This is a genomic window from Pseudoalteromonas sp. XMcav2-N, from assembly GCF_024124545.1.
In the GTDB taxonomy this organism is placed as follows: Bacteria; Pseudomonadota; Gammaproteobacteria; order Enterobacterales; family Alteromonadaceae; genus Pseudoalteromonas.
This window is the reverse complement of sequence record NZ_JAMXSF010000020.1, coordinates 1-57671: the sequence shown is the minus strand read 5'-3', so window position 1 is coordinate 57671 and position 57671 is coordinate 1. Positions and strand designations below refer to the sequence as shown.

Sequence of the window (57671 nt, the reverse complement as noted above, 5' to 3'; positions counted from 1 at the left end):
TGAGGATCTCGGGTGTCATCAGATAGCCTGAAAAGACCTGACATATTGCGCCTACCAGGGATTGGATCTGACTTACGCCCGTATGTGCAGCAGACTGGCTGAAGAAATCCACCAGGGTACAAGACTGAGTCCGATACAGCGACGGTGTCCAGAGTGCACCATTCAAATGCCTGAATTTAGGGTAGGGTGAATACTGGGTCAGCGCTTTTTGGTAGTCGCTGACAATCTGCTTACCTTCAGCGGCACCGAAGAAACGTTGCTCTTCCCAGGCATAGTCAAAGAAGTCTACCGATTGCGTGTGTGGTGTCTGCTCTGATTGTTGATCATAGTATCGCTTTAGTGCACTGATAATATTAATGTTTGAGACCGCATCGGTAATGATGTGATGTATATTCAGCAACAGATATTGCTGATTGTGTGGCAAAGTAAGTAGTTTTACATGGATCAATTCGCCCTGCTCCAGTGCAAAGCGATGGCTTTTTTGTTCACTACAGTGCAGCTCGAGTGCATCCTGAGCCGCTTGTGAGCTGAGGTGACTCAGGTCGATGTGCTCGAAAGGATTTAATACGTCAGCGCCATTGTTGCAACACCACAGGGTATCGCCACGCATTTCAAAGCGGCTATTAAACAGTTGGGTGCTGTTAACCAGCTGCGCAAAGGCTAGGTGCATTCGCGCTGGGCATACTGTGCCCTGAACCGCAAAACACTGAAACATATTGTACAGGTTGCCCTGCTGCCACTGACGAAAAATGTTCGTCTGAGTGAAGGTCGCCGGGGCATGATCTTTGCCTAACTTTTTCACCTTTTGACCTGGTGCAACAGAGATTGGCGAGGTGGTCTGAGCCGTTTGAATATAGGCAGAGATAGTTGCCACACTTGGATTCGCGATAAAGTCATCGGTATTAAGTTGCAGTCCAAAGGTCTCCGACAAATGGGTCAGATAGATGATGATACTGAGTGAATCCATGCCACAGGTGCGTAAGTCTTCCTCAAGGGTGGGTGGATGAACACTGCATTTTTGTGCCAGTACGGCCAGCACTTGTTGCTCAATGAGGCTTTTCTGGCTGGACTGCTCAGTGTTAGTCGAAGTTAGAGCGTGTTGTTTGTTTTCAAACTCGGCCAGCAAACGCCTGGTATCGACCTTGCCATTAGCGGTTCTTGGGAAAGTGCCAGTGGGCACTAAGGTGTCTGGCACCAGCCAGTTTGGTGCGCTATTAAGGAGTTTTTGACGAATATTCAAAGATGACAGGTCGTGCTCCTTAGCGGTGGAGGTCACAAAGGCAATCAGCCTCATCACACCATGGCTACGGTATGTGGTCGCGCAGGCATCGGCGACACCAGCGATGGCCATGAGTCGTTTTTCCACCGTTTTAAGGTTTACAAAACGGCCACGCACCTTAACCGAGTCATCCTCCCTGCCGCTGAACAATAATCTGTCTTCTGGCAATCTGATAACACGGTCCCGGCTATTAAAAAACAGCGATGCGTGTGCAGGTGCGGGCAAGTGGACAAATCGCTCGGCGCTGAGCTGAGGAGCCTGAATATATTCAAGCGCTACGCTGGGGCCGCCAATATATAACACTCCCTGGTTGTCGCTGTTCAGGTGACTACTTTGACGCATCGCCAGCCTGACATTGCATATAGGCCGACCTATGGGTACCGCATCGCCGTTGGCCAGCGAGGCCAAATCATGGAGGCTGTGCTGAGTAACCACATGGGTTTCGGCGGGCCCGTATTGATTGATTAAAGTGGCGCCTGAGTTCTGTAAGAAGGTACGTACCTGCTCGCTCATCACCATTTGTTCGCCAGACACAATGATCTGGTTCAGCGTCTTAAATGGGTTCTCAATAAAGCTCGCCTGAGCGGCCAGTATATGCAGCAAACTGGGGGTGACTATCAGTCTGGAGATCTGGTTATTGACGACATTATCGAGAATATTGGCCGCTTCTTTGCGCACATTTGAGGTGGTGAGATGTAAAGTGCCTCCACAGCACAGTGTAGTGAGTATGGTCTGGATGGCCACATCAAAACCGAGAGCTGTGGTGTTCAGCACGTGTGCCGGAGCAGACAAGTTGGGATCAAGACGGTGATGCAGGCACAGATTTGCCAGTGTGCGCTGTGCCAGCATAATACCTTTGGGCACACCGGTGGTACCGGAGCTAAAGACCAGATAAGCAAGTGAATCCAGACACACAGCGTGGTTATGTAACTGAGCACCTGCGCTGTTTTGCGGCTCAAAGACAGACTCTATGGTGGCAACGTTAAACTGGCTAAGTGCGCTGGCCCAGTGTGGGTTGTCCACAATTGCACACGCTGCTTTGGCACGGGTAAGTATGTCTTCGACATAGCTGACCTCAGCATCGACGTTAACCGGCACTATCACCCGGCCCGTGTTCAGGCAGGCCAGCATGGTTGCAACCATATCGGCAGTATGCTCCATAACCACCGCGATGTTTTGCTGCGCCAAGGTATTGGCAAGCAACCAATGGGCAATCTTTTGTTGGTGTGAATTAAGCCGTTGATAACTATACTGTTTTCCATGGTGGTCGCGGATCGCAACGGCCTCGGGAGTATTGTTTGCAGTACAGCGGATCACCCGACCTGGCAGGTCAGAAGCGCTCAACGGGTGACGTTTGCCACGTGTAAATTGCCATTCATTCAGCGCTGGGATTTCATGGGGCTGACTAAACTGCAGTGTCTGTTGTGCGCCCTGACGCAGCGCTTTTTCCAGTAGTGCGCTCAGTTGCTGCAGATGTGCTGGTGTCACGTAAGCCGGATTGGCACTGAGCATGACCTCCATGCCACTGTGCTCGTTATATACTAAGTTAACAGACACCGGATGAGAGTGATCGGATTGCACCAGCATTTCACTGGTAAGCTCGACCCCGTCTATATCATCCAGCAAAGCGCCGGGGTTGAGGTAGTTTATCATGACATCAAACACCAAATTGCGGGCACTGGCCGACACCGCAGCACATTGATTGATTTCACCAATCGGTACCTGGCTTTTTCGAAACAGCTGATTAAAGTCGGATTGTAGCGACTTGACAGAATCGATAAAGGTTTGCCCGGCTGGCGACACTATCTGTGGTAGCACTTTAGATGACATGCCATAGCTGTGCTGGTCTCTGCGCTGATTATTGAGCGCATACCCAACCACCACGGACTGCTTAAAATGATGCTGATAGAATTCACCCAGCAGATGGGCAATGTAAACATGAAAACCCACATTGTGTTGCTGACAGAGACTTTGCAGCGCATGTATCTGAGTATTGGGCACCGAAAAGTGTGCGCTTAGTGTCTGTGTGCCTGCCTGTGTTGGCGGAATATAGTCAAACATAAAATCGGGTAAGTCTTGCAGGTATGTCTGCCAGAATGCCAGATGGTGGGCCGAGTACTTGTGCGTATTGTGATAACGCATCTGAGCCAGTTCGGTGGTGATCTTCTCAACCGACATCGATAGCATCGCCAGCGCCTTGCAAAACAGCCGGTAAAGGCTGAGCCCGTCGAGTAAAATATGGTGGACAACTAACACCAAAAAATAGCCCCCCTGTGCCGCGGGTCTTAATGCAATACGCACCAGTGCACCGTGTGCCAGTTCAAACGGACGTTGTTTAAATTGCTCAGAAAATGCCCGGGCCTGTGCCTGATCGGCAAGTGTCTGTGTCATATCCAGATCCAGCTCGCTTTCGCCGCACAGGTGGTTAAATACTAAAGTAACCTGTTTGACCAGGTCCTGTGCGCAAAGATCTCCTCGCAGATGAAACAAGCCTCCAATGTGGTATTTCAGGGTGTCGGGATTCAGTACACTGTCGTTCGCAATTTGCAATTGTTCATGGACCAGCTCGTGGCAGCCCAGTTGTGAGATAACACGTGATTTAAACGCATTCAGTGTATGTTGTTTGGTTGTTAAATCGTTCATTTCAATATTCCTTCTGTGGCGTTGCCCGTTTTAGTACTGATCCCAGAACTCTGCCCACAGGTCTGATGTGTCGTGAAACGGTGCCAAAATGTACTCAAAGCAGCCGACTGCTTCGCTGTATTTAAAGCTAGAAAGGAAATGCGCAAAGAATGTGAAGTTGTATAAATAATTTCATATTTTTGTCATTGATAAGAGGTTTAGCGCTGGAGAATGAAAATTAAAAGCTTTAAAAACAGAGGTCTAACAGTATTTCGTTAGTCGGTTTGAAAACTAAATAGTTAGGGTTAAGGATCCTTAAGAATGTTTCAGCACACTTTCAGGACATTTAAGCCGTGTTTCTCCAGTGTGACTGCAAACCACATAAGGAGAACACCATGAACTCAGTAAAAACACTTCAACAATTTGGATTGGCCAGTTTACTACTTGCCGGGCTCAGCCATGATGTCGCTCAGACTGCACTTGCTGCAAGTGGCGATTATCTGTTTAGTTATCAGGTGAAAGGAGAAAACTGGGGAGGCATTACGCTGCGCGACCATACCGCATATTTTGGCAGTGATGATGGCCACCTCTATGCTCTGAATATTGACCGACCCAAACTCGCCTGGTCGTTTAAAACGGGTGGCCTGGTGCGTTCAAAGCCGACTATAAAAAATCATCAGATCTTTGTAAGCAGCGATGATGGTTACCTTTATGCGCTCAATCGCTGGCAGGGGAAGTTATTGTGGCGCACCAGTCTGAATGATGCGGTTGTAGAGCGCATTTTACCGGCCGATCATGCGCCATGGGAGTTTGACTATACCAAATCCAGTGCGCTGGTCCACGGCGATAAAGTTTTTATCGGTAGTGGCGATGGTCAGCTTTATGCGCTTTCGCGATTTTCTGGTGAGGTCCTTTGGCACTTTAAAACCCAGGGTAAAATTCGTACCACACCAGCACATTACAACGGCTTAGTGTTTGTCAGCAGCTGGGATGGCTCGGTGTATGCCCTGAACGCACAAAGTGGTGAACGGGTTTGGCAATATGAAACCAAAGGAGCACTGACTTCCAGCCCACTGGTGGTGGACGATGTGCTGGTGATAGGCTCTCGGGACACCCATCTGTATGGACTGGACCCAAACAGTGGTGCGCTGCTATGGCAACAAGCGTATCCGGGCGGTTCCTGGGTTGAGTCATCGGCAACAGCCGCCGCAGATGGTGAGCACTTTTATATCGGCAGCTCAGATTCCAACTTACTCAATAAGTTTCATGCCCGAAGTGGTAACCTGATCTGGCAATTCGAAACCGGTGGCTGGAGCTGGGGACAGCCGGTTGTGAGCAATGGCACTGTGTATATCGGTGCGACAGGCCATGATGAACCCGGCTGGTATGAGACCAAGCGCGGCTTCTTTGCTGTGGATGGTCAGACAGGTCAGCAGCAGTGGCACTATCAACCCAAAGCTATTGACGGGTTTGTGCACGGTGGTGTCTATGGTGCGCCGGCTGTGGGTTATGGCAAAGTGATAGTGCCGGACCTGGATGGTTATGTGCATGTTTTTGAAGAGTAATGGCGTCGCTCTTCTTAGTTGATAAAAATCGGATTGTTTTTAGATTTGGTAAATCTAAAAATAGCTGAACATTTCTCTCTCAGGCAGCACTTATCTGGTGCTGTCATATTTCTTTACTACTAAAGTCTATTTTCCTGGTTCTCTAAGTGCGTAGAAGGGAGGGTAATTCTTTCCTTTAATTTCAGATTGATAACTGTGTTTTTAAGTCTTTTTCCTACTTTATTTAATTGTGCTTAGAACCATACTTTTGTCATATTTTTGCTGAATTGATATTTAATATATTGCATACAATATGCATTGAGGGTAGCGTAAGTATGATACTGGGGACAAATTATTGAATTTGGTAATTGCTCCATCAGGAAAAATAATAATTGATACACGTAGGAGTACAGTAATGCGTCACAATGGGAATGTAAGTCGGGCTTTTGTCATGAATATGATTGCTTTAGCGGTCGCGTCTGCCAGTGGTCATTCGTTTGCCGCAGCAAATGATGAAAGTGGAGCGAATGAGCCTGAGCGGATAGAGGTGACAGGCTCGCGGATCCAAAGAACAGATATGGAAACAGCGAAACCCGTCTCTGTTATTTCGAAATCAGACATAGTGGCAACGGGGCTGAACGACATAGCCAGTGTTTTGGCTGAAAGTATTTTTAACTCAGCAGGTACTTCTATTGCCCACTCAAACAACTCTGCGGGTAATTTTTCCGCATCTAATCTCAGGGGGTTAGGCTCTAACCGTACCCTCACGCTAGTGAATGGCCGTCGTGTAGCAACGTCAGCTTCAAACTATGGCTCAAGCACAAACGTCAATCTGATACCCATTGAAGTAGTAGAAAGAATTGAGATCCTGCGGGATGGCGCATCATCAATATACGGATCTGATGCAATGGGTGGGGTTATCAATATTATTACCAAGAAAGACTATGACGGTATGCAGCTTTCCGTGAATGCATCACAAGCAACTCGTGGTGGAGCAGGGCAGCAAGGTGGCGCACTGACCTATGGCACCAGCAATGATAAAAGCTCGATACTTGTTGTGTTGGAGCACCAGACGAACGAAAGCCTGCGCGGCGGTGACCGCCCTCATTTAGATGCAGAGCATAATGAAAAGCGCTGGAGTTCTCGCTATTCTCCGTGGGGGTCATACAGCTATGAAAATGAAGATGGGGAGCGGATTTATAGCCCGGGCCCGGACTGCCCTACAGAAAACATTCGCGACCGTGACGGTAATATGGGTAAGCAATGTGGGTACGATGTCTTCGATGGGAAGTACTACTTGCCAAAGGTTGAAAAAACATCAATTTTCACCAATTTTACCTATGAAATTAATGATGATGTTGAGTTCTATAACTCCATTTTGCACACACGTGATAAGAACTTCACATCGGCTACTCCTATGTGGGCGAGTGGTACGCTCGCAGCAGATCACGTAAATAACCCTACAGCCGGCACTGCCGACGCACGTGATATTACATATTACCACTACATGGAAGGCGCATTACCCAGAGAGTTTACATTTAGAACAGAGTTACTGGATATCAACACCGGTATTAACTGGGACCTTGATGAAGGTCGTTTGTCAGTTAATTTGGCACATAGTAAAGATAGCTTTGTGCAGGAGTCAAACTACTACTATTTCGTAGATAAGTTTGATGAAGCGGTTGAAGAGGGCCTCTACAACCCCCTTGCGTATGGTGGTGGTGATAAAGCGACAGAAGAGGTGCTGGACAGCTTTCGTCATAGCCAACACAGACTGGGTAAAAGTACGACCAAGGCCGTAACGATTGACTGGTCAAGCACACTCCCATTTGAGCTCGAAGGTGGTGCAATTGGCTATGCTATCGGGGCCGAATACCGTTCACTGGAATTGTTTGATGAGCAAGATGCACAGTCAAACTCAGGAAACGTCAAAGGCGCCTATGGTGGCGATGTTGTGGGTAGCCGAAATTATCGGGCGGCTTATTTAGAGGTTGAAGCGCCGATACTTGATACATTGACCGTCTCTGCTGCAACTCGGTATGACTCATATAGCTTGCCTGATCAGGGGCAGTTATCGAGCAGCCTGTCTGCCAGATATGAAGTGACAGAAGATTTGGTTGTTCGAGGCTCTTTCAGTCAGGGCTTTCGTGTGGCAGACCTGAATGAAGCCATCGGTGAGGAAAGTATTGGCTACTATGGGTTATGGGATCCTAAGTATTGCAACCCAGTTCCCAAAGCGCAACGCGCTACGTCAGACTTATGTGACAATCAAAGCGTGCCAGTCCGCTCGTTTTCAAACCCTGATCTGGAGCCAGAAGAATCAGAGCAGGTGTCTTTTGGCTTTGCCTATAATCTAACAGAAGATTTTGATATGACATTAGATTATTGGAATATTGAGATCACCAATGAGATTAAAGACATTAGCGGGCGCACGGTACTTGATGAAGAATACTTAGGTAACTTGGGTAATTACAGTGGGCTGTATGTTAAGCGTGACACATCATTGCCTCGTGAAGATGAAATGGTTGAGATTGGCTCTACTGTGACCAACTATCTGGGCCTGGATACATCGGGTATAGATGCGTCATTCGCCGCCAGAGTTGATCTTGAAGACATGGGGACTTTGAAATTCAACTTAGAACTGAGCAAAGTACTTAAGTATGAATTCCAGAAGACCAATTCGGATCCTGTTTATGAGCATGTTGGTTTTATTAACAGACCCGAGTATCGGGCTAGTTTCAAAACCAATTATCGCTATGGTGATTTCGAAGGTTTCGCAACCGTCCGATACATAGGTTCGTTCGATGGTGAATCGCCAGAAGACATTGAAATTGGCAAAGAATGGCAGGACTTTCCTTCAATGACCACCGTCAATCTGGGCGCTGGGTATAATTTTGATGAATACGGTCTGCTTAAGGTCATTGTGACTAATGCCTTTGACAAGCTGCCGCCGGTCAATGACGAATACACTCGAGGGTACACTACACGTGTTCACAACATCATAGGTAGAACCATTCAGCTTAAGTATACCTATTCTTTTTAAATGAAACTCTGACGGGCATGTACATCAGTATATGCCCGTGGATGGCAGCCGGTATTTTCACTTGAGCAGCCCAAGCTCAGCCCTACTGGGCTGAAAACCTGGTATTTCTCCCGCCTACCCGAATCACTTTAGTACGGTGGGCTTTTTTGGTTTAGGAGACCGTCTTATGTTACAACGCACACTGGTACTATTAGTCAGCTCAAGCCTGATACTGACAGCCTGTCAGAGCCTTCCCGTCGGGAAATCAAAGGCAGAGCAACAAAGAGATAGTCAGAAGCTCTATTTACGGGCTGAACAATTTTTGCCGCAAAATCTCGCCTCTTTAGTCAAAAACGATAAATTGGCTGCAAACTGGCTGGATGAGGGGAGTCGTTTTTGGTTTGTTCAGCAGCACGGCCAAGGTCACCGCTTTGTGCTGGTTGACCCGAGTAAGAACACACAGTCTGCTGCGTTTGATCATCAGAAAATTGCGGATGTGTTGCGCGCAGAGGGCCTGACAGAGGTGTCAGCAGCGCGATTACCATTCAAGCAAATTACGCTCAGCGAGTCTCGGTTGGAATTTAATATTGAACAGACTCAATGGTCTTGTATCTTGCCTGAATACACCTGTGACAACCTGGCGCTAACGCAGACCGAAGAACCAGAACAAGGCGTCTCTGCGAATGGACTTTGGCAGGTGGTCGTTGAAAACCACAATCTGGTATTAGTCAATCGGCACTCGAAAGAGCGGACTGTACTTACCCGGGATGGCACTGAGGAGAACCCCTATGCTGCAACTCATCCGAATCCGGCTCGCAGCTTTAAGGCGGGCACAGACTATCAGCATGAAGGCGTTTCACTGGCGTGGTCCAAAGACAGCCGCTATCTAATCACCTATCAGCTGGATCGCCGTGGCACAGACTTATATACCCTGGTTCAGTCTGATCATGAGACGAGCCTGAGGCCAAAAGCAGTGCATTATTATTACCCATCGGCAGGGCAGGAGACATTACCACAAGCCAGCTTGGTGCTGGTGGATATTGCGAAAAAGCGAGCGACAAAGCTGGATGTGCCGCCGGTAATGCAGACCTATTATGGTAGTGCGCTGTGGGGCTGGTGGCAGGAAAACGGTCGCTATGTTTACCATGACCGTCGACGAGGGAATCGTCAGTATTTTATGCGGGAAATTGACCCGCAAACAGCTCAGGTTCGTACTTTGGTTGAGGAGCGTGATGATAAATATGTCGATCCCTGGGTACAGACCTATCGGGCGCTGCCTGAGCGGGACGCTTTTATCTGGAGCTCTCAGCGTAACGGCTTTCAGCATTTGTATTTATATCAGGCCAGTAGTGGTAAATTGCTCAACCCCATTACACAGGGAAAGATGACGGTTCGGGTGATCCGTGGGGTGGACATCAAACGCAAGCAGATCTATTTTGAAGCGTCAGGGCGAGAACCAAACAGAGATCCTTATTTTCGGCATTTATACCGAGTTAATCTCGACGGCAGTGGATTGACTTTGCTTACTCCTGAAGCAGCAGAGCATGATACGCGCCTGTCTCCTGACTTTAAATTTGTCATTGATACCTATTCAACTGCGACCCAGGCACCAGTCACTGTGTTACGCGATAGTCACACGGGTGAGGTTTTGCAAGAGATTCAGCGTGCTGATATCAGTGCGCTGATGGCAACTGGCTGGCGTCCACCAAAACCTTTTGAAGCACTTGCGGCAGATGGTAAGACGACTGTTTATGGTTTGATGTATTTACCATCAGACTTTGATCCCAGCAAACGCTATCCCGTAATTGACGACATATATACGGGACCACATAACTTTTTTACACCTAAGTCTTTTAACACTTACTCGCGTCAGGCGAATGCACTGGCTGAACTGGGTTTTGTGGTGATAAAAATGGATGGACGAGGCACCAACAAGCGGGGTCGGACATTCCATGAGTATTCATTTAAAAACCTCGGCGGTGGTGCTGATGATCATGTTGCTGCTATCCGTCAGCTTGCAAAGCGATATACCTTTATAGATATAGATCGGGTCGGGATCTTTGGCTTTAGCGCTGGTGGCTATGATACGGCTCATGCTTTGTTTAAATATCCGGACTTCTTCAAGGTCGGAGTCGCGGCTTCAGGCAACCATGATTTTCGAGTTGACAAGGCGGGCTGGAACGAAATCTGGATGGGATACCCGGTAACACCTGAGTGGGACAAACAGTCTAATCTGCATTGGGCTAAACACCTCAAAGGCAAATTATTGCTGGCACACGGCGAGCTGGATACCAATGTTCATCCTGCCGCAACCATGCAGCTGGTGTCTGCATTGATCAAGGCAGATAAGCACTTTGACTTGATGATCTATCCCAATATGGGCCATGTGCTCGACGAACACCCTCATTTTGTGCGGCTCAGGTGGGATTATTTCCTGCGCCATCTGAAGTAATACCAATTTCACTTAATACCTGTTCAATTTGAAGGAGCAAATATGTCACTAACAGTGTTAAAAATTTCTCATTTAGAACAACCAAATAGCGAAATTTTTGCCTCGTTATCGACGATATTTTCTCGCCTCAAAATAGAACACTTAATTAAGCAAATTGGTATAACTGAGATCAGGTTGCAGCCGGGTCGCGTTCAATACTTGTTTCTCTGCGTGCCCGGCGAATCAAATTGTTGATTAAATCAACGCTGGACCTGTTTTGGGTTTTCTTTATAATCGACTTAATTGTAGAAAAACAGAATACGCAGAGGATGCAATATGAGTGTGAGTATTTTCAGGACAATAGTACTAATGAGTTGGTTGACCTTGGTTATTACCCTCCTTCATGCAGTCTTCAGTTCGCCAGATTTACCTCCATTGCTAGCCGAATATGAGGCGCACACTCAGCAAACAGCATTGACGGTACTGGACTGGGTTATCGGTTTTCTATCCATTGCAGGATTAGCTGCTAGTGTGTCTTTACTTACCTTCTCTAACATTGGACGTTGGGTCTATGCTGTGAGCATGCCCGCAGTCTACTTACTCGGGTTCTTTGGTTCAGACTTTTTTGTGTCCTCCAGTGCTCAGGATGCACTATTTGCGGTTGAAGGCATGCTAACAGGCATTATCCTGAGTCTATGTTTTTTTTCTGATGTAAGTCAAAATTTTACCCGAAGTGCTTAAATTATGTTAATAAGTAAACAGGTGAGGTGAGTACACAAGGCAGTAATATGGATATTTTAATTGCACAGGAAATAGCGTTACACCAGTATGAAACAAGGCAAAACCGCACCGCCATAGAGCGCTTGCTACATGTCGATTTTTCTGAGGTGGGTATGTCGGGCACCTGCTATAACTTTGATTCTATTGTTGCCATGATGGGCAACGAAACGCCGTCAAAATTGAGCGTGCATTCGCAAAATTATCACTGCAATGAATTGGCTCCGGGCGTCCATTTATTACGTTACCAATCTGCGCTGGTCGATAAAGAGGGTAAGGCGTCCGATTTTGCGCAGCGTTGTTCGGTCTGGGTGTTAGAGGGTGATAAATGGCAGCTGAAATATCATCAGGGCACAGCCTGTGTGGCATTTAATCTTATTTAAAGGCGCTGTAACTTGGGCCGGCTGACTGAGATGGGAAGGTAAAACCCTGGCTTAGGGCCGAATCTGAGATTTTGTAGGGCAAAAGTTTAGCATATTCAATTTATTATGTTCCTTATTTGGGGGAGTGTTGTTCGTCCCTTAATTTGACATTCAATTGAATTAGCTATAGGCTGCCAGAAAATATATGCATATTTTACGACATAGTCTATGTCGTGAAGACAAAAAGTCATGTTCCATAATACAAAAAAGTAGCGCATTTCTCCGTTACCAATCCTTTGCATCTGCAACGTTTCTTTATTGGGGAATCTGACAGTGTATCAATGCAGGCATTGTAGATTGTGTGCTTTTGTTTTATTGCCAGTATTCGGTCCGCTGTTCAAACGCTTTTGTCTACTGCATAGTGGCCTATGTATTTAAGTGTTACGAAACTCAATTCGTTGATAGGTCTTAATCTATTGATTTTAAATGAAAATAAATTCAGATAAAACTACTCACGCGTGAGATATGAAGAACTTTTTTGTTATTGAATACTTTAATTGGAGTTACTTTTATGGAACAAAACACATTTAAACGTCTGGATCATATTGCCGTTGCTGTTCGTGATCTTGATAGTACCATGCAGTATTACCAAGATATTTTGGGTATGAAAGTCATTGAAACACGAGTAACCAAAGGCGTAAGCAGTGGGATGCGCTCCTGTGTTCTCGATGCCGGTGCTTTTAGCATTGTACTTATCCAGGGCACGGACGAAAATTCTCAGGTATGCAGATATATAGAGCGCTATGGACAAGGTGTACAGCATGTCGCTTTCGAAGTCGACGACCTTGAAAGAAGTGCTGCGGCACTTGCTGAAAAAGGCATGAGTTTTAGTACTGATGTAATCAATGGTCAGGGGTTGAAGCAGATATTCTCGAGACGAAACGAATGTGATGGAATGATGTATGAACTCATACAAAGAACGGGCGAGACGGGTTTTCAGGAAGAAAGTGTCCATCAACTATTCAATCAACTTGAAAGGCATGATGAATTTTAAGCGCAGCACAAGAGAGCAACTCTTATGAATCAATTTACATCGCGCGAAGCTGAAGTCGATGTCATGAATTTTCTTAACGAAATTTCTTACCGTTATCCAGAGGCTATTTCTTTTGCTTCCGGTCGACCAACTGACAAGCACTTTAATATACAGAGATGGTTAGAGAGTGCAGCAAAGTTCATTGAGCACTTTTCAGTGAAACAGGGCATATCTTATCAACGCGCAGAGCAACTTATTAGTCAGTATGGAAAAACCAATGGCGTGGTCAACGAGTTAATTGCTGAGCAAGTTCGCAAAGACCAAGGAATAAATTGTTGTGATAAAGATATTATCATCACCAATGGCTGCCAGGAAGCAATGGCATTGTGCTTACTTTCCTTGTGTCGGGAACCGGATGATGTTCTGTTAGTTTGCAATCCGACTTATATCGGTATAACCGGCCTCGCTGACGTACTCGATATTGAGGTATGTTCCGTCGATTACCATCATGAAGCACAGTTACTTCAGACATTGGGTGTTAAAATTGAAGCGCTAATAGCAGACAAAAAACGACCTCGGGCCTTTTATTTGATGCCAGATTTTGATAATCCATCTGGGCTTCAGCTTAGTTTACAGGCCAGGCAACAGATACTCGAACTCTGTAGTAAATATGATGTCGCAATACTAGAAGACAACCCATATGGATTGTTTCAATACAATGGTGAGCCAAAACCCGCACTCTATCAACTAGATGAGTCTGGGTGTGTAATCTACCTTGGCACCTATGCAAAAACACTCTGTCCGGCAATTCGAATTGGATATTTGATACTGCCTCCTCACTTTTTAGGTGATGTGCAGCGACAACAGGCCCTGTCAGATAAATTATCCTCCCTAAAAAGCTATTTGTCGGTCAATACATCCCAGATCACTCAAGCGATCCTGGGCGGGGTGCTGCTCGATAATCAGTGTTCCGTTGAGTCGCTAGTGGTGCAGCCTCGCAAAACCTACCTAGACAATCGAGACACCCTGGTCGCGGCACTTGAGAGGTTTTTTGCGGATTATCGAGATCAGGTAAGCTGGAATATACCGGCAGGCGGATTCTTTTTAAAGTTAACCCTACCGTTCAAGTTTAATTCGCAGGATGTGGCTCAGTGTGCACAACACCATCAGGTCATCTGCATGCCCATGTCTTATTTTGCTCAGGATAACCAGTTTGATAACTGTGTACGTCTGGCATTTAGCAACCTGGACCGTGATCAGATTGTGTTGGGGGTCGAGCGTTTGTCACGCTACATCATAGAAAAGCTGGCAGCCCAAAAACTGCGAATTGACAGACAGGAGCGAGCTTAGTGCGAATCCCTTACCATGCAACCCCCGAGATACTGCACAATGCCGTTGTCCGTTGCCTGAAACAGTACGATCTCCCCCCCACAGATGCAGGCATTGTGGCAGATAGTTTGCTGTTTGCTTCTGTGCGCGGTGTTGACACCCACGGTATTGCCTTGTTACCAACTTACCTCAGAGAGTTACAAGGTGGGCGTGCTAACAGGCGGGCCAATATGACTGAGTCAGCCCATCTGCCTGCCACATCAAGGCTAGATGCGGATGGAGCACTGGGAATACTGGCGGGACATCGAGCTATGAATCTGGCAGTGGAAAAGGCGAATACGTTTGGAATAGGCGCCGTATCTGTTGGGAACTCGAATCACTTTGGCGCTGCAGGATATTTTTCATTTCTCGCTGCTCAGCAGGGCTTGATAGGACTTAGTTTTAGTAATGCAGATGCATTAATGGCACCAGACCTTGGCTGCTCAAAGGTGTTAGGGACCAACCCTCTCGCCTGTTGTATCAGGGCACAAGGGGATGAGTACTTCCATCTCGATATGGCAACCAGCCAAATTGCGTTTTCAAAGGTGAAGCAACACTTGGCCCATGGCCTCCCGTTGCCGCAGCATTGGGTGGTAAATGGCATTGATCATGCCACATTAAACAATGTCATTTTAAAACCTTTAGGCGGCTATAAAGGGCAAGGCATTGCAACTTTGGTCCAGATATTGTCTGCATTACTTGCTGATATGCCAACGGATACAGAGCTGTCTCACCTGTTTACAGAGCCATTCGACACCCCTCGACAGGTTGGTCATTTTTTTATTGCGATTAAGGTCAATGCATTTCTGGATGAGTCCCGTTTCAGGGCGAGATTAAGCACGCTAATGGCTGAGATCAGAAGGAGTCGCGCGCTGGAAGCACAGCAGGTGCTTGTACCTGGTGACAAAGAGCATCAGGCTCAGGTGCAACGCCACGAGCAAGGTATCCCTCTGGACGAGGAAGTCGTCAAGGTGCTTGCGCCATATCTGGATGTAACCGACTTTTATCAACCAACATGACAATAATTTCGCAAGTGTGAGCCCATGAAAAATAACAAACACCTTAAAATTGGTTTCATCAATCTGATGCCTGATACGCAAGACTATCATGAAGAAATGCAAAATGTGTTGCAATGCAGTGATGACAACTTTCAGTTGCATGGGCTCAGATTAAGGTCGAAAGCATATAAGAATGTGCCAGCTGAGTTCATCAATGAACATTATCAGTTCATTGATCAGGTCTTGCCTGACATGGATTGTCTGATATTAAGTGGTGCGCCTTTCGAAACCATTCCCTATGCGCAGGTCACATTCTGGCAAGAGTTGTCGCCATTTCTAAAGGAAGCACTTGAACAGCAGTTGCCGGTATTTGCTATTTGCTGGGGGGCACTGGCGCTTGGAGAGCTGTACGGAATCAACCGGGAGTTGCTCAGTGATAAAGAGTTTGGCGTATTTAACTTACAATGTGACCCTCAATGGTCGTCTGCACTGTCAGAGCAATGCTCAGTCCAATTACCCTTTAGTATTCAAGCTCGCTTTGATGCCCAGGATGTCAGCCGTTTAACAGAGCAACACCAACTCAGGGTGATAGCTCGGCAGAATAGTCAAATTGAACACGCGATTTTGGAATCGCACAATGGTATTAATCTGTTCTCCATTGCCCATCCTGAATATGGTAAAGACAGGTTATTTAATGAGTGGCAGCGGGATTTGGCGATGGATCCGCACACTCCTAAACCAGCAGGCGTTGAAATCAATAACAGATCTGACAGCTGGCGACCATTTTCCGTGATTTTATTTAAATATTGGCTTGAGAAAGTGCGCACTCAGAAGTCGCGTAAAGAATTGTCTCTGGTCAACAATTCAACAAGAATATCAGCATAGAGCAACATTATGAATAAAAAGTATTTTTTACGAGAAGATGTGTATTTTGAGCCTTTGTTTAATAATTGGTACATGTGGCCCTATTTATTGTCGCCGGCTACAGCTGCAATGAACCTGGCAAACCATCACTTGCGTGTTATGAAATCGTTTGTTGCGAATGCTAAAATCCATGAGTTAAGTGCGGCGAGTAAGGCGATGGTCGGCAGTTCTTTGATGAATTTATCAGCGGATTCTGCACAGACAGTCCAGAAAATCATAGATCGTTCTACTTCTGAACATGCTGAACTTATCGAGTTTTCAAAGGCCGTTAAGACACTCAACGAGCTGCTAATGAATCAGGCAAAAGGGTGTTCCATGGAGCCCCTTTATGAGCAAATCCCAGAAATACTTCGGGGTTATGTCGAGTTGCATTATGACCTAAACAATCAACCTTCTTTTCGTTTTATCGAAAGCTTACTCTACCGTAGTCCTTTTTACAGGGAAGAAGCTCAGGCAATCAGTCTGGGGAACTTACAAAGTGATCAACGGCCGTTTGTTTTGAGTACCCCCAGATTAGCAGATCAAAACCATTTACACGTTTCAGTACCCCTTAACTCAACTTTTGTGAGTGAACTGTTCAAAATGCGCGATACAGGGGCTGAGATGTCTGAGATAGAGCGTCTGTTTGCAGGGGCTGAGCTTGAAGGGGGGCTTGATTTTAAATCACTCTTTACGGAGGATGGCGGGTCTCGTCATCAACCCGTTGCACAGGGGGAAGTAAGAGTCAGCTATCTTGGTCATGCGGGTATTATGGTAGAAAGCGATACGGTAAATGTATTGGTTGACCCCGTCATCGCGTATCGCAATGATGAACATGACAATAAAATAACCTTCAGAGACTTACCTGAGCGTGTAGATTATGTCCTGCTGACGCATACGCACATGGATCATGTGTGTATTGAAACTTTGGTTCAGTTACGTCACAAAATTAAGACTGTGCTGGTCCCGAAAAGCAATAGTGGTTTTTTGCCAGATCCGTCCATTAAGTTAATGCTGAATCAGCTTGGTTTTGAGCAAGTGATTGAGTGTGAAGATCTCGATAAATTCGGGTTTATGAATGGCTTCATTCAGGCCATCCCTTTCTTTGGAGAACACGCAGATGTCAGTATCCGAAGTAAGAGCGCCTGGCTTGTCTCTGTGCAGGGGAAGAAAATTCTGTGCGCTGCCGATTCATCTAACATTGAACCTAAACTGTTTGACCACCTGCACCGGGAAATCGGAGATGTGGATATGTTGTTTATTGGCATGGAGTGTAAAGGCGGGCCTTTGAAGTGGCTGTACGGACCATTGCTAACTCGAACTATCAGTGACGAGGAAAATCAGAGCCGACGTTTCAACGGCTCGGACTTTACCGCAGCTTCGGCGATTGCAGAAGCGTTTGGTGCGAATGAGGTATATGTCTATGCGCTCGGTCTGGAGCCGTGGTTTGGCTACTTTATGGGGATCTCTTATAACGATGATGACGTGCAGATAGTCGAGGCTGAGAAGCTAGTAAAGCACTGTAAAGCACAAGGGATTACCTCCAAGAAGCTGTGTGGTAAGGATGTATTTCTATTACATGAAATGTCTCCTGAGTTGGCTTAGGCAAAAGAATTAGACGGGAATTGACCATGGACACAATATTAAATATTCTGGATAAACAGGCTGCCGAGCAGCCTCAGTCCACAGCGTTTACTTTTCATCATCAGCAAGAACAAGATTCGATTACGTTTGCGCAGCTTGAAACGAATAGCAAAGCACTGGCACTTAGTATGCGCAATTATGTAAAACCTGGAGAAAGAGCGATTCTACTCTGTCCTGCGGGATTAGAGTACATTCAGCTGTTCTTTGCTTGTTTGTATGCCGGTATTGTCGCAGTGCCACTTTACCCTCCTCACATTAAGCAGCGCAGCGACAGGATCCGCTCAGTAATGAATGACAGTGGTGCAACGGTCGCCTTTACGAGTAACAGCTATTATCCAAAGTTAAAAACCTACTTAGAACAATCAGATGATTATTCACAATGCACTTTGTTAAACCCCGAACAATTGATGAACCAGGTTCCCTGCTCGGGTGAGTTATGTTACTCTGAGCTGGCATTTTTGCAGTATACTTCGGGCTCGACCGGAGCGCCGAAGGGCGTGCAAATTACGCATCAAAACATTCTTGCGAATCTACGGGCGCTAATTGAGCGGACACAATGCACGCAACAGGATGTTTTCGTCAATTGGCTGCCATTGTTTCATGATCTTGGATTGGTTAATACGATATTACTTCCAGTATATCTAGGCAGTCATTCAGTTATCATGACCCCTTCTCATTTTGCCCAAAAACCGGGTAGCTGGTTTGAGGCCATTGGTAAATACAAAGGGACGATTTGTGGGGCACCAAACTTTGCTTATGATTTGGCCTGTGAGCGCCTGAATGATGAACAAATCAACCAGTATGACCTCAGCAGTTGGCGAATAGCCTTTAATGCGGCTGAGCCAATAAATGCCGCGACACTTACACAGTTTGCAACCCGCTTTGCTCCCGCCGGGTTTAATAAACATGCGTTCTATGCTGCATATGGGATGGCGGAGGCAACGGTATTTGTTACTGGTCGTTATCTTGACAGCGAGGATGCTGTACAGGCATTTCACCGTCAATCGCTGTCACAAAACCTGGCTGTAAAGAAGATGGGGGCCAGCAGTTCGGTGGTGAGCTGTGGTTATCCGGCCGCAAACCAGACATGCCTTATCGTTGACCCGGTATCCCACCAGGAGCTCGAAGCAGGTCAGTTGGGAGAAATTTGGTTAAAAGGTGACAGCATGTCTCCCGGGTACTGGAATAAGCCTGAGCTGAACCGAGAAGTGTTTAACGCAACTCTGGATTCTGGTGACGGTGGCTATGTACGTACCGGTGACATTGGATTTATTTATCAGCAAGCTTTGTTTGTTTGTGGCCGTATAAAAGATATTTTTATTATTCACGGACAAAATTATTACCCAACCGATATAGAGATTTGCTGTTTCACAAGCCATGATAAGCTCATCGAAAATGCAGCGATTGCCTTCACGGCAGATACCTCAAAGGGTGAGCAGGTCTTTGTTATACAAGAAGTAAAGCCCGTCGATGCGAAAGGCGACCGAGCTGAGTCGTTAATCGTGGCGGCGCAGAGAAACATTGCTGAACAATATGAGTTATCAGCACAAGTGTTACTTGTTAAAAAAGGAACCTTGCCACGCACCTCCAGTGGTAAAGTACAGCGTGCGCGATGTAAGCACCTGTTTCAGTCCGGTGAACTGGCCCTGATTGGCAGCACCACAGCTCCTGTGGCTAAAGGAACTGATCAACCAGCTACCTCTGATAGTGGTTTGAGCTCAGACATACTGAGTGTATTTCGACGCGTATTTAAACAGCCAGGTATGGCTGCCACGACCAGCTTTTTTGAGTTTGGGGCCGATTCTCTCCAGGTCGGCTCACTGATCAATGCGCTTGAAACTGAGCTACGCATCCAGGTGAGTTTTGAATGGATTTATGAGCACAGCAGCGCCGCAGAATTAGCAGAGTCACTGACTGACGTACATTTTTGCCAAAGCAGGCAAGCAATTTCGGATTTCACTGGGGGGTCCACGGGAAAACTGTCTTCTGCACAACGGCGAATATGGTTTATTAATCAGGTAGAGAAGAGCAAAACATTGATGAATGTACCTGGTGCTTTTCGAATAGCGGGTAAACTTAATGTGCCACTATTTTCACAGTCTATCGATAAACTGGTACAAAGGCATGAAATCTTCCGCACAACCTATCATTTTGATGGCACCGATGTTACTCAGAGCATTGCTCCGTTCACTCACAGCAATTATCTGGTGACGGATATCAGTCGATTTGCTCCGTCAGAGCAAGCTGTAAAGTTAGCAGAGAGATTGAAATTCAACCAGGGGCAGGCATTTGATTTAGCCATGGGACCGATTTATCGCTTTGAGCTTATTATCGTATCTCAGGACGAGTTTTATTTTGTATTTAATATTCATCATATAGCCACGGATGCTGCGTCTATGTCTGTGCTGTTGGACGAGCTAAAGCAAGTTTATCTTGGCAAAACACTGGCCCCGGCTGGTTCATATTTACATTATGCCCATGTACAAACAGAACAGCTCCCTGGCACTTTGGCAAAACATACAGAGTATTGGTCAACACAGCTTAAGGACTGTCAGTTCCGCATTCCGTTGCCCACAGATAAGCGTGCGCCTGAGAAACCAGACTATCAGGGCAGTACTGTCGCAGCTGACTTCCCTCAACCGCTGTTGGATAGGCTTAAAACACTCAATGTTGAGCTGAAAGTAAGTCTGTTTTCAGTATTGTTGTCCGGATTTCAAATTGTATTACAGCGTTTGAGTGGACAGCGCGATATTGCCATAGGGACTGATGTGGCAAACAGAACTGATCCAAGATTTCAACAAACTGTCGGATTTTTTGTGAATCAGCTGGTGCTGAGAACTTTACTGAACGCCAAAGAGAGCGTTCGCCAGCTGCTCAACGGCAACCATCAAATGGTGTTAGAGGCGTTGTCTCATCAGTCAATGCCATTCGACAGTCTGGTACAGCAATTGGGGCTTGCGCGAGGGACCGACAGTACATCGATATTTAATGTAAAATTTCTATATCATGATGCAGTCAATGAGTCATTTTCTCTTCCTGACTGTGTTGTATCACCGCATCAGGACACGATTGCTTCTGCACAGTTTGATGTCACTATGGAGGTCCGTAAAGGGGGAAATGGAGACCTTAAAGCTGTGTGTCATTACAAAACTGCCTTGTTCGATGAGCACAGTATAACGAGTCTTCTGGACTCATACTTTGAAGTATTGACACAACTTCCTGAGGCGCTTAATAACCCACTTGAAACGCTGCTAGCATCTGCTGTTGAAGAAAGAGGCGCACCACAGTGGATACAGGGAGAAAAGCAGCAAACAGCGCAGAGCTTGAATCTCACGGAACGTATTTTAGGCGCCTCGCAACAGCAGGGGGAGAAAGTTGCCATCATCGATGCGTCAGCTGCGATAACCTATGCTGATCTTAAAGAGCAGGTGGACAGACTGGCTACTTTGATGGCACAAATAGGGGTAGGCAAAAACACTATGGTCGGCATCCATCTTGAACGAGGGATAGATCAGGTGTTGTTATTGCTGGCAACGATGAAACTTGGCGCAACATTTGTGCCCCTGGATCCCCAGTATCCAGATGAGCGCCTCGACTACATGATACAAAATAGCGAAGTTGAGTTTGTCTTTACGCACGCTCAGGATGACCCTGTATTGGCACACTGTGGCGCAACTGTTTTTGATATGAGTACCATTCGTCAGGTGATTGCTGAGCCGCTGGATATAAAACTAGATCTGGTCCCCAACAGCACCGAGCATTTTGCTTATGTGTTGTACACTTCCGGTAGTACAGGCCGGCCCAAAGGAGTCAGAATTACGCATAGCAATCTTGTCAACTTGTGTGACTGGTACGTGCAATTTGCTGAGCTTTGTGACAAAGACGTGATGCTACAGGTTATCCCGTTGAGTTTTGATGCCGCGATTAAGAACCTTATTGCACCTCTTTTGGTCGGTGCAAAGCTTGTCCTGGCCCCAAATGGACACTTTAATGCACAGAACACGTTGACGATGATCCGCGAGCATCAGGTTACTGCCATCAATTGTGTACCCAATGTTTTTTATCCCACTTTGGAGCTGAGCGACGATTTTTCTGAATTGCGCTCTTTGCGTTTTGTTGCACTAGGTGGCGAGGCAACGGACTTGCAGCGCCTGAAAAAGTGGATCAATCATGAGTCTACCGATTGTGTACTTGCGAATATTTACGGGCCAACGGAGTGCACTGATATCTCGATTGCACATCAAAGTCATGTTAAAAACATTGACGTAGAGGCCGACTGGCCGATTGGCCGACCCATTATCAATGCGAAAGTAAGAGTTGCAAGTGACAGTCACATATCCACACACATGGGTGAAATGTACATTGCTGGCGCAGGTGTGGGTGATGGATATGTGAACAACAAACAGCAAACAAACAACAGCTTTATCGCTACTTCCGATGAGCTGATTGAATATCGGACCGGTGACTTGGTTGAGATGAGGCAAGACGGCGCGCTGTACTATCTTGGTCGGGTTGATGACCAGATCAAAGTTAAAGGAGTTCGGGTTGAAACAAAAGAAATCGAATCTGCCGCGATAAGTATGCCGGGGATTGCTGATGCCGTGGTTATGCAGAGTGAGGAAAGATTAGTGTTATTTGTGAGTAATGACTCAATGTCTCCTCCTACTTTTAAGCAGATTAAAGAACAAATGCGCCGCCATCTCCCCGCTGCCTGGATCCCTCAAGCTTGTATGCAGCTAGATGTAATGCCAGTGTTACCGAATGACAAAATTGACCGAAGTAAATTGAAGGCGATGTTGGCAGACGTTAAAGTGGAATCTTCTGCGGCCTATATTGCACCAGAAAATGAACATCAGGCAGTCCTCTGTCAGGTTTGGCAACAGGTTTTACAACATGGTGATATAGGTATAGACCACAACTTCTTTGAGCTGGGCGGTGACTCGATAAACGCAGTTCAGGTCGTGGCCGGGTTACAAGAGCAAGGTCTGAGTATTGCGGTGGCAGACATATTTGAACACCAGACCATACGTCAGTTGTCAACGGTGTGTTCGCGAGGAACCACCGATGCAGAAGAAGCGGAGCAGGCGTTTGATATGTTGTCTGCACAAGACCTGGCTTTACTGAATCAGTAGAGCCGTTGGTTTCGTATATTGAATTGGATTAATTTCTCTTATGTTATCTAAAAGTATGAATAACAAAGTCGTTGATGCGTTTGCACTGAGCAAGATGCAAAGCGGTATGTATTGCTCCAGTGAGCTTGCAGAGCATGATGTACTTTACCAGGACGTCTTTAGCTTTCGACTTGCCTGTGAATGGCAAGAAACGGCGTTTAAACAGGCGATTGAAATCATTCTTTCACGCCACCCTGTGCTTAGGGCTGCGTATGACTTTAAAAAGTTCAGTCAGCCTTTGCAGCTGATATATCAGCATGGTTTGGTTGATTTTGAAGTCTTGAGCTCAGAGCCGGGGGATTTTGATAACGATATCAACGAAAAAATTAATCGCCTAAAGCACACCAGATTTGACTTATCCAGGCCGACACAAATGCGTTTTCGGGTGATTCGTTATTCCGCTGATGAATTTCAGTTGCTCATCAATGCGCACCATATTATGTTGGACGGCTGGAGTATGGCAACGGTGATTACCGAGTTGCTGTCTGTCTATCTGGCGCTCACTAAGGATGGAAACGTTGCTGATTGGGTGCCTCCCAAGGCAACGTTCAAAGCTTTTGTGAAAGCTGAGCAGAGCGCTCAGGCAAACCAGGAACATCAGCAATTTTGGACGGAGCAACTAAAAAAACATGAGTATAGTGAGACTCGCTGGCGCAGTGGGTCTGATTTAGGTAAGAAGCAAACTGTTACGCATCTGTGCAGCTTCGAGAAGTCACAGCAATTACAACATCTGGCTGCGAAGCAAAAAGTGAGCCTTAAAACACTGCTATTGTCGGCACATATGCTGGTTTGTGAGTACATTCAGGGCAGTGATAATGTTCATAGTACGGTGGTGGTAAACGGCAGACTGGAAACGAGTGGTGCAGATCGTGCTGTGGGTTTGTTTGTTAACTCTCAGCCACTATTGACCGATGGTCATGCTGCGTCATTTGCACAGCAGATAGCCGCTGTAGATGCCAAGCTGAATTGCTTGCAAAGACACCGGCGATATCCATATGCCGAATTAGTCAGACAGCATGGTACACCCATCAGTGACGTCAGTTTTAATTTTGTGAACTTCCATGTCTATGAAGCTATTCAAGGCTCTGAGCGATTGCAGGTAAAAGAGGTCACCTTGTTCGAAAATGATAACTTTTCATTGTCGACAACATTTAACCTGATGCCATCTGGCCAGCTTCAATTGAAAATCAACTTCGATGACAGCAAGTTTTCACTCAGTGATGCTGCTGTGATTGAAAGGCTATACCTCGATACACTGACGGCAATGCTTACATCAGTGGAAGGCAGTTGTCAGCTGTCCTGGGAGTCCGACTTAGTCAATCCATTACCATTGAACTTAGCGACACCTCCAGAGTTGATCCATGACTATGTAGCGCAGTGCGCTGAAAAGTTTGGCAATCACATCGCTATCAGCGATGAGGTCCGGAGTCTGACTTATCGTCAGCTAAACTGTATTGCAAACTCGCTCTCCCATGCCCTGATAGCAAAGGGGATTAGACCTGAATCAAAAGTGGCGCTATGTCTGGAAAGAGGCATCGATCAAGTTCTGGCCATTTTGGCAATATTGAAAGCCGGGGGTGCTTATATTCCGCTAGATCCGAGTTACCCTGACGAAAGGCTGGCTTATATTTTGTCTGACTCTAAACCCGATTTAGTGATCAGTGATGGCATACGCCTGAGCGCACAGGAGTTTGATGTTTTTTGTCAGGTAGACTTCACCGAATTGAAACAGTACTCAGGATGTGATGCTAACCCTGTCGTTACGGGTCTGGGAAGAAGCTCTCTTGCTTATGTTATCTATACATCCGGCTCGACGGGCGCGCCCAAAGGGGTGATGGTTGAACATGGCAATGTCATTCGTTTAATGCACCACGCACAAACGATTTTTGACTTTAACGAGCAGGATGTGTGGACAATGTTTCATTCCTTCTCATTCGATTTTTCTGTATGGGAAATGTGGGGGGCGCTCTGTTTTGGTGGTGAGCTGTTGGTTGTCCCTCAAGATTGTGCCCGGTCGCCAGAGGCATTTTTCACCCTGTTGAGAAGTAAGTCTGTGACGATTTTGAATCAGACTCCTTCAGCTTTTTATAATTTGATCGCTGTTGATCAGCGTTCGGCTGAAACATTGAATTTACGGTATGTTATTTTTGGAGGAGAGGCGCTGACACCTTCTCTGTTATCCTCCTGGGTTGATAAATATGGCCTCCAAAGCCCGGCTTTGGTGAATATGTATGGCATCACTGAAACAACGGTTCATGTTACATATAAACGATTGACTGCTGACGATTTGAGCCTGGAAAAAAGTAACATCGGATACCCACTACCGGATCTGTCAGTGCGCATAGTGTCATCCCAGGGCCATAACCTTCCACCGGGGGCGATAGGCGAAATGTATATTGCGGGGCCGGGCGTTGCCCGAGGGTATAATGGCAAACCAGCATTAACGCAGGATAAGTTCGGAGTAACTACAGCTGAGGGGGAAAGGTTTTATCGCAGTGGCGACCTGGCCCGGTTACTGCCGACAGGCGAGTTGGAGTATATAGGGCGAGCAGACCAACAGGTTAAAATTCGAGGGTTTAGAATTGAACTGAGTGAAGTGGAAAGCAAATTATCGCGATACCCTGAGTTAGAGGATGTGGTGGTTATTGCCCGTGATCAACCTTTGCGGCTGGTCGCTTTTGTTAAATCCCGGAATGAAGCATTTGATCTGACCAAATTCGAGTCATTTATGAATCGTAGTTTGCCTAATCATATGATCCCTTCTTTTGTGATGGTATTAGCGGCTATGCCTCTGACCGAAAATGGCAAAGTAGATAAGAAAGCACTGGCTTTACAGGTACTGTCAGGGAGCGAAAAGCAAACAACAAGTGACAACAAGCCTAACGTACTGGAAACTCAGTTGAGCCAGATCTGGGAGGAGGTGTTGAATGTGCAGGGCGTGGGGCTTGATCAAAGCTTTTTTAACGTAGGTGGCGACTCTATCAGGGCACTCTCAGTCATTTCTCGCTGCGCCGATGAAAACATCCATTTTTCGGTCAAGGATCTGTTTGCTCAGAAGACAATCAGAAATCTCGCTGCGCTCATTGCCAGCGGCGCAGTTAAAGCGGATGCTGAAATTGCAATACAGCCGTTTGGACAACTTAGCAGCCTTGAGAAAAGTACACTTGTCGATATCTATGGTGAGCGAGTAGAAGATGCATATCCGTTGAGCAGCTTGCAAAAGGGGATGGTTTTTCATCATCAACTTCAGCCTGGCAAAGGCACCTATCACGATGTGTTTAGTCTGGATATAAAATTAAACTGGAGCCTGCCAAAGTTTACCAAAGCTGTTGAAGAAATGATGACAGCGCATCACATGCTCAGAGCAACTTTTCATCTCGAAGGTGAGCATGGATACGCCATCATTCACGAAAAACCACCTGTACCTTTGTTTTTTGAAGATCTACGTGGCGTATCATCCGAAGCACAGACACCAACCATACAGGCCTGGTATCAGGCTGAGATAAAGCGGGAAATCGCATTAGATGAACTGTTGTGGTCTGTACATTGTCATCAGCTTGATAACGAACATATGTGTTTTCATCTGAGCTTTCACCATGCCTTGCTGGATGGGTGGAGTGTCGCCAGCTTATTGAGCGAATTATTTGAGCGATACCTGTCAAAGTCTCAGGGGAGGGCCGAGAAAACATATCAGGGCGTCCCCTCTTTTGGTGAGGCTGTCGCATTAGAATTCAAAGCGTTATCCGACGAAGCCAACATTGCTTTTTGGCAAACCTATCTGAATGAGACTGAAACGCCATGGTGGAAAAGTGAAAAGCGAGACGAGACGCTGGAAACCCGTTTCTCCTTGTCTCATCAGCAAAGTCAGAAAATAAAGCAAATAGCAGCACAAAGCCAGGTTCAGGTTAAGTCCTTGTGCCTTGCAGTACATCAGACTTTCATGCGTTTGATCAGTGGGCAGGAAAACCTCACCACACCCACGGTATTTAACACCCGGCCCGAAATTCCCGGTGCTCAACGCACTCTGGGCTTGTTTTTAAATAGTCTGCCAGTGCGCATCACAGAGCCTCATGGAAAAACCTGGGCACAGATGCTCAATGATACCGAAACACAGTTGCAAAACGTCAATGCACATCGCTTTTTTCCTTTGTCTGAAATACAGAATTTATTACAAGAGGATTATGCGTCATCGTTGTTTAATTACACCGATTTTCATGCCTACAAACAGGTATCTGATGATATCGAGGTGCTAAATTCTCAGGTATTCGAAAAAACGAATTATCAACTGGAAGTTCACTGCAATTGGCTCGTGCAGGAGCAATGCCTGAGTGTTGTGTTAAAGCTCGATAGCGCCAGTTTTAGTAAGACACAGTTGCGTCGGTATGAGCAGTACTTACGAAATATCTTCACTGCTTTGATTGAGCAGGAGAAGGACGATATCGATTTGAATCAGTTCCTGAGCACTCAGGAGCGCGACATGCTACTTCACGAGTGGAATAGTACGGACGAGCTGATTTCGAGTAACACATGTATTCATCAGTGGTTTGAAACACAAGCAGCTCATACACCTGATGCGCTCGCTGTGAGGATGGGTGCTGAGTCAATCACCTATAAAGAGCTCAATGAGCGTGCTAACCAGCTGGCACATTATCTTAGAACAAGATATAAGGTTAAAGCCGGGGAACTGGTTGGTGTGCATCTCGAACGCTCTATTGATTTGGTAGTGGCTTTTTGGGCCATATTAAAAACCGGTGCCGGTTATGTTCCCCTGGACACCGGTGCGCCTGCGGCGCGTTTGCAACAGGTTGTCCAGGAAAGTAAACTTTTGTGTGTGCTCGTCAGTGAAAGCACCCAACTACCAGAGGTGATACCAGCTTGCAGTCTGCTCATAGAGAAAGAGCTGGATGGTACTTTATATCCAACCAATAATTTGGCGTTACCGTATAATATCAAAGACACCGCATACGTCATATTTACCTCGGGCTCAACCGGAACGCCAAAAGGCGTAGTTACAGAGCATCAGGCACTGGTGAATCGCATTGACTGGATGCAGAAAACGTATCAGTTAAAGCGCGAAGATCGTGTTTTACAAAAAACGCCGGTCAGCTTCGATGTATCGTTATGGGAATTAACCTGGCCCTTCATATCTGGGGCGGGTTTAGTTATGCTGGAGCCTGACGCGCATAAAGACCCGCAAAAGCTTAGTCGTGAGATTATTAAACAACAAATCAGTGTATTACACTTTGTACCATCTATGTTTGAGCAAGTGTTGCAGCATGGTGAATGGCAAGCATGTCAGAGTGTACGTCTGGTTTTGTGCAGTGGCGAGGCGCTGCCGGGAGCCTTAGTTAAAAAGCATTATGCGTTTCATAATGCCCGTCTGGATAATCTGTATGGTCCCACTGAAGCCGCGATTGATGTGAGCCAGTGGCACTGTGTCCCAGACACTGAAAGTGTTCCAATTGGCAAGCCTATCCAAAATACTAAACTGTATGTCCTGGATAAGCAGGTATCGACGTTAGCACCGACCGGCACACCAGGAGAGTTGTATATTGGTGGCACCGGCCTTGCGCGCGGTTATCTGAACCAGCCAGCCCTTACGGCTCAGGCATTTGTCACCGCGCCAGCACAAATAGGCGGCCGATTATATAAAACAGGTGATATTGCACGTTATAACGAAGATGGCAGTCTGGATTATCTTGGCCGCAAAGACTTTCAGGTTAAAATTCGTGGTGTCAGAATTGAACTCGAAGAGATTGAATATCACCTCTGTTCATTCGCTGCCATTCAATCGGCGAAAGTTGTTGTTGTCCCGGGGGCGAGCAACCAAGGAGTGCTTGCTGCGGTGGTCGTGTTAAACACAGAGTGTGGCAGCAATGAGGGACTGAGCGAGATAAAGAGTGCGCTGGCACAGAAGTTACCTGGCAGCATGTTTCCTGCTCGCTGGGTTATGGCAGACACTATACCGGTTACAGCCAATGGTAAAACAGATAGCAAGGCTTTACTAAAGCTGGTTGCCCAGAGTGAGCGTGAGCCACTGACACCATTGAGTTCTGATACTCAGCGCAGGGTTGGTCAATTTTGGTCACAGCTGCTGAATGTTGATGAAACGGAGTTAGGTCGTGAGAGCAACTTTTACGAACTGGGTGGCAGTTCTCTGCAGCTAATGCCTTTGCTTAGTTGGCTAAACACTCAGGTTGGCGATTCGGTATCACTGAATACGCTGATGACCTTAGAGACCATCTATGCAATGTCCAATTTCATAGATATGGCGACTGCGGACAGTGAGGTACATCATACAAATAAGGAAAGAGAGGTTTTTGAGCTATGAGTTTGGATGATCTGATAGCAAAGTTAACAATGCTAGGCGTACAGATTGAGGCAAAAGAAGGCAAGTTAGCTATTAATGCGCCAAAGAACGTACTCGATAAAACCTTAATGCAAGCGCTGAAAGTACATAAAGAAGCTTTGCTAAAGCGTGTGGGAGCAAAAGGTGCCTCTCTAGCCCCCTTGCACTCAGATACTCATCAGTACTCTGGGCGCTTATCATCGTCACAAAGTCGTTTGTGGTTTCTTGAGCAATTACAGGACACTCAGGGGCAGTACAATATCTTCTCGGCGTTTGATGTCGAAGGTGAACTGGACTTGGTCGCCGCAGAGCAGGCAATTACTCAGATAATCGATCGGCATCAGGTGCTGAGAACAACCTACCGGCTTGAACAGGACCTGCCCCAGCAGAGTGTATGTAAGGCATGGGATTTCTCAATAAACCAGTACGATGCTTCAGCGTATGCCAGTGATACCTCAGCACTGAATGAGGTACTTCACAGTGAGGCTTATTTACCATTTGACCTTACACAGGCATTGCCGATCAGAGTTAGTTTCTATCGGGTATCCGAACAGATAGGTGTGCTCACACTTACTGTGCATCATATTGCAGCAGATGGGTGGTCGATGAATATTCTGGCCAATGAATTTGCAGCTATCTATCGCAACCTAAAACAGCCTGACACGGCCCCCCTGTCATTACCAAAGCTACCAATCCAGTTTATGGATTATTCACGCTGGCAGTCAGAGTGCCTGGCACAACAGCAATGGGACAATGACCTAAGTTATTGGCGCAACCAGTTAGAAAATTTGCCGACTATCCATGGACTGCCACTTGACAGAAAGCGCCCAGAGACAGCGGGTCACCTTGGCGCCACATTGAAACGGGTTTGCACAGCAGAGGATATTCAGAACCTGTCTGAGTTAAGTCGCCAGTTAAAAGTGACTGAGTTTGTATTGTTACACGCTGCTTTTGCAATCACTTTAGCAAGGTTCTCAGGTGAAACGGACATTGTTATTGGTACGCCGGTCTCAAATCGCCTGCAAAGTGAAACACATCCACTGATTGGTTTCTTTGTAAATTCCCTGGTACTGAGAACTCAGGTCGACCAATCGAGTACGCTTAAAGACTTCATTGATGCAGTGAATGGCGTGAATAAAGAAGCGCAGATACATCAGCAGCTGCCATTTGACTATCTGGTTGAGCAGCTAAAACCGGTTCGCCAATCAAATGTATCTCCGCTGTTTCAGGTTGCCATTGCGCTGGATAATACGCCAGATCAGCTGATTGAGCTACCAAATGTAGCACTAACTCCCAGAGAGATTGATAATAACAGGGCAAAGTTTGACCTTATGTTGCAGGTCAAACCACGTCATAGTGGTTGGGTATTTGAATTCAATTACGATACACAACTATTCGACGTCGCGACGGTCGCTCGGTTAGGCAATAGTTTTATGGCCGTGCTGAATTCTCTGTCAAAACAGCTTGATTTGCCTATTGCTGACTGTCCGGTGATTGATGACGCACAGCAGGTCGAGTTGCAGGCATTAACTCAGTTTGAGGAGCAAACCTGCCAGCGTTCTATTGTTGATGTGTTCGTGCAACAAGCCGAAAAATTCGCCGACAGGCCCGCAATAGTGTTTGGTGAAACTGAGCTGACATATGCGCATCTTAACGCGCGTGCCAACCAGGTAGCTAATCGTATCGTGGCAAGCGGCAAGAAACCAGGCGCGCTTATCGGGGTACATTTAGACCGTTCGATAGAGTTGTTAGTGGCCATACTTGGGGTGTTGAAAGCCGGGTGTGCCTATGTCCCCCTGGACCCCTTGTATCCTCAGGAACGTAAGGATTACATCGTTCAGGATAGTCAACTCGACTTACTTTTGGTGAGCAGTGAGCAACAATTGTGTCTGTCTTCAAGCCCTGAGCTTGTAGATATTAAAGTGCTGCTTGCTGATGCTCAGCCTCTTTGCGATACGCCAAATGTGCAACTGGAAGACGAGCACCCCGCCTATGTTATTTATACGTCAGGCTCAACGGGCAATCCTAAAGGTGTACTGCAAACTCATAAGAATGTACTTAGTCTGTTCGCCTCAACGTCGGATCTCTTTGAGTTTAATGAAGCGGATGTATGGACACTGTTTCACTCCGTGTCCTTTGACTTCAGCGTCTGGGAAATATGGGGTGCCCTACTATTTGGTGCGAAACTGGTTATCCCCTGTGCGGATACTGTCAAAGATACACCGGCATTTGTGGCACTGTGTCGTAAACACAAAGTCAGCATACTGAATCAGACTCCGGGTGCATTTGGCAATTTCAGCGAGACTGTTGTAGCCCAGTCCGAACCACTTTGCGCACTAAGGTATGTGGTGTTTGGAGGTGAGGCATTACATGTCGAGCGGTTACTGCCCTGGTGGCAACATTTCGGTGAGAATGCAACGCAGTTTGTGAATATGTATGGGATCACTGAAACCACGGTGCATGTGACCTATAAATGGCTATCTCACACTGATCTGGGCTCTGATAGCATTGGGAAACCCATGGCTGATAAGTCAGTCTATATACTGGACAAAGCGCTGCGCCCTGTTCCATTCGGCGCAACAGGTGAGCTATTTGTGGGCGGAATCGGGTTGGCAAAAGAGTATCTGAATCGCCCCCAGTTGACCGCAGAGCGCTTTATTGACAATCCTTTTCAGGCTTCTGGCAAATTATATCGAACAGGTGATTTGGTTCGGCTTTTGTCAAATTCCGAACTGGCTTATATGGGTCGCATTGATGATCAACTTAAAATACGCGGCTTTCGCATTGAACCTGGTGAGATTGAAGCGAGCCTGAAGCAGTGCGATATGGTGGCTGATGCATTGGTCATTGCACAAGACGATGAGCGAGGTCACACTCGCCTGATTGGCTATGTTGTCGCAAGCCCGGGGCTGAACTGCGACGAAATAAAACGACAATTGAGTGAGCGCCTGCCGCCACATATGGTGCCTGCCCAGGTCGTTGTTGTCGAGAAATGGCCCCTCACGCCCAATGGAAAAATAGACCGCCAAGCTTTACCGGATCCCCAGCCTGTCCGGCATGACAATAATCCTGTGGTAAAGCCTGACAATGAGATTGAGCAGGCATTGCATGCTATCTGGTGTGAGTTACTGCCAGTGAGCGCAGAGCAATTGAGTGTTACCGAGAACTTTTTTGCTTTGGGTGGCGACTCGATTCTTTCTATTCAGGTGGTTTCCCGAGCTGCCCGGCGAGGATTACACTTTTCAGTCAAACAGCTGTTTGAGCATCAGACGATCCGTGGTCTGTCAGGCCATGTAAACCGCGATACAGGGACTCAGCAAGATCAAAGCCAGGTCACTGGCAGCCAGCGACTATTACCGATACAAAAATCCCTGTTTAAAGATGAGACGGCCGTGTCGCATTTTAATCAGTCGATTTTACTGGATTGCCCGTCACAGCTGACGTTAAGTCAGTTATCAGACATAGTCACAGCCCTCATTCACAAACACGATGTACTGAGGTTAAGCTTCGCGAAAGTATCTCAGCAGTGGTGTGCGACTTATCAGGCGCAGGCACAGCATGTTTATGTGTATGAAGAAAAAGCGGTTGAGCCAGGTGCAATACCAGCTATATGCGACCAGTACCAGCAAAGTCTGTGTTTGCATAGCGAGCTTTTTAAGCTGGTATTATTACGACTGAAAGATGGCAGTTGTCGCTTATTTTGGGTTATGCACCATCTTATTGTTGATGGGGTATCCTGGCGCATCCTGTTGGAGGATCTCCAGCTGGCTTGGTCTCAGCTAAGCAAGGGGGACGACATAGTGTTGGGGCCCAAAACTATGTCATATCAGCAGTATGGTGAATTACTCAATGAGTTTGCCCAGAGTGAGCGTATCGAGCAGGAACGTAGTTACTGGACATCAGTATTGTCTCATCCGGTATGTGAAATTAAGTCTGACAGCCAGCAAGTAAGTGCCGTAGCAAGTATTAACAGCGTTGAATTTGAGCTCGATGAGGCACTGACGGAGCGATTGCTTAATCAGGCCTGCTTGCCCTACAGAACCCACATCAATGAGCTGTTGCTAACAGCGCTCTCTGAGGCTTTTTATCAGTGGCAGGGGCTTAAGCATATTAGAATCGATCTTGAAGGGCACGGCCGGGATAATGTACATTTCATGGCTGACTTGAGTCAGACGGTTGGCTGGTTTACCAGTATTTTCCCTGTTCTGCTTAGCAGTGAGCAGCATAGCTGGTCAGAGCGTATATGTGCAGTTAAAGAAAACATCCGCAACATTCCTGGAAAAGGTCTTGGTTTCGGTCTGTTAGCTGAACTGCACGAGGAGGGGAAACCGGGCGAAGCAAGTCCTGTTTCGTTCAATTATTTGGGTCAGTTCGACCAATTAGCTACACCATCGCTTTCTGAAAGTACAGCTGCATTTAGCCTGGCTCAAGAAAGTACCGGAAATGATATCAGTCCTGACAGGGCGCCCGCATATAGCCTGAATTTTAACGGTATGATCAGAGCTGGTCGATTGTACTTCCGACTGGATTACTGTGAAGGTATCCACAGTCGTGACTGTGCAGCACAGCTATCTCAGCATTTCAGGGATAGTATCACGCAACTTATTACTTACTGTTGCGAAGATGCAGTGTCAAAGTACACACCCGCGGACTTCCCACTGGCAAATATCTCCCAGCATAGTCTGGATGATTTGCAAATCGACAGTGATATTGAGGATCTATATCCTGCAACAGGCATGCAGCAAGGTTTGTTATTGCAAAGTAGCCTCGTTTCTGGTGCATATATCACCCAAAAACGCTTACAGCTGACTGGTAAGTTAGATATCAACGCACTCAAGCAGGCGTGGGAAAAAGTGACTACACGCCACAGCGTGCTGCGAACCAGCTTTGTTGAAGATGTAACTACTCTTCAGTTAGTTCATCGACATGTTTCACTCCCCTGGGTTGTAAAAGATCTGAGTGAGTTTGATAATGTAAAGCAACAGCAACTGATCTGTGCCTACCAGGCTGATGATCAGGCGCAGGGATTTAACCACACTGATGCACCGCTGATGCGCCTGTGTTTGTTCCGCCAGGGAGAGGAACAGTACACTTTATTGTGGTCAATTCATCATGCTTTGATAGATGGCTGGAGTTTACCTCTGGTGCTATCAGAAGTGGTTGACTGTTACGCTGCAATTCGAAAAGGTCAGCCTGATGAACTGCCGCTACACACAAAGGCAAGCCTTTATCGAGATTATGTTGCCTGGTTGATTGAGCGCGATACCACTGAGACACGACTATGGTGGAAAAATGCCTTGTCGGAACTGGGACATGGTCAGCTGACTCTCGGTAACACCTGGACCCGACCAACAGGGGCGCGCCAAGTTCTGAACATATCTGCTGATAGTAAGCTGACCGAGTGTCTGGAAGCGCTTGTAAAAGAGCTGGGTGTGACGATGAATGTACTCGTTCAGGGCGCTTGGGCCTTATTGTTGTCACGCTATAGTCACGAATCGGATGTTATTTTTGGTACTACCGTATCAGGCAGACCGCCAGAATTGCCTCATATAGAGCAGTTAGTGGGGTTATTCATCAATACCATACCTGTGAACGTGTCGGTGCCATCTGACATGAGTGCCGCAGATTGGTTGCGGGCGTTGCATCGTGAACAAGCTGAGCGTGAGGCACATAGTTATATGCCTCTGAGTGAGATTCAGCGCGCTGCTGGCTGCTCTGGACAGCGTATTTTTGATACTCTGATGGTGTTTGAAAACTACCCATTTGATGCGGGTCTGGTTGACCATGCCAAAGCGGCAGAGCTGAACGTAACCTCCGTTGAGGATTATGAGGGTACAGATTATGCACTCACGTTAATTACATCCGTACAACAAGTATTGACGTTTAAAGCTGAGTATCAATCAGGACTTTACAGCGAACAGGCGATTACACGTTTACTGGACTCACTGCTCACACTTTTAAAGCATCTGGCAGATGACCCACATCAGGAAGTGCAGCGCATTGAACTATTGTCAGCGAGGCAGATTGAGGAGCAGCTGAGCATCATGAGTGGTAAGTCCTGCACTGTGCCAGACTCAACACTGCATGGACTCTTCAGTGCTCAGGCACAGCAAACGCCGACGCATATTGCGCTGGAGCAAGAAGAGCAACAGCTTACCTATGCACAGCTGGAGTCTCTTTCTAATCAGTTGGCAAACGCGCTTGTACAGACTCACAAGGTTAGTAAAGGGATGCTGATAGGGTTGCACATGTCACGCGATATGTGGATGGTTGTTGGTATCTTAGGAATTTTGAAAGCGGGTGGCGCTTACGTGCCGCTTGACCCGCAGTACCCTCAGGCACGCCTGCAACACATAGCTCAGGATAGCCAGCTTCAGTGTGTTGTCGGTAATGGGCAAAAACCACAGTGGCTGACCTCTGATACCGGCTGGTTTACGCTTTGTGACGAAGCGCACCTGACCGCATTTTCTGAACAGGCTCCTGTGGCAATGACAGAGCCTGAGCAGATTGCCTATGTAATTTATACATCGGGCTCAACAGGGTTACCGAAAGGGACTTTGATCCGACATCGTAATGCTGTGGCGATGCTGTCCTGGGCAAAAGAGGTGTATTCAGCGGCACAAGCTCAGCGCGTTCTGGCCTCGACTTCAGTGAACTTCGACATTTCGGTATTTGAATTATTTTTCCCGTTAAGCATTGGTACAAGTATCGTTCTGGTTGACAGTATTCTGGGCCTGCTCGATGTAGATGTACCCTCAGTCACCTTAATTAATACGGTACCATCCGGTATTAAAGCACTACTGGATAGTCACCGGGTCCCTGACAGCGCTCAGGTTATCAACTTGGCGGGAGAAGCATTGACGAAAGATGTGGTAAATCGACTTCTTGAGTTAAAACCCAATCGCAAAGTTTACAATTTATATGGGCCTTCAGAGGATACGACCTATTCGACCTGGGCTGCCTATGACGGTGTTGTGTCTGAGGTGCCACACATTGGTAAGCCATTGCACAACACTCAAGCCTATGTGCTGGATCCCCATCAACGGGTCGTGCCGATAGGGGGGGTCGGAGAGCTTTATCTCGGTGGTCAGGGTGTCAGCAAGGGCTATCTGAAGAAAGCGGGTTTAACCGCTGAGAAATTTGTTGAGAACCCGTTTAAACAGGGAGATATTATTTATCGTACTGGCGATTTAGTCAGAGTGGATGAGTTGGGTGACCTTCACTATCTGGGTCGTAATGATGAGCAGGTCAAGATAAAAGGGTTCAGGATCGAACTAGGTGAAATCCGCCATCAGCTGGTCGCATTGGAACAAGTGAGTGAGGCTCTGGTTGTGGAGGCTCAAGGACGTTCAGAACTTTATGCGTATGTCACGCTCCATAGCAACTGTGCACCGGGTGTCACTGAAGGGCGTGTTAAAGCGCTGCTTGGTAAGCGTTTGCCTCACTATATGATACCAAAGCACGTTGTGATACTTGAGCGCTTCCCCTTATTGCCAAATGGAAAAATCGATAAAGCTTGTTTACCCACGCCGGAAAAAGTAGCTGAGCCAGGTGTATTGGAGCTGTCAGAAACACAAGCGAAGATAGCGCAAGTGTGGACAGCGTTATTGGGTCAAGTCGTCACAGACTCGCAAGCCAGCTTTTTTGCTCTGGGTGGTGACTCACTGCTTGCCGTTAAGCTGAAAAATGAACTTGAGCATTTTTATCAGATTACCGTACCTCTGAGCAAAATATTCGACACCCCACAACTGAGTGACCTAGCAAGTTACATAGAATCTCAGCGGGAGACAGGAGATTATCAAGAGGTAACGATTGCGGCTTTAGGTGCCGAAGAAAGCCCCTTGTCATTTTCTCAGCAAAGATTGTGGTTTATCGATCAGCTTGAAGGCGGCAGTGCTCACTACAACATGCCATTGACACTGTCTTTCACAGGGCACCTCGACGCCAAACTGGTGGAGCAGAGTCTGCGTAGCCTGATTGAACGTCATGAAGCCTTACGGACGGTTTTCTCGCCTCAGCCGACAGGTGTGCAACAGGTGGTACGCAAGGAATTCAGTTTTACGTTGGAACATCGGGTGTTGCAGGGGCAGGAAACGGCTGCGCAACAAGCCGAACAGCTTGCGCAACTCGAAGCGTTACGGGCTTTTGACCTGACCCGGGATTTGCCTATACGCGGCTTGCTGATTCATACCGGCGAGGAGCAGGGTATATTGCAAATCACAGTTCATCACATTGTCTCTGATGGCTGGTCGATGAGTATTCTGATGCATGAGTTTACACAAATTTATGCTCAGCTGGCGCAGGGGAATGTACCTGAGTTACCGGCTTTATCGTTACAATACGGCGACTTCTGTCACTGGCAACACAGCTACTATGATGCGGATACACTTCAGGAAAAGCTGAGCTACTGGCAGACTCATCTGTCTGGGTTACCTCAGGTACACAGCTTTCCTCTGGATAAACCCCGGCCACAACGTCAGGGCTTTGCAGGCAGTCAACATCAAGGTGCCATTGACGACAAGGTTATCCGGGGCTTACAGGCATTATCTCAGGCTCAGCATGCAACCCTGTTTATGAGCCTGCAAGGTGCATTCAGCCTGCTGCTGAGTCGTTACGCGAATGAATCAGATATTGTTATGGGTACGCCGGTGGCCAATCGCCAGCAGCGCCAGCTTAGTGAAGTTGTAGGGTTCTTTGCTAATACTCTGGTACTGCGCACGCAGGTCGAGATAACCGAAAGTTTCAATGAGTATCTTGCACAGGTGAAAGCGGTTCATTTGGCGGGACAGGCACACCAGGATATGCCTTTTGAGCTATTGGTGGACAAACTGAATCCACAAAGAAGTATGAGTCATGCCCCCTTATTTCAAATCATGTTCAGTGTTGAACAAGAAGGAAGCATGACACAGGGCCAGACTCCGAGTCTGCCCGGGTGTGAGTTCGAAGTAGTGCCAATAGCAGAGCAGCCGGTGAAGTTTGACCTGGCGATGACCGTTAATCTGGACAAATCAGGTGCCCGATATACTCTGGAATATAACTCGGAGTTGTTTGAACCATCGAGCATCGCGCGGCTAGCGCAGAACTGGGAGCAACTGTTAAGCAGTATCGTGGCGCAGCCAGATAAGCCTATGCACACACTGACTTTGCTGTCGGATGAGCAACAGAGCAGATTACTGGCAGGGACAATACAGGCTGGAGCTAGTTTGCCATGGCCGACACTACACGCTGGGTTTCGGGCGCAGGCGGCGCAGACCCCCAAACGGATAGCGGTCAGCTGTGAAGAAGGCACACTCAGCTACGCAGAGCTGGACGCGTTATCAGACCGTCTGGCGATGGCACTCATAGCAGAGTACGGCGTGACATCGGACACTCTGGTGGGATTACATGTGTCGCGGAGTTACTGGATGCTGGTTGGAATGCTGGGGATACTTAAAGCGGGTGGTGCCTATGTTCCACTGGATCCCGGGTATCCGCAGGCTCGGCTGGAACATATGGTCGAGGACAGCGGTCTGAGCTGTATTGTGGGAGAGCAGGGACGGCCGGCATGGCTGTCGGAGTCGCTGGGCTGGGAAGATGTGCGTGCCGATGGCAAGCGTCAGCGTTATGGCGGCAATATCCAGGCGCAAACAACACGCTCAGACAATCTGGCATATGTGATATATACCTCGGGCTCGACCGGACAGCCAAAAGGCGTCATGATAGAGCATGGCGGCGTGATAAATTTAGCGTTACAGCAGCAAAATGTGTTTGCTGTAACCCCAGAGAGTCAGGTGATGCAGTACGCCGCGATTGGGTTTGATGCTGCTGTATCTGAGTGGGTCATGGCGCTACTCAAAGGCGCAACTTTACATATTTGTACCGAAAAGGCCAAGCAGTCGATCAGTGAATTTTCGTCGTTCTTGTTAGCAAAGAAAATCACACACGCAACAATCCCACCGGCATTGTTGCCTTTGCTTAACAGAGATCAGGGCTTCTATTTTGACGCCATTATCTTGGCTGGAGAAAGTTGTGACCAGTCTGTCGCATGGCATTGGGCCGAGACATTTAATGTTTTCAATTGTTATGGACCAACTGAAGCATCAGTATGTGCTACGATAGGTAAAGTATACTCCGGACAGACGCTTAATATCGGCCACGCAATGCCTGGGGTCACAGTCGCTGTAGTCGATGAGTTTGGTAACCTTGCGCCTGAAGGAGCGATTGGAGAGCTTTGTATCGGTGGTAATGGCCTTGCCAGAGCTTATCTGAACCAGCCAGCGCTGACAGAGCGGGCCTTTGTTACTATACCGAAAGTTTTTGAAGAAAAGGTGTACCGAAGTGGAGATCTGGTTCGGTTGCTCAACAATGGGACGTTGCGCTTCATCGGACGTAAAGATACTCAGGTAAAAGTGAATGGTCACAGGGTTGAGTTGGGAGAAATTCAGCAAACATTGCAGCAGTTAGAAGGGGTAGAAAACTGTTGCGTAACCATCAGCAAGACCAGTCAGGATGATCATGGTACGAAAATCATTGCTTTTGTTGTATATCATGACCCTTTACAAAGTACTGAACAGCGTAAGCTTATGGTATCAGACTGGCTGAAAGCGCGACTACCACGTTTTATGTTACCGGGTCACATTGAGTTGGTAGACGCGTTGCCGCTAACGGTGAATGGCAAAGTCAATTTCACTGAGTTGCTGTCTAATCTCCAGCTTCATCAAGTCGATACGACACCTTTAGAGACAGAAACTGAACATCAGGTTGCAAGTTGTTGGAGTCAGTTGCTGCAGATCTCAGCTGAGCGCTTACATAAGCAATCAGACTTTTTTGAGTTAGGTGGACATTCCATCTTATGCCTGCAGTTAAACATGGAACTTCAGGCTTTGTTTCAAATTGATATTCCGGTAGAGGACTTTTTCAACTATTCCTCAATTGAGGCGATTAGTGAACATATAGAGCGGATTTTGATAGCCAAACGTGCATCAAACCAAACAGGACAGAACAAAATGACAGAAGGGTGGCTATGATTGTTGCTGATGTTATAAATCGGGCTTCACAGGCCGGTGTATACTTATTTGTTGAGGATGGGCGACTCGGTTTTCGGACTGAGTTGGCCGAGTTACCGGCGGGCTTGAAACAAGAGATTGTTGAGCATAAAGAAAAGATTATCGCGTTTTTGGAATCATATGGACACTATGCATTAGATGAACAGGGGTTGATGATTGCCAAGCGCCCACCCTCTGAGGGCATCCCCTTGTCATTTTCTCAGCAAAGATTGTGGTTTATCGATCAGCTTGAAGGCGGCAGTGCTCACTACAACATGCCATTGACACTGTCTTTCACAGGGCACCTCGACGCCAAACTGGTGGAGCAGAGTCTGCGTAGCCTGATTGAACGTCATGAAGCCTTACGGACGGTTTTCTCGCCTCAGCCGACAGGTGTGCAACAGGTGGTACGCAAGGAATTCAGTTTTACGTTGGAACATCGGGTGTTGCAGGGGCAGGAAACGGCTGCGCAACAAGCCGAACAGCTTGCGCAACTCGAAGCGTTACGGGCTTTTGACCTGACCCGGGATTTGCCTATACGCGGCTTGCTGATTCATACCGGCGAGGAGCAGGGTATATTGCAAATCACAGTTCATCACATTGTCTCTGATGGCTGGTCGATGAGTATTCTGATGCATGAGTTTACACAAATTTATGCTCAGCTGGCGCAGGGGAATGTACCTGAGTTACCGGCTTTATCGTTACAATACGGCGACTTCTGTCACTGGCAACACAGCTACTATGATGCGGATACACTTCAGGAAAAGCTGAGCTACTGGCAGACTCATCTGTCTGGGTTACCTCAGGTACACAGCTTTCCTCTGGATAAACCCCGGCCACAACGTCAGGGCTTTGCAGGCAGTCAACATCAAGGTGCCATTGACGACAAGGTTATCCGGGGCTTACAGGCATTATCTCAGGCTCAGCATGCAACCCTGTTTATGAGCCTGCAAGGTGCATTCAGCCTGCTGCTGAGTCGTTACGCGAATGAATCAGATATTGTTATGGGTACGCCGGTGGCCAATCGCCAGCAGCGCCAGCTTAGTGAAGTTGTAGGGTTCTTTGCTAATACTCTGGTACTGCGCACGCAGGTCGAGATAACCGAAAGTTTCAATGAGTATCTTGCACAGGTGAAAGCGGTTCATTTGGCGGGACAGGCACACCAGGATATGCCTTTTGAGCTATTGGTGGACAAACTGAATCCACAAAGAAGTATGAGTCATGCCCCCTTATTTCAAATCATGTTCAGTGTTGAACAAGAAGGAAGCATGACACAGGGCCAGACTCCGAGTCTGCCCGGGTGTGAGTTCGAAGTAGTGCCAATAGCAGAGCAGCCGGTGAAGTTTGACCTGGCGATGACCGTTAATCTGGACAAATCAGGTGCCCGATATACTCTGGAATATAACTCGGAGTTGTTTGAACCATCGAGCATCGCGCGGCTAGCGCAGAACTGGGAGCAACTGTTAAGCAGTATCGTGGCGCAGCCAGATAAGCCTATGCACACACTGACTTTGCTGTCGGATGAGCAACAGAGCAGATTACTGGCAGGGACAATACAGGCTGGAGCTAGTTTGCCATGGCCGACACTACACGCTGGGTTTCGGGCGCAGGCGGCGCAGACCCCCAAACGGATAGCGGTCAGCTGTGAAGAAGGCACACTCAGCTACGCAGAGCTGGACGCGTTATCAGACCGTCTGGCGATGGCACTCATAGCAGAGTACGGCGTGACATCGGACACTCTGGTGGGATTACATGTGTCGCGGAGTTACTGGATGCTGGTTGGAATGCTGGGGATACTTAAAGCGGGTGGTGCCTATGTTCCACTGGATCCCGGGTATCCGCAGGCTCGGCTGGAACATATGGTCGAGGACAGCGGTCTGAGCTGTATTGTGGGAGAGCAGGGACGGCCGGCATGGCTGTCGGAGTCGCTGGGCTGGGAAGATGTGCGTGCCGATGGCAAGCGTCAGCGTTATGGCGGCAATATCCAGGCGCAAACAACACGTTCAGACAATCTGGCATATGTGATATATACCTCGGGCTCGACCGGACAGCCAAAAGGCGTCATGATAGAGCATGGCAATGCCATCGCGTTTTTGAACGGAATGAGTGATGAGTTAACTCACAACGAGGGGGCTTGGTTAGCATTAACCAGTATGTCTTTTGATATTTCGGTATTAGAAACACTTGGTGCGCTTATTTATGGATTTAAAGTTGTACTGGCTCCTTCAATAAGAGATGCTTTGCAGTCTGCCCCATCAGCTAAGCAGACAGCACCAAGAGAGTTGCAATTTGGTCTCTACTATTTTGGTAACTATCACAGTAGCAACAGTGATTTATACGGCCTGCTCATGGCCGGAGCCAAATTTGCAGATCAGAATGGTTTTGATGCAGTTTGGACCCCTGAGAGGCACTTTGCAGAATTTGGCGGTTTATTCCCCAACCCCGCAATTACAGGCGCTGCTATTGCTGCGGTAACACAGAAAGTTCAGATCCGTGCAGGTAGTTGTGTTTTGCCGCTTCGGGATCCAATTAATGTGGCTGAAGACTGGGCAATGATAGACAACCTGTCCAATGGGCGGGCAGGGGTATCTTTCGCCTCGGGATGGCATCCCAATGACTTTGTACTGTCACCCGACAATTATTCCGAACGACACAAAGTGATGACTGACGGTATTAAGCTGGTGCAAAAACTATGGCGTGGTGAAACAGTATCCCGCCTGAATGGACAGGGTAAAGAAACGGCAGTACGCTGCTTTCCGACCCCTGTGCAGGAAGATGTTCCCGTTTGGTTTACCGTCGCTTCTAATCCTGAGGCATTTATTAGCGCAGGAAAGATGGGCGCGAATGTACTTACGCATTTGCTGGGTCAGACACTGGGTGAGTTGCAAAGTAAAATTGCATTGTATCGCGAAGCCTGGCATGAAGCTGGTCATGCCGGTGAGGGTAAAGTCAGTTTGATGTTGCATACATTCATTGCTGACAGCGAGGAAGAAGTCGTTCAGCATGCTAAGGAGGCTTTTAAAGGGTACCTGGCAACTTCGTTAGATCTTATTAAGCGCATAGAGGCATCGCTTGAAGATTATGAACCTGAAAACGTATCTCAGGATGATATTCTTGAAGTGGCATTCAGCCGTTATTACAAAACATCTTCACTGATTGGCACTGTGGAATCATGCCTCGATTTACTCAGCAAAGTGGCTGCTGCGGGTGTCAATGATATCGCCTGTTTGGTCGACTTTGGTGTTGCGGAAGATGTAGTAATTCAACACTTTGACAAGATAAAAGCTGTAAAAGATAAGTATAAGCAGCTGCAAAATACGAAAAAACAAGATATAGTAGCGCTTGCGCAGCAACATAATGTGACTCACATACAAAGTACACCCGCATATGTTGCGCTGTTTGATACTGAGCAAGGGCACAGAGTGCTGGAAAAGCTTGAACAGTACCTGGTCGGAGGAGAAGCTTTTCCGACTGCCGTCGCAAACTTCCTCAAAGAGAAGATGCCGGGCCGAATACTCAATGTTTACGGGCCAACTGAAGCGACGATATGGTCGTCTAAGCACCTTATTCAAGCATACCATCAGAGCAGTATTCCGATTGGTGAGCCTTTGAAGGGTTATCAGTATTATGTATTAGATAAGTATCAGCACCTGCTGCCCTATGGGGCGATAGGTGAGCTGTATATAGGTGGTGCGGGTGTCGCCCGTGGATACCATAATAGAGCGAAGCTCACTGCCGAGAAGTTCATTGTCAATCCGTTTTGTGGCAATGAACAGCCGCGACTATACCGCACTGGTGACCTGGTACGCTATCGTTGTGATGGTACATTGGAGTTTATTGGGCGAGCCGACACTCAGGTTAAACTTCGTGGTTTCCGCATTGAGCTGGGGGAAATTGAGAATCAGATCCAGTCAACTGGATTGGTTAAGCAAGTGGCAGTATTGCTGACATCAACAGGAGCTAACGGGCGTCTAATTGCCTTTATTATCGCAAACGACGCGCCTGATGTCGCAACTTTGCCTGATGCGGTTTTGCACAAATTACAGGTAACTTTACCTGCTTATATGATGCCTTCTCGGATCGTGCCACTGGAATCATTTCCAATGACACCGAACGGTAAGGTAGACAAGATCGCTTTGTCTATGCAGTTGGGTGAAATAGACGATAATGTGCATTATCCACCAGAAGGAGAGTTGGAAAACTGGTTGATCAATACTTGTGCGCAGATGCTCAAAGTGGATGTTGAAACGCTCAGCGTGATGGCAAACTTTTTTGAGGTCGGTGGGCATTCGGTTTTATCAACGCAGCTCATTTCAGCCATAAATGATGCATTCAATATTCAGCTGCCAATTGCAGCGATATTTGAAGCACCGAGTTTCCGCGCGCTGGCAGAAACGATACAGGCATATCAGGACCAGCAAGAAGCTGATTTTGATGACGAGTATGAGGATACTTTGGAGCTTGTAATATAAGGAATATGGGGCATCAGGCCCCTGTTATTCCATGAATAACAACATAATAAATGATAGTTGGGTATGAAAAGCATAGAAACGCTCCTCGCGCAGTTAAAACGTGCGCAAGTCAGGCTCACGCTTGATGAAAATAAGAATGTTAAAATTCGTGGTCGCAAAGATGCGCTGAGCCAGGAACTTATTCAATTGATTAAAAAGAATAAAGTCGCTTTAGTAGAGCATCTTTCTAGCATCTCTCAGCAGCGTGTAGAAAAGATCTCACGCGTGAGTTACCAGCAGCCGCTACCGCTGTCATATGCACAACAGCGTATTTGGTTTGAGCATCAAATGTCCGGTGAGCCTGCTTATTTTAATACACCAATCCTGTTATTTATTGATGGGCACCTTGATACCAGCAAGCTTTCATTTGCCGCCAGTGAGTTAATTAAGCGCCATGCGAGTTTGCGGACCACATACAATACTGAGACAATGCAGCAAGAAGTGCGGGAAGCTCAGGCATATAATGTGAAGACCACTGCGCTGAGCGAGCAGGTTGTCATTTCTCCCGATACGGTACCATCAGTTATTCACGCACGAATTGCTGCACCTTTTGATATCACTGATGACCTGTTATTTCGAATGGAATATTTTTGGGGCGCAGAGTGTAGCTATTTACTATTCAATACGCATCATATTGCATGTGATGGCTGGTCGAGAAGCCTTTTGCTGAGTGAATTTCTGAATCTTTATCACAGCCAACAAGGTATCACAGATACCCCCCAACGAATTGACTACCCAGATTATGCTTGCTGGCAACGGCAAAGTCGGGAAAGCGCAGCGGAAGACCCAAAACTGGCATATTGGCTCACGCAACTCGACAACGCCCCAGCGAGTCATAGTTTGCCTTTACAGCGACCGAGGCACACCGTCGTCGACAATCGCGCTGATGTTCTGGACACCATCATCGATACGGCAACACTGAAACGTATAAAGCAATATTGTAAAGAGTCACAGAGTTCATTGTTCCACTTTATTCATACTGTGTTTGCTGCAACGATTGGACGCTTTTCCAATCAGACGGATGTAGTTATTGGAACAGCGGTGAATAATCGAAATCACATGGAATTACAGGGCATCGTAGGCTTGTTTGTGAACAACCTGGTATTACGTACACATTGTGATCCCGCATGGAACTTCGATCAATGTATGCGACATGTCAGAGCTGTCAACCTTGCGGCGCTGGAGCATCAGGATGTTCCATTTGAGCTGCTGGTCGAAAAACTGAATCCGTCGAGAAATAAGCATCTGCCCCCCCTTTTTCAGATCATGCTCAATATCAATCCGCGGGTAGAAGAGCCTGATATCGCGTTAGATAATCAAAGTTGCAGCGCTGTAAAGTCTTCAAGATTGGGGCAGGAACAAGACTTGGTGTTGAATATTGAAGAATCAGATGCTGAGCTATTATGCCGTTTTGAGTACAAGGCAAGCTTGTTTGCCCGGAAAAACATTGAAAGCTTTAAAGACGCATTTTTGACCTTGATGACACAGGCATTAGACCGCCCATCTCAACCACTATCGGGTATATCCTTGTTGAGTGACGCGCAGCAACGCACGCTTTCAGTGTTATCGCAGGGGCAAAGTGATGCAAGTTTATATGAACATACGGTCACAGAGCTATTTGCCCGGCAGCTGCAACAATCACCTCAAGCTCCGGCCGTGTGTTTTGGAAATATAACGCTGTCTTATACTGAGTTTGAAAGGCTGACGAATATACTTGCGCAGCAGCTCATGACTAAAGGGGTTAAACAGGGCTCTGTGGTAGCCCTGCGTCTGCCGCGAAGTCTGGAAATGGTAGTTGCAATCTGGGCAGTGATGAAAGCCGGCGCAGCCTGGTTACCTATAGATGTAAGCTTGCCTGAAGCACGTGTTGAGCAAATGATTGAACTCAGTAACACTGCATTATGTATCACTTGCGAAGACGTGCACGATGAGTCCATTGGAGGCATTGAATGGTTCTGTATTGACCTCACTGTGTTGCGAGCTTCGCCTGATGTTGCGTCGTGCAAACCAAACATTTCTGGCGATGATCAAGCCTATGTCATTTTTACTTCAGGCACGACCGGCACTCCTAAAGGCGTTGTGAATTGTCATCGGGCGTTGGCAAATCGAATTACCTGGATGCAGCAGCACTATCCTCTTAGTGCATGTGACAAGGTACTACAGAAAACCCCTTATAGTTTCGACGTCTCTGTATGGGAGTTCATCTGGCCATTGTGCTTTGGCGGTACTTTGCATGTTGCCCTGCCCGACATCCACAATGATCCCGATAAGCTCGCGCAGACAATTGAAAATGAGGGAATTACGCTACTGCATTTTGTACCATCTATGCTGCATTTGTTCATGGATGCAGCAGATCCAGGTGCGCTTAAAACGCTTAGCCGAGTTTTTTGCAGTGGTGAAGCTTTGTCTCCTGAATTGGTCGCAAAGTGGTATCAACATACTCAGATACCTTTACACAATTTATATGGCCCTACTGAAGCCGCTATCGACGTCAGTTACCATGACTGTTTGCCGGATCATGACACACAACCAGTACCGATTGGTAAGCCAATTGCCAACTGTCGCCTTGTCGTATTAGATCAGGACGGATTGCAATTACCTCCCTGGGCTGTTGGAGAGTTGTATATCGGTGGCGTGCCACTTGCCCAAGGGTATATAGGTAATGAGCAGCTGACGAATGAAAAATTTGTGTTGCAGCCTTACGATAGCGGTATGCCTAAGCGCTTGTATAAAACAGGTGATTTGGCATATTGGCATGCTGAAGGTTATTTAGTCTATCTGGGTCGTAATGATGAGCAGGTAAAATTGCGAGGCTTGAGAATTGAGTTACAGGAAATCAAACTACAGATAAACGCGCTACCAGGTGTCCTTGACAGTCAGGTTGTCGTGAGAAATGCCGGCAGTGAGCAGGCTAATCTGGTCTGTTTTTATGTGTCAGAGCCTGGCTGTGACAAGCAACTGGAAGCAGAAATCCCTGCGATGTTACAAAAAACGTTACCTGGCTACATGATACCGTCTCAATATCAGCACATTGAGGAGCTGCCACTGAGCAAACATGGAAAAGTCGATATCAATGCCTTATTAGCGCTACCATTAGACGCGATAGCACAACCTAGCCTGACACCTTTGAGCTGTGCACATCAACAGCAGCTTGCTGAGTTATGGAAGGAGGTGCTGACTACTGCTGACTCACCGCTTGGCCTGGAATCGGACTTTTTTGAGCTGGGAGGCCACTCTTTACTGGCTGCAAAGATGGTCATGTCATTGCGAAAATCTGGCTATCAGGCTCTACAAATTAAGGATATTTTTGAATACCCCAAGCTGGGTGCACTTGCTGAGCATTTAACTGGAATGGCGCAAAGCATGCGAGAGAATGAATTGCGACCAGTGAAACGGCAGGCTCTGATGCCAGTTTCCTTTGCTCAACAACGATTGTGGTTCATGGATAAACTGCAAAGTAGCAGCGCTTTTAATATGGTGTCAGGATTTAAAAGTTCGCTCAGGTTGGAGCCGGATCTGATAGAAAAAGTGGTTGAGGCATTGCAATATCGTCATGAAGTATTAAATAGTCGGTTTGTACAGTCCGACTATCAGATCTACACTCGCCTGAATGACCCGACTGATATCAAAGTAGATGTTATTACTCTCCCGGCGGATGATCAGGCAGGCAACGCTCTTGTGGTTGAGCAGGAAATGCGCCGCCGTGGTGAGCGCCGTTACGATCTATCGAGTGACTCTCTGTTTCAGGTTGCGCTTATGCAAGGAGAACAGGAAAGCTACTTGATCGTCGCACTGCACCATATCATTGCAGATGGCTGGTCTATGGGTGTACTGCTTAAAGATTTTATAGCGATGTATGAAGCGCTTTATGCTGCACAACAACCGGCACTGGCACCTTTATCCATTCAATATGTCGATTATGCACACTGGCAGTCTCGTCAGTTTGATGAGCAAAGGCTGGCATCAGATTTAACCTACTGGCAGACTCTTTTAGCCGGTGCGCCTGCGGTTCATGGTTTGCCAGCAAACCGCCAAGAGGGCAATACTACCCGCGCTCCCCAGGTCTTTGAACATGTGTTCAGCTGCGCTGACAGTGGGTTAATCAGAAAATTTTGCCATACAGAGTCTGTTTCGTTGTTCATACTATTGCAAAGTGTGTTTGCTCTGACAGTGGCGTTTTTAGGGAGAACTCAGGATGTTGTGTTAGGTACTCCGGTTGCCGGACGAGAACAGAGTGAGCTAACCAACTTAATTGGTCTGTTTGTCAATATGATGGCGCTGCGAACTCAGTTTAATGGGGATATGACCTTTGAGCAGTTGTTACATCAGAACAAAGCGCAGCAACTAGACTCTCTGGCACACGCCGAATTGCCTTTTGAACGCTTAATTGAGTCTGTTGCGCCTGATCGGACACAGGAATACTCTCCGGTGTTTCAGATAATGGTGAACATGCTGGCGTTAGATGGTGTTGATAAACTGGACCTGGCAGGTCATCCATTGACTATGCTGGAGGAGCAAGACCCCGCTGCTGGCAAATATGAGCTGTGTCTGTCGATTGTTGATAAGGCGCAGATAGCCCTACATTACAGCTTTGACCCAGCTTTGTATGATAACCAGCTAATAGGCTCCATAAATGGTGTCATGGTAAACATCTTGACTCAGGTGCTTAACGATAAGTGTACGCGTTTGTGTGATTTGGATTTACTAAGCCAAGAGCAAAATAAGGCAGTAAGGGCACTGGGGCAGGCAGAGCGACAGATTTGGGGCAATGAACAACGGATCGAACAGTTGTTTTTTGAGCAGGTGAGAAAAACGCCACAAGCAATTGCGCTGATTGATGAGCGGGAAACTCTTAGCTACCAAGATCTGCAAGAGCGGGTGAATACACTGGCTGTGGTCTTACAGGACTATGGTGTAAAGCCCGGGCAGTCTGTGGGGGTAGGCTTGCTCAACAGCATATATGCGGTTGAGGCTATGTTAGCAGTGCTTACTGTGGGGGCCAGGTTTGTGGCCATTGATGCACACTTACCATCAGAAAGAAAACGCTGGATCGCCTCAGATAGTGAGAGTGCTCTACTGATAACGACGACAGAGTTTGCTGAGCAATTTGAACTGGAGCAGTGTCAGTTGCTCGTGTTGGACTGTGAGGCCGTAAAGACTCGTAGAAAGTACGTGCTCGAAGCTGAAAAGGCACAGGTTCAGCCTGTTATCTCTGAGCTGGATGACACGGCCTATCTGATTTACACCTCAGGTTCCACAGGGAAACCTAAAGGTGTGATAGGCTCTCATGGCGCCATTTTAAATCGTTTTTTCTGGATGTGGCAGCGTTTCCCATTTGGACCTCAAGAGCTGATGTTTGGCAAAACAAACTTGTCGTTTGTTGATGCCATCTGGGAGTTGTTGGGGGGATTACTGCAAGGTGTCCCAACCTACTTGTGTAATCCCGATGCGATGCGCTCTGCTGATCTGATGGCCAACATAATTTACCGACAAAAAGCGACACGTATAGTATTGGTTCCCTCATTACTTCAGGCCCTGCTGTCGCTTCCTGACGTGGCTAAGCTACTCAGCACGCTAACTATGGTGACTGTATCCGGAGAAGTCCTGGGTGATGACGTTAAAGCGCGATATCTGGAATCGCAAATCCCGGCCGTGTTACTCAATCTGTACGGCTCATCTGAAGTCGCAGGAGATGTGACCTACAAGATCATTGCCAGTAAACAAGATCCGGCACATGTAATAGGTGTACCAATCAGTAACAATCAGGTTATTGTGATCGACAAGTACCGACGTATCATGCCGCCAGGGTTTCCCGGCGAACTGGCAATTAGCGGTCTTAATCTGGCGTCGGGTTATTTCGCAAAGCCACAGTTGACGCAGGAGCGCTTTGTCCAACTGGCTGGATTGACAGAGACCTACTTTATGAGCGGTGATCTGGTTTGCTTATCTGGTGACGGTGAATTGACTTTCCTTGGCAGGGTAGACAACCAAGTTAAGATCAGGGGAGTACGTGTCGAGCTTGATGAAATTGACCATCAGCTCAGAAGTATTTCTGGTATCGCTAAAGCTGCAAGTTGGTTATTTGATGAAAAACAAGGTATTCTGGCAGCCACTGTCGTTCTGAATAATCCACAGCTGGATGCTGGTAGTATTAAACAGCACCTGAAGCAAAGTTTACCTGCTTATATGATACCCAGCCACATACATGTCGTGGACGCAATGCCCCTGACCAGCAGTGGAAAGATAGACAGAAAAGCGCTTGTAACCGGTGAAGTAAACATTGATGCACAGCACTATGAAGCGCCTGAAGGAGAGTTTGAGAATGGTCTGGCACAGATTTGGGCCAAACACTTGGGCCTGGAAGTAAAACAGTTGGGTAAAACTGCACATTTCTTCGAGCTCGGTGGTCACTCTTTGATGTCAGTTAAAATTATTGCTGATATTCATACCCAGTGGGGCGTTTCGCTGACGGTAAGAGATATATTCAGCTCTCCCACGTTGTCTGAAATGGCGGAAAAAATAGACCAGCATCAGCCCCATGAGAAAAAGTTACGTAGAAAATTGACTCAGTCGACGGACAAGAAAAAAAATAAGGTTGTATTATGACACTGGAAGCCCTGTTACAGGTTTGTGCTGATAACGGAATTGTGTTTGCTGAAGAAGATGGCCAGCTCACTTTAAACTATGATCTAGAGTTAGATGCATCGCTGCTTATTGAGATAAAAGCACATAAACAGGCTATTTTGGATTGGCTGTTGCGTGAACAGCATCCAGATGAACCAAGTGCCTCACTACTAAGTATTGCGCAAGAGAATGCCTCTGTTGATAGCTTTCCCCTGTCATATCCACAGCAAAGGCTGTGGTTTTTACATCGTATTGCAGACGGAAGTGCCCATTATAATATGCAGACTGCACTTCGTGTGCATGGAAACTTTGATGTGCTTGCAGCAGAGCGGGCATTAAATGCGATTGTCAAAAAACACTCAATTCTAAGAACAATCTATTTTGATACTGAACAAGGGGCACGGCAACGCATACTCAGTGATGTGTGGCTGAATATAGACCATAAAAGTCTGACGCATACCCCGAGTAGGGACCGGCAACAATATATACAAGCAGAAATTGATGCCGATGCAGCCAGTTCATTTGATTTAACGAATGGCCTGGTACTTAGAGCCCGATATCTGGAATTGTCTCAAGAGGAAGGGGTGTTGATCATTACGGTCCATCATATTGCCTCAGATGGTTGGTCTACGGGTTTGCTGGTTAATGAGTTTATAGAAAACTATAAAGCTTTGACGCTACTGAGTGGGACGTGTCCTGAGCAATCTTTACCAATTCAATATCGTGATTTTGCTGTCTGGCAACGTCGTTTACTTGAGAGCCAGGCTTACACAAAGCATACGGATTATTGGTTGTCGCACCTGAATGAGCTACCTCATTCACATAGTCTGCCTTTGGATTATACCCGGCCACCGCAGCAATCGTTTGCGGGTCGGCAAGTAAGCATTGAACTCGGAGAGCATGTTGCCCAGCGTCTTGAAGCTGCCTGTCTTGCGCACGGCGTAAGCAGTTTTATGTACTTGAATGCCGTGTTTTCTGCGGTTTTAGCGCACTATAGCCAAAACTCCGATGTGGTAATGGGGACTTCGGTTGCGAATCGGACCGTGAGTGATCTACAAGACGTCGTTGGCTTTTTTGTAAATACCCTTGTTCTTAGACATGATTGCCGGGAGTCACAGACATTTTCAGAATTTCTAGAGCAGGTCAAAGAGAATAACTTGCAAGCTCAGGCACATCAGGTTGTGCCCTTTGACCATTTGGTAGACTTATTAAACCCGCCGAGAAGTAACGCAATTACCCCCCTGATCCAGATATTGTTTAGTATGAACAACAACCAGTCCTCTGGAACAGAAATTGAGAACTTACGCTTTACACAGTGTCACCCGGAACAGCCTGTTGCAAAATTCGATTTAACGTTCGAGGTATTCGCTTCAGAAACACAGATAAAAGCTGATTTAATTTACAGCACGGCGTTGTTCCAGCATGAGAGAATGAGCACGCTCATGGCAAGTTTTAAAGCTGCTATTGAGTTTCTGCTTGTGAACCATGACGTTAAGCTGCAAGACGTTCCTATGATATCGGACAGTGAGCAAAAACAGCTATATACAGCGGCGACGTCTGCGATATCTGAATATCACACTCAGGCTGGATTATCTGTGGTTGAGCGCTTTGCCGAACAAGTGGCGCAGACGCCAGAGGCTGTGGCGGTGATCTGTGGCGATGAGCAACTGAGTTATGAGGCACTGGATACCCGGTCAAACCGCTTGGCACACTATCTGCGAGAGGAGCAGGGTGTGGGTGCGGAGTCGCGGGTAGGACTGTGCTGTCGTCGCGGTGTTGATATGATAGTCGGACTGCTGGGGATCCTGAAAGCGGGGGGTGGCTATGTGCCACTGGACCCGGGATACCCGGCAGAGCGGTTGCAGTATATGGTGCAAGACAGTGAGGCATGCTGCATAGTCTCGGACGATGCGGGACAGGATGCGCTGGGTGAATTGGATATCACCCGGGTTGCGGTGCAGAAGGTGGCACAGGACAGCAGTGTGTCTGATGCAGCGGTTAGCGTGTCAATTCAACCACACCAGCTGGCGTATGTGATTTATACCTCAGGCTCTACGGGGCAGCCTAAAGGCGTGATGATAGAGCATCAACAGCTGAGTCACTATGTTGCTTACGCTGAGTCACAGTATTTACCCGGGCGGGTTGGCGCGGTGGTGAGTTCATCGCTGAGCTTTGATGCGACGGTGACCAGTCTCTACAGCCCGCTGGTATGTGGTAAGGCCGTTTACCTGATGGCTGAAGATGGGCTATTACAGGGGCTGAGTGAGCATATTAAAGATGCTGACCGGGGATGGATGTACAAACTGACCCCTGCGCACATTACCGCTGTGAACAGCTTGTATGAAGGGGCAGAAGTTGACGCTCAGGGAGAGGTCTCGCATTGCTTTGTGGTAGGGGGAGAAGCACTGAGTAGCGATGCCGCGAAGACCCTGATGTCATACAATGCATCGAGTGAACTGTTCAACGAGTACGGGCCCACAGAAACAACGGTAGGCTGTACTCAGTATTTATATCAGGGTGACCCGGGGTATCAGGGGCAAGTACTGATTGGGCGGCCCCTGGTGAATATGCAGGTTTATGTACTGGATCGCCAATTAAGGTTGGTTCCGAAAGGCAGTGTTGGCGAGCTGTATATTGGCGGGCCTCAGGTAGCGCGAGGCTATCAGAATCAGGTTGCACTGACAGAATCACGATTTATTGCGCACCCATTTAAAGCAGGAGAGCGGTTATACAAAAGCGGTGATTTGGTCCGCTGGACAGAGGCAGGCGAGCTGGCCTATATGGGACGCGATGACGAGCAGATCAAAATACGCGGTTTTCGGATTGAGCCCGGCGAGATAGAGGAAGTAATAAACCAATCTCCGGGGGTTGCTCAGTCCTTGGTAACAGGTTACGTTAAAACAGATAAAAGCACTGATTTGGTTGCTTACATTCAAGCCGCGAAGGCTCAGCAAGATCCGATAAGTGAGCCGGGTTCAAAAGCGGTTGAAACCTGGAGCACTATATTTGATGCTCATTATGAGGTTACTGGTGGTAGTCTCAATTGTGATTTTACCGGTTGGAATTGCAGCTTTACTAACAAAGCTATCCCAGAGCAAGAAATGTCGGCCTGGTTAGATGACACGATAGCACTGATTTCACAGTATAACCCTAAACGCGTCTATGAAGTCGGGTGCGGTACCGGGTTATTATTATTTAGACTGCTTGATGTATGTGAGCAATATCGTGGCGTAGATATTTCCACTGCGACGGTGCAGCGATTACAAAGTTATATTGCGCAACAGAAGATGAATAAGGTTGCGGTACATCAGGCTGAAGCTGCCGATTTTTCTCATGCGAACGGGTACAGGCCTGATACTGTGATCATTAACTCAGTGGCGCAGTACTTTCCTTCATTACCCTATTTAAATACGGTGCTGGCGCAGGCCATCGAGCTGATAGAGCAACAGGGACAAGTGATTATTGGTGATGTTCTGAATTACGACCTGCTGGATTATTTCCACCTTGATGTATTGGGCCGTCGTGCATGCGAAGATCAGACTCTCAAAAGTCTTTTGGATGATGTAACAGACGCCGTTGCGAGTGATAATGAATTGCACATTTCACCGCGCTATTTTTATCAGCTTTGTGCTCAGTATTCATGTATTGCCGATGTAGAAATAAATATTAAAGCAAGTACATATGATAACGAAATGAGTCGCTACCGATATGACGTTGTATTGCAAATCAATAAACAAGAAAATACACAACGGCATATCGCAAATATGGATACGTTGAGTTGGTCCGACATCGCATCAAGTGAAGCAAATCTCTTTGCCGATACTCTGTCAGTAATCAGTCAGCATGATTTGGTACTAATCACCGATGTACCAAACAGACGTTTATCTCATCTCACTTGTCCTCAGGCGCTGGCAAGTGTAGTGGCCGAAAATGTAAATGCCAGAGTGGGTGATTATCTTAATGCTCTGTGGCAGGTACCTGAGGATGAAGCTTACATGGCGATTGCTGCACAATGCGCTGGTCTGGGTTATCGTTGTCAGTTGATCCCAGACCTATCTGGCGACCCACGAAACCTGCAATTGCTGATAAATAAGCGCCCAGAGATAGTGAGTAGCGCGTTAAGTTGGGGTGCCACATGCCAGGATGAGCCAGGATCAGGGCGAGAGTTGGCAAATACACCAGCTTTTGAAACCGCATGGCTGCAATTGAAAGAACACATAAAACAGCAGCTGCATACCAAGCTACCAGCCCATATGATCCCCTCACGTTTCATCCAGGTGCATACATGGCCACTGACCGTGAATGGTAAAATTGATAAACGGGCATTACCTGAACCCCAGTTCACCAGCAGTGATGATTATGTCGCCGCCAGCACAGAGCAAGAACAGATACTGGTTGAGATCTGGTCCGAACTACTGGCAGTACCAGTCGAACAACTCAGTGTTACTGACAACTTCTTTGAGCTTGGCGGGGATTCCATTTTATCTATCCAGGCAGTGTCACGGGCAGCTCAGCAGGGATTACACTTTAGTGTTAAGAACCTGTTTGAATATCAGACCATCCGTGCTTTGCAGGGGCAGCTACGAACCCGTACTTTGATTGAGCATGAACAAGAAGAGATCACAGGAGAGCAGCCACTGCTACCTATTCAGACCCACTTCTTCAGCGATGAAACTGAGCTACATCACTATAATCAGGCGGTCTTATTACAGGTGCCTGTCGGGTTTAAAGCCAGCTGGCTTGAGCCTCTGCTGGTTGCGCTATGTGAGCGCCATGATGTGCTACGTTTACGCTTCGAGCAATCCGCCGACGGCGCCTGGACAGGACGATATCAGCCTTTGACAACAATGAAGTGGTCTGAGTATGTCGAAGTGGCATCGCTGAGCTCTGACACCCCTGAGGTGTTTGAAGCCCGTTGCACTGACATTCAGCGCAGTCTGTCGCTGTCAGGTCCGCTGATTAAAATGGGCTACTTCGATGGTCAGCAGCAGAGCGGGCGCCTGTTGCTGACGCTGCATCACCTTCTGGTTGACGGTGTCTCATGGCGCGTGCTGCTGGAAGATTTGGATACGCTGTGTCATCAGCTAGAGGCTGCACAGCCTTTGTCTCTGGCAGCGAAAACCATGTCTTACCAGCGTTACGGGACGGTACTTGAAACGTATACCCAGAGTGACGCATGTCAGGCGCAACGGGCATACTGGCAAAATACGCTGGATACCGAGGTAGACGCCTTGACGCAAGATGGTGTCCGTGAAGCGGGACCCCTGGCACGAGGCCATGCGACTTTATGTTTGAGCAGCACGCATACGCAGGCTTTGCTGCAGGACAGTAACCAGGCTTACCGGACACAGATAAACGAATTGTTATTAAGTGCACTGATGCATGCAGTTCGGCAATGGGGAGGGGTTACACAGCTGCGCCTGGATCTGGAAGGGCATGGCCGTGAAGCGCTTAGCGATGAGGTTGACCTGAGTCAGACAGTCGGCTGGTTTACCAGTGTTTATCCGTTGGTATTGTCAGCCCCTTCGTCCAGTTTCAGTGACATTATTTGTGCTGTGAAGGAGCATTACCGGGGCATTCCGGATAACGGCATTGGCTACGGCCTGCTGACCCACAGCGGAGCCCTGTCCGGAACCGGGCAGGCTGCGCCACTGATGTTTAACTATCTTGGTCAGTTTGACCAGGTGCTGGACAGTGACCGTTACTTCAGCATAGCGCAAGAAAGTAGTGGTGAGCTGATAAGCCCACTGCGCCCGGCCAGTCATGGTATGACACTCAATGGTGCAGTACAGGGCGGGCAGCTGAGGTTTGACCTGCACTATGCACAGGCAGAGTATGCGGATGATTCAATGGCAGCATTGATGCAGGCTTTTGAGGCGAGTCTGGTACAGTTGGTGGGGCATTGCACGACGCCTGGCGTTGGTCGTTTGACTCCTTCCGATTTCCCGCTGGCTGACGTCTCTCAGTCTGTGCTGGATACCTTACAGGATACCTATCCCATTGAGGACC

The 57671-nt window shown here is 47.3% G+C and carries 17 protein-coding genes (1 of these 17 running past the window's edge); 16 read left to right on the top strand and 1 reads right to left on the bottom strand.

Translation table 11 applies throughout. From position 1 onward, the window contains the following. Positions 1-3922 carry the 5' portion of an AMP-binding protein gene (locus tag NH568_RS20675; protein WP_253050492.1) on the bottom strand. The gene continues 503 nt to the left of window position 1, outside the view, so 3922 of the gene's 4425 nt are visible here — the first part of the coding sequence; the start codon lies at positions 3920-3922; the stop codon falls past the left edge of the window. 374 nt (positions 3923-4296) lie between these two features. Here NH568_RS20675 and NH568_RS20670 point away from each other — a divergent pair, with 374 nt between their 5' ends. The 16 genes from NH568_RS20670 to NH568_RS20595 form a co-directional block, all read left to right on the top strand. Continuing rightward, complete coding sequence (locus tag NH568_RS20670) at positions 4297-5466, top strand: PQQ-binding-like beta-propeller repeat protein (protein WP_253050490.1); 1170 nt, start codon at positions 4297-4299, stop codon at positions 5464-5466. A 394-nt stretch (positions 5467-5860) separates the two neighbouring features. After that, entirely contained in the window at positions 5861-8488 is a 2628-nt protein-coding gene (locus NH568_RS20665) for a TonB-dependent receptor (RefSeq protein ID WP_253050488.1), read from the top strand. Between the two features lie 166 nt (positions 8489-8654). Further along, positions 8655-10919, top strand: coding sequence for a DPP IV N-terminal domain-containing protein (locus tag NH568_RS20660; RefSeq protein WP_253050486.1), 2265 nt, complete (start codon positions 8655-8657; stop codon positions 10917-10919). A 348-nt stretch (positions 10920-11267) separates the two neighbouring features. Further along, entirely contained in the window at positions 11268-11639 is a 372-nt protein-coding gene (locus NH568_RS20655) for a hypothetical protein (RefSeq protein WP_253050484.1), read from the top strand. A 47-nt stretch (positions 11640-11686) separates the two neighbouring features. Further along, positions 11687-12058, top strand: a complete 372-nt coding sequence (locus NH568_RS20650; RefSeq protein WP_253050482.1) for a nuclear transport factor 2 family protein — start codon at positions 11687-11689, stop codon at positions 12056-12058. A gap of 550 nt (positions 12059-12608) precedes the next feature. Next, complete coding sequence (locus NH568_RS20645) at positions 12609-13091, top strand: VOC family protein (protein WP_253050480.1); 483 nt, start codon at positions 12609-12611, stop codon at positions 13089-13091. Positions 13092-13115: 24 nt separating this feature from the next. Then, complete coding sequence (locus tag NH568_RS20640; RefSeq protein ID WP_253050478.1) at positions 13116-14420, top strand: PLP-dependent aminotransferase family protein; 1305 nt, start codon at positions 13116-13118, stop codon at positions 14418-14420. After that, positions 14420-15457, top strand: a complete 1038-nt coding sequence (locus tag NH568_RS20635; RefSeq protein ID WP_253050476.1) for an Ldh family oxidoreductase — start codon at positions 14420-14422, stop codon at positions 15455-15457. The genes NH568_RS20640 and NH568_RS20635 overlap by 1 nt, the downstream gene beginning before the upstream one ends. A 24-nt stretch (positions 15458-15481) precedes the next feature. Next, a complete protein-coding gene (locus NH568_RS20630; protein WP_253050474.1) occupies positions 15482-16321 on the top strand; it encodes a homoserine O-succinyltransferase in 840 nt (279 codons plus the stop codon). A gap of 9 nt (positions 16322-16330) precedes the next feature. Then, on the top strand, positions 16331-17944 hold the full coding sequence (locus NH568_RS20625) for an MBL fold metallo-hydrolase (protein WP_253050472.1): 1614 nt from the start codon (positions 16331-16333) through the stop codon (positions 17942-17944). 26 nt (positions 17945-17970) lie between these two features. Beyond that, positions 17971-23115, top strand: a complete 5145-nt coding sequence (locus NH568_RS20620; protein WP_253050470.1) for a non-ribosomal peptide synthetase — start codon at positions 17971-17973, stop codon at positions 23113-23115. Positions 23116-23170: 55 nt separating this feature from the next. Continuing rightward, entirely contained in the window at positions 23171-29485 is a 6315-nt protein-coding gene (locus NH568_RS20615) for a non-ribosomal peptide synthetase (protein WP_253050468.1), read from the top strand. Next, entirely contained in the window at positions 29482-40509 is an 11028-nt protein-coding gene (locus tag NH568_RS20610; protein WP_253050466.1) for a non-ribosomal peptide synthetase, read from the top strand. The genes NH568_RS20615 and NH568_RS20610 overlap by 4 nt, the downstream gene beginning before the upstream one ends. Further along, a complete protein-coding gene (locus NH568_RS20605) occupies positions 40506-44999 on the top strand; it encodes a MupA/Atu3671 family FMN-dependent luciferase-like monooxygenase (protein WP_253050464.1) in 4494 nt (1497 codons plus the stop codon). The genes NH568_RS20610 and NH568_RS20605 overlap by 4 nt, the downstream gene beginning before the upstream one ends. 63 nt (positions 45000-45062) lie before the next feature. Next, positions 45063-51644: a non-ribosomal peptide synthetase gene (locus tag NH568_RS20600; protein WP_253050462.1), complete on the top strand. Its 6582-nt coding sequence runs from the start codon at positions 45063-45065 to the stop codon at positions 51642-51644. Beyond that, positions 51641-57671: non-ribosomal peptide synthetase (locus NH568_RS20595; protein ID WP_253050460.1), on the top strand; the 6031-nt coding region annotated here is incomplete at its 3' end. The genes NH568_RS20600 and NH568_RS20595, both read left to right, overlap by 4 nt.

Bases quoted from the DNA above. Each gene is read 5' to 3' on its own strand.
- NH568_RS20670 (WP_253050490.1), top strand. From the start codon at position 4,297: ATGAACTCAGTAAAAACACTTCAACAATTTGGATTGGCCAGTTTACTA.
- NH568_RS20665 (WP_253050488.1), top strand. From the start codon at position 5,861: ATGCGTCACAATGGGAATGTAAGTCGGGCTTTTGTCATGAATATGATT.
- NH568_RS20660 (WP_253050486.1), top strand. From the start codon at position 8,655: ATGTTACAACGCACACTGGTACTATTAGTCAGCTCAAGCCTGATACTG.
- NH568_RS20655 (WP_253050484.1), top strand. From the start codon at position 11,268: ATGAGTTGGTTGACCTTGGTTATTACCCTCCTTCATGCAGTCTTCAGT.
- NH568_RS20650 (WP_253050482.1), top strand. From the start codon at position 11,687: ATGGATATTTTAATTGCACAGGAAATAGCGTTACACCAGTATGAAACA.
- NH568_RS20645 (WP_253050480.1), top strand. From the start codon at position 12,609: ATGGAACAAAACACATTTAAACGTCTGGATCATATTGCCGTTGCTGTT.
- NH568_RS20640 (WP_253050478.1), top strand. From the start codon at position 13,116: ATGAATCAATTTACATCGCGCGAAGCTGAAGTCGATGTCATGAATTTT.
- NH568_RS20630 (WP_253050474.1), top strand. From the start codon at position 15,482: ATGAAAAATAACAAACACCTTAAAATTGGTTTCATCAATCTGATGCCT.
- NH568_RS20625 (WP_253050472.1), top strand. From the start codon at position 16,331: ATGAATAAAAAGTATTTTTTACGAGAAGATGTGTATTTTGAGCCTTTG.
- NH568_RS20620 (WP_253050470.1), top strand. From the start codon at position 17,971: ATGGACACAATATTAAATATTCTGGATAAACAGGCTGCCGAGCAGCCT.
- NH568_RS20615 (WP_253050468.1), top strand. From the start codon at position 23,171: ATGAATAACAAAGTCGTTGATGCGTTTGCACTGAGCAAGATGCAAAGC.
- NH568_RS20610 (WP_253050466.1), top strand. From the start codon at position 29,482: ATGAGTTTGGATGATCTGATAGCAAAGTTAACAATGCTAGGCGTACAG.
- NH568_RS20605 (WP_253050464.1), top strand. From the start codon at position 40,506: ATGATTGTTGCTGATGTTATAAATCGGGCTTCACAGGCCGGTGTATAC.
- NH568_RS20600 (WP_253050462.1), top strand. From the start codon at position 45,063: ATGAAAAGCATAGAAACGCTCCTCGCGCAGTTAAAACGTGCGCAAGTC.